This is a genomic window from Flavobacterium sp. LB2P53, assembly GCF_003970305.1.
Lineage (GTDB): Bacteria > Bacteroidota > Bacteroidia > Flavobacteriales > Flavobacteriaceae > Flavobacterium.
Map to the genome: position 1 here is coordinate 173,015 of NZ_RYDG01000006.1, position 57,671 is coordinate 230,685.

Below are 57,671 nucleotides of genomic sequence, written 5' to 3' on the forward strand. Positions count from 1 at the left end.
AAATATGCACGCCGTTTACTCTCAATAATGACAAATACAAATTTAAGTCGTGTGGTGCAGAAACAGTATCCAGAATAAAATCAAAAGAACCAGCTACACTTTCGAGTTGTTTGGCATCTTTAGTAACGATAAAATTATGTGCTCCTAATTTTCTGGCATCGGCTTCTTTATTTGCTGATGTACTTAACACGGTAACTTCAGCTCCAAAAGAAACTCCAAATTTAACCGCCATATGTCCCAAACCACCCAAACCAAGAACGGCTAATTTATGCCCTTTCCCAACTTTCCAGTGTCTCAATGGAGAATAGGTCGTGATTCCGGCACATAATAAAGGCGCTACAGCAGCCAAAGGCAATTTATCTGAAACTTGCAAAACAAAATCTTCATGTACTACAATGGTATTCGAATAACCGCCATAAGTAGGTGTTTTTCCGTCTTGTCCTAAAGCATTATACGTGTCGGTTCTTCCTTTCAAACAAAATTGTTCTAATCCCTCTTTACAGTTTTCACAACTTCTACAAGAGTCTACCAAGCAACCTGTCCCTGCTATATCTCCTATTTTAAACTTCTTTACATGACTTCCTACCTTTACCACTTTACCTACAATCTCATGTCCCGGAACCATTGGGTAAATCGATCCTCCCCAATCGTCTTTAATTTGGTGTAAATCACTGTGACAAACACCACAAAACAGGATGTCAAATTGTACATCATGTGGTCCAACTTCTCTTCTTTCGAAATCCCAAGGTGCTAAATCTGTCTTAGCATCTTGTACTGCGTATCCTTTTGTAGCTATCATTTTTTTTATATTTTCAATAAAATTATTGAATTTATCTTGAAAAACGAGTTATCGAAATGTTAAAGAAATCTAAAGAAATTATAAAGGTCTACTCCGTTAAAAAAAACCTCATAGTAATTGCATAGCCTTTAATGCTTTAAATCCATAGTTTAATTTATATTTAATTTTTTTTAAACTACATTAATGAAAGCACAATCTTATAAAAATCACATTCGGTACTATCCGCCTCATCATTTTATTCATTATCCAATAATCATGACATTGCTGCCTTCAGTATTTATTTTAGTTGTACCAAAAGAAGATTCTTTAATCTGGATATTTATTAGTGTACTCTTTGTCGTGCTTTTGCCTTGTTTTTATGTTGCGTCAACATTATGCGTTGATCCTACAAAACCGAATTGTCTATTTAGAACTTCGGTACCGTTATTTTTCTCTTACCGGAAAAATATTGGAAGATTTTTAACGTCATTTAAATGACGATCAGCTATTTGCGTTACGTTTTGCCTCAGATGATGAATTTCAAGCGTTAACTCTAAGAGCGCTGAATGAAAATCTTTCGGCAAAGGAAATTAAAAAAGCGATTCAGCACTGGAAAGCGGATTACGAAAGAGTTTAAAATTCCAAAAATAATAAGACTAATTTATCCAATTTAACAATTTCGAATTTTGTTTCTTTGTGATGAAAAGATAGCAATAAAACTGAATTTAAAACCACTAAATGCCCGAATATTTTCTAGATATTGAATACAAAGACATTACGTACAAGGAAGAGGAAGTCAATTTTAAGGAATTTGAATGCTGTACTTTTACAAATTGTAATTTCTCCCAATGCGTTTTTTTAGCGGTAACTTTCATTGATTGTACCTTCAATGACTGCACTTTTAGCAATGCTAAAATTAATTATGTGGCCTTTAGAACCGTAACTTTTAATCGGTGTGAAATCAAAGATGTCAATTTTGCCATGTGCGATAAATTAATTTTCGAAATCGCTTTTAAGGATTGTATTTTGGATTTCTCTAAATTTTACACTTTAAAAATCAAAGGAACCTCCTTCTCTAATTGTAGTCTTATTGCCGTTGATTTTATGAGCACTGATTTGACCGAAGTTGTTTTTGAAAACTGCGATTTATACCGTTCTGAGTTTGCTAAAGCAATTGCCAACAAAGCTAGTTTCAAAACAAGCTATAATTATACAATTGATCCCAAAACAACAAAATTAAAAAAAGCCGTTTTCGCTTTAGAAGGATTGAAAGGATTGCTCTATAAACATGAAATCATAGTAAAATAGTGCTTTATGAATCAATATCTGATCGTCATACTCCGTATCCATCGTAGAAAGCAAATACAACAACGTCGATTTTCCACAGCCAGATTTTCCTATGATTGAAACAAACTCTCCATGTTTGACACGCATATCCAGTGATAATTATTTAATGAAAGTAACATTAGTTTTATTTACAAGTTTTTAAATAGTTATTTTACTGATAATCAAAGAGTAATTATACGTTCATTAAGTAAAAAAATTTGTATTACTATTTTTTTGAAACATTCCTTTTACAGACATCAAAAAGGCTCGATTTAAAATTAAACCGAACCTTTTTGATGTCTGTATATTTTTAAACTAAGGAAGCAGTCGAAGAAATTGCAGCATTCAAAACTTTAGAAATAGGACAATTTTTTTCTGCTTTAGTTACTAATTGTTGAAAAGCATCTTCTGTTATTCCGCTAATTTTTGCTTGAAGCATCAGGTGCGAGGTAACAATGGTTCCATCAACTAAATCAATGTCGCATTTGGTTTCGATACTTTCGATTTCAAACCCTTCTTCACTAATGTAGGCCGAAAGTTGCATCGTAAAACAGCCTGCGTGTGCTGCGGCGATAAGTTCTTCAGGATTAGTCCCCACTCCTTCTTCAAAACGAGATTTGAATGAATATTGGGTATCTTTTAGTGTGGTACTTTGTGTAGTTAGTTTTCCGGCTCCTTCTTTGAGTGAACCATTCCAGACTGCGGTTGCATTTCTTTTCATAATTATAAATTTTCTGTTTTCTCAAATTTAGTTCTTTTTAAAAAAAGAGTATAGTATATCCACTATTTTTAACTAAAATTTAAAATTAAATCAAAAAAAATTAACAAAAACGTGGTTAAAATAAATACTGTTTAATTTTAATAGTATCAGTAAATTCTTTATGTTTGCTTTTTGAAAAAGTATACTTTACTTACAAAAAAAACTAATTGACAACCAATAAAAAAAACTAATTAATCAGCAAATGAAATTAACTACAATTATTTTTTTATTATCGATTGTAATTTTACTAAATAGTTGTGCTTCAGGATACAAACCAATACAACCCGCTTCACTTAATTATATTTCGAACAACACACTTCATGGAGTAACGCTGGAATACAAATATGATTTATTAAATAAGAAATACGCAAAGAAAGAGACTAAAAAAGGGCTTCGACTAGTGGCTGTTAAAGTAAAAAACAACACTGAAAAAGATTTGGTTTTTGGAAAAGATATAAAATTAAATTTTGAAAGCGGAAATGAATTGTATCTATTGGAGAATGAAAAAACATTCAAATCTTTAAAACAAAGCCCAGCCTCCTATTTGTTTTATTTATTACTATCTCCAATTCAATTTTTTACCACAAAAACCAATTCAAACGGAATGACGGAGCAAACCAGCTCGACACCAATAGGACTGATTATTGGACCCGGATTAGCCTTAGGAAATATGATTGTTGCGAGTAATGCCAATAAAAAGTTCAAAACTGAGCTGAACGATTACTCCATTAATGGCAAAATAATAAAAAAAGGAGAAACTGTTTTTGGACTTATTACTTTTCAGTCTGATAATTATGGTGCTATTAAAGTTAGAGTAGAATAAAAATTACCCATAAAATAATAATAATAATAACCAATTCCATCTGACAATGAAAAAATTATCTCTTCTCGTTTTTGTATTTTTAGCTTTTAGCTGTAGTCCAAAAATCACTTCTAATTTTGAATCTTCAGAAAAACCACTAACAATTGAAGACCCCGTAGCCTTTCTTGATGTTCATCATGCAATTCCTGAAGGTGCCAAAAAAATAGGAAATGCCAGATATCAGGACAGTGGTTTCACAACCGATTGTGATTTTAACTCACACCTGACAAAAGCCCGAAAATTAGCCCGAGAAAAAGGCGCTAATCTTGTAAAAGTAACCGAAAAGAGAACTCCCGATATATGGAGTCTTTGTTATCGCATCAAAGTAGATTTCTATTATTATGACGGCGACGTAACCACAATCCCCCAATATAAATTACAACTTAATTAATTATACACACTCTAATGAAAAAAACAATCCTTATTTCTACATTATCCCTAGCGCTACTAATGAGTAGTTGTGCTACAATTGTTTCCGGCTCTAAACAAAAAGTAAATTTTAGAAGCAACCCTGCTGCTGCCTCTATTTTTATTGATGAAATCGAAGTAGGAAAAACGCCTTTTGAAATCAAACTGGAACGAAAAAAAGAACATCATGTGATGATTAAATTAGAAGGATACCAAACTTTTGAAACTAACTTGACCAAAAAATTCAATGCTTGGTATATTGGAAATATTTTATTTGGTGGCTTGATTGGTATCATTGTAGATCCTATTACTGGAGCAATTTACAACTTAACACCTAAAGAAGTCAATGCTGAAATGAATAAAGGAACTGCTTTCAAAGTAAATAAAAGTGAAGTGTACATCGCTGTCGCTTTAAATATAGATCCAAACTGGAAAAAAGTAGGTCAATTAGAAAAAATAAACTAATACTAAGTATTTACACCAAAAGCTAAGGTGGCAAAAATATGGTATTAGGTGTACTAAAAAGCACCGGTTTTGCCGTTCTCTTTTTATCCCTGTCATAAACTAAAAGCTGTAACGCTATTCCAAATCAAGAATAGAATTACAGCTTTTTTTTATATTGCACCTAGTAATCTTGTTGTTTACAGTGCTTAAAATATTTTCTCAGATTTCGTAAGCCCTAAGAAGAACAAAAACACATTAGAAAACTATTTTTAGCCCTTTTTTGTATCAAAAACAATTGAAAAAGTAGCCCCTTTATTTGTCCCACTGCTTTGTGCATAAATTACACCGTTGTGTCGTTCTACTATGTTTTTGCACAAATACAATCCAATTCCTGTAGAAGGCTCATTTGAAGTGCCAGACATACTCATTTTAGTGAATTTTTTAAATAATTCGTCACTCTGTTTTTGAACAAAACCTACTCCTGTATCCTTCACTTTTAAATACAGTTTAGTGCCATCAAGATACACATGAACCTCAATTTCACTATTTGGGTAGGAGAATTTTATAGCATTATCAATTACGTTGACTAAAACTCGAATCAACAACTCGTCGTCAATTGATAAAAGTGCTTCCTGAACGTCAATTGATAAAACTAATTTAATATTTTTGACCACTAATACCTGATCTAATTGTTTTGCCACCATAGAAAAAACAGGTGAAAATTGAATTAGGGAGTCCTGAGAATTTCTTTTTATAATTTGATCTTGTTCTTTTAATAATGTGATAAAACTTTCAATATAATGAAATTGTTCACCACTGGATTGAACTATTAACTCCGCTAATTCTTTTATATAATCCGAAGAATCCTCTTCTAAAATAAGCAATGCGGCCGATTTTGAATTTCCTACAAAATTTCTTAGATCATGCGAAAGCAAATAAACTAAATCTTGTTTTTCAGTAATGAAATTTTCGTTATCAGCTATTGATTCTTGAATATTACTCATTAACAACCCTGCTTCATCCGAAAAATTAGTTGGCAAAGAAGGTATTGTTCTGTCTTTTCTATAGGCAATTAATGACCTGGAAGCTACCTCAATTGGTTTAATTAGTTTTTTTAAAAAAAATAAAGTGACCGCTGTTGCTAATAAAGTAATAATCAGCGCAAAAATTAAAATAGAATCGGCTGAAATTGTTTTACTTGCATAAAGCACAAAAAATAACAATCCAATTAATGGAATGTGAATGCCTATAAATGCAACAAACAGGAATTTGAAGGCATAACTATTTTTGAGAAAACCAATCCGAGACAATTTTTCATACAACTGCATAAATTTATTTTTTTAAAATGCAAATGTATTAGTAAAAAATTACAGAACCCAAAAATTACAATTAATTTTTATCTTATTTGTAACACACAATGAATATTCTAAAAATAACTCATCAAACTACTTTCTTCGAGTGTCAATAAGATAAATAATTTTCCAGTGGTTGTCTTTTTTGAAAAGTGTAAACGCATTTACCTCAGTATGACATAGTGTACCATTAACATAAAACTCATACGTTGTCCAGACATGCGCCATGGCTCCGTTTATTTGAATGGAATACCTGAGAATTTTTTCTTGAAATTTTAAGCTATAGATTTATAAAATGCCCCCTGGTTTTTCATGAGAAAGCAAAGTGCCTTTTTCATTCTCAGCAATGGATTGCAATATCTTTGTATCATCACAAAGTAAATGCAATTGAGGTGAATCTCTGGCATGGAAGGCTTGAAAAAAAGTGTCAATTACGCTTTGAACTTCTTGATATTGAGACTTCTAATATACTGAGGAGAGCAATAAAGTCAGTACTAGAATTTTTCGTATGATTACTTTTTTGATTAATTTGTATCCGATATAATATAAGTGCTACATTTTCAACCTAAAATTATACATTTTAGTACCTTTACACTCTCAAAAAAGGAAATATGTCTGTCGCAAAAAAAGATTATAAAAGAATTACAACAAAGTCATTGATTGAAATGAAGGCTAATGGAGAAAAAATTTCGATGCTCACCGCATACGATTACACCATGGCAAAAATCGTTGATACGGCAGGAGTTGATGTAATATTAGTGGGAGACTCCGCTTCAAATGTTATGGCTGGTCATGAAACTACATTACCTATTACGCTGGATCAAATGATTTATCACGCCTCCTCTGTGGTAAGAGCCATTGAAAGAGCTTTGGTAGTGGTGGATTTACCCTTTGGAAGTTACCAATCCGATCCTAAAGAAGCCTTGCGCTCTGCCATCCGAATCATGAAAGAAAGCGGTGGTCATGCCGTAAAACTAGAAGGTGGTAAAGAAATTAAAGACTCTATCAAGAAAATATTAAACGCCGGAATTCCAGTTATGGGACATCTAGGTTTAACACCACAATCCATTTATAAATTTGGAACCTACACCGTTCGTGCCAAAGAAGAGGAAGAAGCACATAAGTTAATCGAAGATGCTAAATTACTAGAAATACTAGGCTGTTTTGCCTTAGTTTTAGAAAAAATTCCAGCTCATCTAGCCGAAAAAGTAGCCCAAAGCATCTCGATTCCAGTTATTGGTATTGGTGCTGGGGGTGGTGTTGACGGACAAGTATTAGTAATTCATGATATGTTAGGAATGAACAACGAATTCAGTCCTCGTTTCTTAAGAAGGTATATGAATTTATATGACGGAATGACAACGGCCATTGGCCAATATGTTGCAGATGTAAAATCAAGTGATTTCCCTAATGCAAATGAACAATATTAAATTTGACTTCTTAGATGAGTAGCCTTTAAGAGAATTTGATTATTGTCGAATACTCTAAGAGTATTGGAAATCCAACAATCTAAAAATCCAAATGAAAATAATTTCTACTAAAAACAACCTTCAAATCCTTCACGAAGACAATCATCTTATTGTAATTAACAAACGTGTAGGAGATATTGTTCAAGGGGACAAAACGGGTGATAAACCCTTATCAGATGTGGTTAAAGAATACATCAAAGACAAATACAACAAACCCGGGGAGGTTTTCCTGGGTGTTGTACATCGCTTAGATCGGCCAACAACTGGAATAGTTGTATTTGCCCGAACCAGTAAAGCTCTGACTCGAATGAATGAATTATTCAGTACCCGTGAAACTCAAAAAACATATTGGGCCATTGTCAAAAACAAACCTGCCAAGCCCACTGATACACTCGTTCATTATTTAAAAAGAAACGAAAAAAACAATAGTTCAAAAGCGCACGAAAAAGAAGTCCCTGAAAGCAAATTAGCCAGTTTAGAGTATACAATAATCAAAGAACTAAACAACTACTATGCGCTTGAGATCAATCTTCATACTGGAAGACACCATCAAATAAGGGCTCAACTTTCAGCGATTGGATTACCTATAAAAGGGGATTTAAAATATGGTTTTGACCGAAGCAATCCGGACGGAGGAATCCATTTGCATGCTAGAAAATTAATGTTCATCCATCCTGTTACAAAGGAAAATATAAAAATAATTGCTCCTGCTCCAAATGATGTGATCTGGAATGCCATTTAATACTAAAAAAACAGTATTTTACTTTCAACCTTTCAATAACTCAATAATAAATATTCACAAAAACAAATTGTATGAAAAAACTACCTATTATTTTTTGTTTCATTTCGTTCTTAAACATGACCGCTCAAGACCATTTTTCAGGAATCAATATGTCTACTAGAGTCGGAATACTTAATGCCGGTATGAATCCTGCGGAACTGTCTAATTTAAGTTCAAAATATGAAATAAATATTTTTTCGGCCAGCGTAAATGCTTCTAATAATAAAATAGGATTTAGTGATATTGTTAATGGTGAAAACTTAGAAAATTTGTTATTTACAGGAAATACCCCTGTAAATATGCGCGTAGATGCTGAAATATACGGCCCAGGTTTTGCTATGAAAATGGATAAATGGGCTTTTGGTTTTACTACAAAAGCTGCTGCAAAATTAAATTTAATTGATATTGACCCACAACTTGGTGCGGCGATCAATACCGGAAATCTTATTGGTTCTTCATCAATAAGCAATGATTACAACCAACGTTTAAATGGAACAAGCTGGGGAGAAATAGGAATTTCAGCAGCCAGAAACGTATTTGAAAATGAAAACCATAAATTTAATGCGGGTGCTACCTTGAAATTATTATTTCCAGGCTCGTACACCAACTTAGGCCTGGATCAATTTCAGGGAACCATTAATACTATTGGTGCCGAAGCGTATTTAAATAATACTCAAGCGTCAATGAATATTGCGTATTCCGGGAACTTCAATGATGGTTTTACTGATTTTAATAATTACTCTGAATCCGTTTTTGGAAAACTAAACGGAGTTGCAGCTGATTTTGGTGTAAATTACCAATGGAAAGACCAAGACGGTTACAAAATAAATGCGGGTATCGCAGTGCGAAATATTGGTACGATGACCTTCAAGGATGATGCAAATTCCTCTACTAATTATGCATTAAACATACAGTCTACTTTTTCTAACCCAAATGGTTTGGCATTAAGCCAATTTCAAAACACTACTACTTTAAAGGAAGTAGAAACCATTTTAGTAAACGACGGATACTTAACTAAAACCACATCCAGCAAAAACTTCAAAGTAACCTTACCTACTGTTTTCTCCGCCTATGCAGATATAAAAGTAATACCTAAATTTTTTGTTGCGCTTTACACACAACAAAAATTAAAGGATGACACCAGCGATAATCAGGTGACAACACAAAATGTGGTTTCTATTACACCTCGATTTTCTTTGAAAAATTATGAAATTTATTCCTCTTGGTCAGATAACGAAATTTCCGGAATTACTGGTGGTGTCGGGTTAAGAGTGTATGGCTTTTATATGGGATCCAGTTCTATAGTGACTGCTTTGGCCAGCGACAGTAAACAAGCTGATTTTTATGTAGGCTACCGACTTGGGTTAAAATAATAAATCTGTACCTTTAAAATCATAATATGAAAAATGAAAATAGTGTAGACTACCGAAAAGAATCTTTAAAAAAACTATTGCATACCATCATAAAACAGGAACAAGCAATTATTAAAGCGCTTTACGATGATTTTAAAAAACCAGCCTTTGAAGCCGTTTTAACAGAAACAAATTATGTCGTAAGTGATTTAAAAGAAACCATTAAAAACATTGATTCTTGGGCTAAACCCAAAAAAGTTCTCGCTTCTTTTTTGAATTTTCCATCGTCAGATTACATATATAGTGAGCCTTACGGAAATGTATTGATCCTTTCGCCTTGGAATTATCCGTTTCAATTAGCCTTATGCCCTCTGATTGCTGCTGTTGCTGCCGGAAATAAAGTAACCCTAAAACCCTCTGAACTTACCCCAAATACGTCTACTATAATAGCGAAAATTATAAATGAAACTTTCCCTGTAAAAGATGTCGTCGTCATTACCGGAGACGCGACTGTTGCTCAGGAATTATTAAAAAAACGTTGGGATTATATTTTTTTTACAGGAAGTGTTGCCGTTGGCAGAATTGTAGCAAAAGCTGCAGCCGAAAACCTAACTCCAGTTACGCTGGAATTAGGCGGGAAAAGTCCTTGTATTGTTGATGAAACTGCCAATTTAGAATTGAGTGCCCGCCGCATTGTCTGGGGAAAAATTATAAATGCCGGACAAACATGTGTTGCCCCTGATTACATAGTGGTGCACCATAAAATGAAAGCTACTTTCATAACTTTACTAATTCTGGAAATTGAAAAGGCACTAGGTCCAAATCCGGAAGAATCCCCTGATTACGCCAGAATTATCAATTTGAAAAACTGGCAACGCCAATTGCATCTATTGGAAAACCAAAAAATACTTTTTGGAGGTCAATACAATAAAGACACTTTATTCCTTGCTCCTACGCTATTGGACGAGCCAAAAATGGACAGTCCGGTGATGACCGAAGAAATTTTCGGCCCCATACTTCCTATACTCTCATACCATTCAGAGGCAGATATTGAAAAAATAATTTTAAGTTTCGAAAAACCATTATCCTTGTATTTATTCTCTCAAAACAAATCTTTTATTGCAGAAGTTTTACAAAAATATTCTTTTGGCGGTGGCTGTATCAATGATACCGTAATCCATTTAGCGAATAATCGCTTGCCTTTTGGCGGTGTTGGTACTTCAGGAATGGGAGCCTATCACGGAAAACGGAGTTTTGATACTTTTTCGCATAAAAAAGCCATTGTAAAAAGGGGGACATGGCTGGATTTACCCCTTCGGTATGCGCCTTACAAAGACAAATTAAAGACCTTTCAAAAAATATTAAAATGGATGTAACCCATGAAAAAACCGTCAGTGCATCCATAAAATACCGACGCTCAGTTCGGGTTTTTATAAATGAAACTATTGTGCGAAAAAAGTAAAAAAGTGTATTTACTTAGCCACAATATGGCAACAAGCTGGAAGCAGAATATTCAAAAAGAGAACAATTTGCTTTTCATTATTATCAAAAAATCGTTCCGTTGTTTTACTTTGATATCACAGGAATTATTGGAATAATCAAATTTATTGCATTTCAATTCATTGGGTTATTCAAACCCATATATGGACAGGTAAGACAAAGTGACATGCACATTGTAGCCCATAAAAGTGCCAGACTTACGGCACAAAATTTCATGATCAACATGACTGCTATAAACTATGATACGTGCCAAATGGAAGGTTTTGATTCGCTACGAATAAAAATATTACATTTACCGGCATCATCCGAAATTAATATGCTACTGGGTAGCGGAAAAGGAGTGTACGGAAAACGATTCAGAGTTCCTTTTGAATACGTTTATTTTGAAAAATAACAGAATAATTAACCCACTAAAACGACCAACAAATGTTGAAAACTACACAAAACCGAATACACGAAATAGAAAAAAATGGATATCCTTTAGATTTTGGAATCGTTTTTAACCATGCTTTTGAAAATTATAAAAAAATTGCGATTTATGCCGGTTTAATTATTTTTGTGTTTTTTATACTGCTGATTGTTTTTGTATCAGTAATATTTGTTGCCTTTTTTGATTCTGCCATGATACTGGAAAAAATGAAACCGGAAAATTTACAACCGGAAAATTTAAGTTTAAACTTTATTTTAATTGTATCCGGGGTTTCTGTTTTACTATCGAGTTTATTTAGTCCTATTAGCGCCGGTTTAATCAAAATGGCGTATTGTGCTGAAAGAGATGAAGAATTTCATGTATCAACCATGTTTGAATACTATAAAATATCGTATTTCAAAGAACTCTTCATTGCTACTTTACTAATTTCAATTTTTAGCACCTTACTATCATCATTGATTGACTATGCACAAATACCCTTCATCGGATTTATTATCACAGTAACTATAACATTATTCACGATACTGACCATTCCACTTATTATTTTTGGAAACTTAAATGCTATTGAAGCTTTAAAATCAAGCATACTAATCGTGGTAAAACAACCGCTTATTTTGCTGGGTTTATTGGTAGTGGGTGCCATTTCTACATTAGTGGGACTCATTGGGTGTTGCATTGGTATAGTATTTACAGTACCCTTTATGTATTCTTTATACTATGCGATTTATAGTGAAATTATTGGTTTTGAAACTACACTAGAACCGGAACAAATGTTCTAATAAAACCGCTTTTTACTAAAAGCCAGAACATAATTACAAGCTGATTTTGGCTTTTTGTAAAAAATAATCTTATATTTATTTTTTACAAAAAGCCAAATCTAGTCTTTAAACCTAACAAACAGTTTCTATGGTGTTATACTGTAGCTTATTATTTACCATTGACTCAGAGTCAATTTTATTCAGCGTTTATAATTCTTTTGCAATCAATAATTTTTTGTGGATTGTAATTCCTGTTTTATTTGTTTTTCTAGTCTGTAAAATTTTTAAAATAAAAATACTATTAAGCAATTCCTTTATTAAATACTATAATGAAGAGGATAGTAAAAACATAGAAAACCAGCGCTATCTTTTATATTTGGGCATACTAATTCCGGTACTTGAAACCCTATTTGAAATTTTCAAAATAAGACCTGTAAGCTTACTGATTTCAAATCTTGGTATCGGTACTTTTTTACTGATTCTCTATTTTATCAGCAAAAAATCAGCTGTTGTGTTTCAAAACCTGGGAAAAATATTTATGATAGTGTATGTAATCTGTTTTAGTTACATATCAATAAATTTGATTTTTACACCCTCTGACAGCATACCTATAGCCGCTTTTGTACTAGCTTTATTCTTTTCGTATACCATCATCAAACCCACCAAACTATATTGGATTTTCCTTATGTGCGTATTTATCTTTTTATTTATACTGTATTTTTTTGAAATAATACCCTTACGATCAATCATTATTTTATCGAATTTCTCATTAATGATCCTAATTATAAACTACATACGGTACACCTCTTTATTAAAAATTACTGATAAACTACGTTTTACTAATGAAATTGTAAATAAAGGCAACTCTCTCATTCTTGCTACCAATAAAAAAGGAGAAATTGTATTTTGCAGTGAAAATGTAAAGACTATTTTAGGTTATTCAGTAAATGAAGTTATGGGATTGGGCTACTGGAAAGTTACTGAGGACAAAGAATTTTATGGTGAAGAGTATCATATTAATTTTAAGGATGATCAGTTGTTTACCAGCAAAGTAAAATGTAAAAATGGAGCATACAAACACATTCAATGGAATGATAAAAAATTCTCAGATGATTTGATCATTGGGATAGGACAGGATGTAACAAATGAAATTAAAATACAAAACCAATATAAAAATTTAATTGAAAATGCTATTGATCTAATTTTTGAAGTCGATAATGAAGGAGATTTTATATTTGTCAATGATTATACTATTAAATCTTTGGGATACAAAATAGATGAAATCATAAATCGAAATTATTCAGAATTTATACGAGAAGATTACCTTATCAGTATCAAAGATCTCTACCAGAATTTATTAATAAATGAAAATTATTTTTCTACCATTGAATTTCCATTGATAAAAAAGGATGGGCAAGAATTGTGGGTTTCCCAGAAAGTGATTATCCGGAGAAATGAATTTGGAGAAGTGGTAGCTTATTCTAGTATTGCCAGAGATATCACTAAGTTTAAAGACATAGAAAACGATATTAAAATACGTCAGGAAAAAGTAGAGGAATACAATGAAGCTGTAAAAAAACTATCAACAACCAACTTTAGTAATTACAAAAACCTGGATGTTAGTGTGATGCAAATAATTGAATTAGGTGCTAAAGTATCAAAGTGCAATCGGGTAAGTTATTGGAAATATACCGAAGATACAATTACCTGTGAAAATTTATATGACTTGGACCATAATTCTTATTCTAAGGGCTCCGTTTTAGAAAAGAAAAATTATCCTATTTATTTTGAGTCCATCAAAAACAAAACACAAATCAGTGCTCCTGATGTTTTTAATAAATATGAAATATCAGAATTTATAAATGACTATTTTTTAAAAAACGATATCAAATCACAACTTGCCATTCCCATTTTCATAAATGGAGACTTATCTGGAACCATTAGCTTTGAAACAGTAAAAACACAACGATACTGGGACAACGAGGACATTATTTTTGCCCGAACCATCTCGGATATTATATCGTTGACTATGATTTCTCACAGTCGGTATGAAACAGAGAAGAAATTAGAATACAAGAGTGAACTTTTATCTGCTATGGCACTTTGTACAGAGAAATTTTTGAACAGCAATGACATCAACGATATTTTCTCAGATGTACTCATTATTATGGGTAAAACTACAAAATCCCATAGAGCGTATTACTACGAAAATGATAGTAATACAGGTTTTATTAGCCAAAAATACAGATGGATAATTAACAATCATAAAATAACGGAAAACAATATTAAACTTCAAAATCTACCACATGTGTTTTTTGAAGAATTGTTGATACCGCTTTTAAACAACAAAGTTTACGATGCAATAATTTCAAAAATTGAGAATCCTTCCTTAAGGAATAAATTAGAAAATCTTGATGTTGTATCAATAATCCTTTTTCCAATTTTTATCAAAAATAGGTTTCATGGCTTTTTGGGATTTGATGATACTCAAAATGAGAGATGTTGGTCCGAAGATGAGGTCAATATTTTACAAACATTAGCTAGAAACATAGCCTCATCAATAGAACGTATTACGAACGAGACCGCGATATATGAAAGTGAAGAGAAATTTAGATTATTAGCCAATAATATTCCAGGAACCGTTTATTTATCAAATTATGATGAAAACAACACAAAGATCTACATTAATGATGAGATTGAAAAGCTTACCGGATATCCAAAAAATGATTTTCTAACGAACCATTTATCCTTTATTGATTTAATTCATCCCGAAGACAAATTAAAAACCATTGCTACTCAAAAAAATGCAATAGATACTAAAATTCCGATTCATATTGTTTACCGGATTATACACAAGAACAAAACGGTTGTATGGGTGGAAGAATTTGGTGATACCATATACAAAGATGGGAAAATTGCATTCTTGGAAGGAATTTTTATTGATATTACAGCAAGGAAACAAACCGAAACCATAGTCAAAGAAAAAGAACTAGCAGAAGCTGCCAATAAAGCAAAATCAGAATTTCTGGCCAATATGAGTCATGAAATAAGAACACCGTTAAATGGGATTATTGGATTCACAGATTTGTTAATGAAAACACAACTTGGCTCAACCCAAGAAAAATACATCAATACAGTAAAACAATCCGCATATTCCTTGCTGGATATCGTAAATGACATTCTTGATTTTTCAAAGATTGAAGCCGGAAAACTAGATTTACACATTGAAAAATATAACGTAAAAGATGTTCTGGGTCAGATTATTGATTTAATATTATACGAATCCAACCAAAAAAATCTAAGTTTAAAACTAAATATATCGTCTGAAATTCCTGAATATTTTTGGATAGACATTGTCCGATTAAGACAAATTTTAATTAATTTATTGTCAAATGCTGTAAAATTCACAGAAAAGGGTTCCATTAAATTAAATGTTTCTGTGATTGAAAAAATTGATGCGTCGCATGTTAAGATTCGATTTGCAGTGATCGATACAGGAATTGGAATATTAGAAAAAAACAAATATAAAATTTTTCAGGCTTTTTCACAAGAAGACAGTTCTACGACAAGAAAATATGGAGGAACAGGATTAGGCCTGACAATTTCAAACCAATTACTTGGTATAATGAACAGTACCCTGCAACTGGAAAGCACCATCGAACTGGGAAGTACTTTTTATTTTGATTTAGATTTAAAAACCAGCAACGAAACCCCAAAAAATAGTACTGATCCTGAAATAGATCTAGATAAAAAAATACCCATTACAACCGTCAAAAATGCTAAAAAAATAAGCGTTATGATTGTAGAGGATAACAAAGTAAACATGTTACTGCTTAAAACCATTATCAAAAATTTATTTGTAAATCCAATAATTTTCGAAATAGTCAACGGCAAAGAAGCTATCGAAAAATTTGAAATACTCCGGCCTGATCTTATTTTTATGGACATTCAAATGCCCGAAATGAATGGTTACGAAGCAACAAAAATAATAAGAAGCTTGAGTTCGGGTAAAAACCTGCCTATTATTGCAATAACTGCGGGCACCGAAAAAGAAGAGAAAGAAAAATGTCTCGCTGCAGGAATGAATGATTATATTTCAAAACCTATAGTCAAAGGAGTCATTGAGGAAACAATTGCTAAATGGATACTGTAGCCAACTATTTTTCTTTTAATTTATGTACATTTTATTTAAGTACATGACAAAAAGCTAAACAGATTGTTTTCTAAAGACTTAAATCCTGTCAAAAGAAATTTTGACAAGTAATCTAATCCGATAGCGGATTTGCAAGCTGATTTTTATGCGGGCGTATGAACACATTACAATCAAAAAATGAATGATTTACAGGAGGAAGGTGATATTGATGAAGCTTTAAGTGCAGCACATGCAGTTGGTGATGATGCGATTCAAGCTAAAATTCAAGGACACATTGTTCCGGAATCCTTTACACACGGAAGTTCCGCACAACGGAAAGTCTGGTTTATGAAAGGGTATCAATCTGGAGATATTACTCAAGGCGATACTTTTGTAGGAATTAATTAAAAAAGTGTTTAGTCTAATATGAATACTGAACTTTACATTATTTTCCTTTTTTAACTTAGATAATTGGTACCACCAAAGCTTTAGTATAGGAACGGATTAAAAATAACGTACTCGCTTTAAGTAAACAAAGTTAAACAATAAAACCATAACAGGGAAATTAGCAGTACCTTTGCGCCAAATTAAAGGAGTAAACTAAATAATAGTGTTTGCTTCATAAACACCATTTATGTCATTTAACTCATTAGGCTTATCGGATGCTTTACTTAAAGCCATCAGCAAAAAAGGATACACAACCCCTTCTCCAATACAACAAAAAGCAATTCCACCCATTTTAGAAGGCAAAGATGTATTAGCATCCGCACAAACGGGAACAGGAAAAACGGCTGGTTTTACACTGCCTATTTTACAATTATTATCGCAAGGGCAACAGTTGCGACAAAGGCCCATTCGTGCTTTAATATTAACGCCAACCAGAGAATTAGCCGCACAAATATTAGCCAATATAAAAGAATACAGTGAATTTTTAGACTTAAAAAGCACCGTTATTTTTGGAGGTGTAAACCAGAATCCACAAGTAACACAACTGCGTCAGGGTATCGATATTTTAGTCGCCACACCAGGTCGGTTAATCGATTTGCAAAACCAAGGTTTAATATCGCTTGCCAAAGTTGAAATTTTAGTTTTAGATGAAGCGGATCGCATGCTAGATATGGGTTTTGTGCGAGACATTGAGCGTATTATAAAAGTATTACCTGCAAAAAGGCAAAATTTGATGTTTTCGGCAACCTTTTCAACAGATATAAAGAAATTGGCCATGGGCATTTTGCATCATCCCGTTCATGTGGAAGCAACCCCAGAAAATACAACCGTGGATGCTATTACTCAAATAGTGTATCCTGTTGCTAAAGAGAAAAAAACTGAACTGATCATCAAATTGATTACAGAGGGAAACTGGAAACAAATTTTGGTTTTCACCCGTACGAAACAAGGTGCTAATAAGCTGACGGAAAGCATGATTAGTGCCGGAATTAAAGCAGCTGCTATTCACGGAAATAAAGGCCAGGGCGCACGTACCAAAGCCTTGGCGGGCTTCAAAGACGGAAGCCTGACCGCGTTGGTCGCTACAGATATTGCGGCCAGAGGTCTGGATATACCATTATTACCACATGTGGTCAATTTTGAATTACCCAACATTCCAGAAGATTACGTTCACCGCATAGGCCGTACAGGAAGAGCTGGAGCTAATGGAGAAGCTATTTCATTATTCAGTCCGGACGAAACAGTCTTTCTACGTGATATAGAAAAATTAGTGGGTTTGAAATTACCTAAAGAAAACATCAAAGGTTTCGAGCCAGATCCTAACGCTTCCAAAGAACCTATCAAACAAGGACAAGGAAGACAACAACGCGATTCAACTCCGCGAAAACCAAAAACAGAGACCACAAACCGCACCAGCAATAACAGTTTTGGTCCAAGACGCCCGAGTCAAAATAATGATCGACGTTAAACTAAATAATAGTTTAAGAAAATACATTTTTTTTAGGAGCAGAACGAGTTCGTTTTTTAAGAACGTATTTCCCGCTATACATTAAAATCCTTATTAGGGCTGAACACCAGCCCTAATAAGGATTTTCATTTCTATCGGGGCTATTTAGAGCGTTTTTATTTTTATCATAGCATTTTGTATTCAACTCTTTGAAAAACAAAGTCGAGCTCGTTTCCCGCTGCCCGCTGCGCAAAGTCTCCGACTTTGAGTATGTGTTTTTCAGTCTCCGACTGATCTTAAAATTCAAAGATTCAAAAAACAAAATCGGTTAAAAACCGAAAGGCACTTCCTCAAAATCCGAGATTTTGTGGAACGTTGTGATAAACATCTGAAATTAAAAATTGTTGATCAAAAACCCCAACTCTACTCCACTTTACACTGAAAACTGTTGTTTCCAAATACAACAATAATTTAAAGCTTTATTTTACAAATAAGTATTCTATTCATATGTAGATAATATTTGTTATTTATAGGAATATGGTATCGCCAGATCTTCATTGGTGTTTGCGACAGCTTCTGTCATGGCGATTTCATACGTATTCAAATCTAGCTTAAGAATAGTACCTACTCTGCTAAACTCTTCATTAATCTTTGCATTCAAGATTAGTTGTTCATTTGTTATTGGATGATTAAAAATTAACTGATGTGCATGAAGCATCATTCCTTTCAGTTCAAAATTCTCCAACCATAATTTATTATGCTTGTTACAACCATGTGGCCGACTTCCTAAAATGGGATGAAAAATATGTTTGAAATGTTTTCGTAATTGATGCATACGTCCAGTTTCAGGAATCGCTTCTACCAAACAATATCGTGACGTTGGTTGATTGTTAAATTCTAACTCAATTTCGGTAGTTTGCAATCGATGAAAGTAGGTTATTGCATTTTGTATAACACCATCATTATTGGTTAAATCATAATCAATCGTTAGTTCTTCGGGTGACCAACCACGTAAAATTGCTAAATACTTTTTTTCGACTTCGCGCGTGGCAAAACGATCATTCATAATTTTTAAAACCTTTTTATCCAACGCAAATAACAAGACACCAGATGTTTTGCGATCTAACCGATGAATAGGATAAACGTGTCGCCCTCCTATTTGATTTCTCAATTCTTGAATAGCAAAAACTTTTGCATCACGCGCATAGAATGATTTGTGAACCAACAAGCCACTTGGTTTATTAATTGCTATAATATATTCGTCTTGGTAAAGAATTTCTAACATTTGGCAAAAATAAAAGAGATTTCTATCGAAATCTCTTTTTTAACTTATTTATTTCTATTCTTTTCTTTTTCCCCCGCTAGCGCGAAGGTATTCTCATTTTTGCAGCCGTGAAACATCTGAAATCTATTTTAGCCCAACCACCCATCACGATCCAAACTTCTATACTGAATCGCTTCAGCAATGTGGCTGGAAACCACTATTGGAGCCGCATCAAGATCAGCGATCGTGCGTGCAACCTTCAAAATACGATCATAGGCTCGAGCCGATAAATTTAATCGTTCCATCGCTGTTTTCAATAATTGTTTTGAAACATCGTCCAAGGCACAATATTCCCGAATGTGTTTGGTATTCATTTGGGCATTGTAATGGATATTTTCCATTTGCTCAAAGCGTTCGGTTTGAATTTCTCGAGCCGCTGTCACTCTTTTGCGAATGTCTACACTACTTTCTGCTTTTTGATCATCCGATAATTTTTCGAAAGGGACTGGTGTCACTTCGATATGAATATCAATTCTATCTAATAAAGGTCCTGAGATTTTACTCAAATACCGTTGCATTTCATGTGGTGAAGAAGTTTGTGGCGAATCCGGATCGTTGAAAAAACCACTTGGACTCGGATTCATACTTGCCACCAGCATAAACGAGGATGGATAAGTAACTGTAAATTTAGCTCTGGAAATAGTCACTTCTCGATCTTCCAGTGGTTGGCGCATCACTTCCAGAACATCGCGTTTAAATTCCGGCAATTCATCCAGAAACAAAACGCCATTGTGCGCCATTGAAATTTCGCCGGGTTGCGGATAACTGCCGCCGCCAACAAGCGCCACATTCGAAATAGTATGGTGCGGGCTACGAAACGGACGCTGATTCATCAAACCTACTTCCTTCAATTTTCCGGCAACACTGTGAATTTTTGTGGTTTCTAATGCTTCACGCAACGTCATGGGAGGCAAAATACTGGGCAGTCGCTTAGCTAACATGGTTTTTCCGGCACCCGGTGGACCAATCAAGATAATATTATGCCCGCCGGCAGCCGCAATTTCCATACATCTTTTTATAGACTCCTGCCCCTTGACATCACTAAAATCAAATTCAGGAAAGTCTAATGTTTTATAAAATTCGGCTCTAGTATCGATTGTTGTTGGTTCCAAAGTCCCTTTTCCTTCTAGAAAGTCAATTACTTCCTGTATGTTTTCTATTCCATACACATTTAATCCTGCAACAATTGCTGCTTCTTTCACATTTTGCTTTGGAAGAAAAAAACCTTTAAAACCCTCTTCTTTTGCTTTGATAGCAATCGGCAAAGCGCCACGAATGGGTTGCAAACCTCCGTCAAGCGAAAGCTCTCCCATGATTACATACTGGTCAATTTCATCGGCTTTAATCTGCCCAGAGGCTACCAGAATACCAATTGTCAAAGTCAGATCATACGCAGAGCCTTCTTTACGTAAATCCGCAGGAGCCATATTGATGGTGATTTTTTTGCCGGGCATCGCATAGCCATTGTTTTTAAGAGCAGCCGCAATACGGTAACTGCTTTCTTTAATAGCATTATCTGGTAATCCAACTAAATGGTATCCAATCCCTTTATCAATATTTACCTCAACGGTAATTGTTGTGGCTTCAACTCCAAAAACTGCACTTCCAAAAACTTTAACTAGCATCTGTTTTTATTTGATTCTAAAATTAATGAAACTTTTCTTATTGTTATTATAAATCTTACATAAATTCCAATAAAATAATGAACAGCAAAGATTTCATCAAAAGACACTCAAAATACTTTGGTATACAGCTCTATATGATACATTTTTCGCGAAAACAAAATGTTAAAATTAAAAAAAGTGAAGGTATAATATTAACATTTTTCTACTTTTAGAAAATAATTAGAAACCACACTATGAAAAAAATCCTACTCCTACTCTGTTTGAGTTTTTTGGTACCAAAAACCTATGCTCAGGAATACTTTCCTAATAACGAAAGTGTTCAAAACAAAAACACCAATTTCACTGCTTTTACCAATGCCAAAATTTATGTTACCCCAACACAAATTATTGAAAAAGGCACTTTATTAATTCAAAACGGAAAAGTAATTGGTGCCGGTGCTACCATTACTATTCCTAAAAATTGCGTTACTATAAATCTGGAAGGAAAATCAATATATCCTTCCTTTATTGACATTTATACCAGTTTTGGAATTGAAAAACCAAAAGGAATAACAAGTACGGAAAGAAATCCTTTGTACGATACTAAAAGAGTGGGATATTATTGGAATGAAAATATTCGCTCAGAAGTAAATGGATATGAAAGTTTTAAATACGACCCAACTAAAGCAGAGGAGTTGTTAAAAGCAGGATTTGGTGTTGTAGGTACTCACGTTCCGGATGGAATTGCCCAAGGATCCGGAATGTTAATCGCTTTGAACAACGCTGATAAAAGCACACAATTATTATCTGACAAAATCACTAATCACTTTGCATTTACAAAAAGTGCCACTACAAATCAATCCTATCCTAGCTCATTAATGGGAATGATGGCCTTATTACGCCAAATGTACTTTGATTTAGATTGGTACAAAAAAGGGAATGCTGCAACCAAAGATTTATCATTAGAAGCCTTATCAAATAATGAAAAATTAGTTCAAATTTTTGCTTCGGAGGATAAATTAAATAGTGTTAGAGCTTCTAAAATAGCAAAAGAATTTGGATTGAACTATGTATTGAAAGGCATAGGAAATGAATTTGAAAGAATTGAAGAAATAAAAAAAACAAATTCTAAATTTATTATTCCAATCAATTTCCCTGAAGCTTATGATGTGTCTGATCCGTACCAAGCCAATCAAATGGAATTGAAAGATTTGCGTTTCTGGAATCAAGCCCCTACTAATCTGAAGGTTTTGTCTGATAACGGTATTGTTTTCGCCTTGACTACAGACAAATTAAAGAAGGTGGAAGATTTCAGAACTAACCTTCTAAGAGCCATTAAATATGGTTTTGATACAACCAAAGCATTAGAAGCACTGACAACAATTCCAGCATCAATTTTAGGAAAAAGCAACGAAATTGGAAGTTTAAAAACCGGAAGTCTAGCTAATTTTGTGATCACCTCCGGAGAAATATTCGAAGAAAAAACCATCGTTTACGAAAACTGGGTTCAAGGAAGTAAGTATGTCATCAATGATATTATGGTTAAAGACATTCGTGGCAAGTATGACTTAACGGTCAATAACACCAAATACAAATGGACTCTTGACGGCGACATAGCTGCACCAAATTCAGAAATCACAAGTGTTGATGCTAAAAAAATAAAGTCTAAACTTACTATTGCTAATAACTGGATTTCAATAATAATCAAACCCAATGATTCTACAAAAACCAGCTTTACAAGAGCAACAGGATACATAGACGATATTGAGAAAATTTCTGGAAAAGCAATTTTATTCAATGGAAATGAAGTGAAATGGAGCGCTGTAAAAACGGCTCCTTTTGTAAAAGCGGTTGATTCTTCAAAAATTGAAAAAAACAATATGATCCTCCCTACAACATTTCCAAATGTTGCCTTCGGGACGGTAAAAAAAGCAACACAACAGACACTTTTATTCAAAAATGCCACGGTTTGGACCAATGAAAAAGAAGGTGTATTAGAAGAAACAGATGTTTTAATCAAAAATGGAAAAATTGCTGCTATCGGCAAAAACCTTTCTGATGCTTCCGCCACAGTTTTAGATGCAAAAGGCAAACATTTGACCAGCGGAATAATCGATGAACATTCCCACATAGCCATTTCAAGAGGTGTCAATGAAGGGGGACACAACTCCAGTGCTGAAGTAACAATTGAGGATGTAGTCAATTCCGAAGACGTTAATATCTATAGAGATTTAGCTGGTGGTGTAACAACTTCGCAATTATTGCATGGTTCTGCTAATCCTATCGGAGGACGCTCTGCCATTGTAAAATGGAAATGGGGCGCTTCTGCAGAAGAAATGCTTTACAAAGACCAACCAAAATTCATTAAATTTGCTTTAGGTGAAAATGTGAAACAAGCCAACTGGGGAATTACCAACCCTACTCGTTTTCCTCAAACAAGAATGGGTGTGGAACAGGTTTTTACAGATTATTTTCAACGTGCAAAAGAATATGACTTGGCTTGGAAAACTTATAATTCAAGTGGTAAAAAAGGAAAAGGGAAAGCGCCAAGGGTAGACTTAGAACTACAGACTCTAGCTGAAATCCTTAATAAGGAACGTTTCATTTCCTGCCACTCTTATGTGCAATCTGAAATTTTGATGTTGATGAATGTTGCCGAAAAATTTAACTTTAGAGTAAATACCTTTACACATATCCTTGAAGGATACAAAGTAGCCGATGAAATGAAAAAACACGGAGTAGGAGCCTCGACGTTCTCGGATTGGTGGGCGTATAAATTTGAAGTGAATGATGCCATTCCGTTCAACGGTCCAATCATGCACAATGCGGGACTTGTAGTAGCCTATAACTCTGATGACGCTGAAATGTCCAGAAGATTAAATCAAGAAGCTGCAAAAGCAGTGAAATATGGAAACATTTCAGAAGAAGAAGCATGGAAATTCGTGACTTTGAATCCTGCAAAATTATTGCACATTGATGATAAAGTGGGAAGTATAAAAATAGGAAAAGATGCTGATGTAGTACTTTGGAACAACAATCCTTTATCTATTTATGCTAAAGCTGAAAAAACAATAATTGAAGGTGTCGTTTATTATGATGTGCAAAAAGATGAAGTACAAAGAGTAGCAGTTGCCAAAGAAAGAAATGAGTTAATAGGCCAACTATTGCAAGAAAAAAACAAAGGAATGATCACTCAAGAGCCTAAAAAGAAGGAAAAAATAGAATATCATTGTGATTCTTTGGAACATTAAGCTCAAGAAATCTACGTTTCTTAAATCTAAAACAACAAAATAGGATGAATAAAAATATATATATTTTACTATTGGTATTTAGCATATCAATACTTACAAAGGCACAGCAAGCTCCTGCTTCAAAACAATCAAAATCTATTTTAATTCTAAATGCAACAGCACATTTAGGAAATGGCGAAATAATCGAAAACAGTGCTATAGGATTTGTAGAAGGCAAAATTACATTAGTGGCAGATGCCCGATTAATAAAACTAGCTCAAGGAGCGTATGATATTACCATTGACGCCAGCGGAAAACACGTATATCCAGGATTTATAGCGCCCAATTCTACCTTGGGCTTAGTCGAAATAGATGCCATAAAATCTTCTGATGATGAAAGCGAAATAGGAAATATGAATCCTCACGTAAGAAGTATTATTGCCTATAATGCTGATTCAAAAGTAATTGAAACCATTAAACCAAACGGAATTTTGATGGCGCAAATTACCCCACGTGGCGGAAGAATTTCAGGCACTTCATCCATCGTTCAGCTTGATGCCTGGAACTGGAAGGATGCACTGATAAAAGAAAATGATGGGATTCATCTTAATTTCCCTTCTAGTTTTAAAAGAAGTGGTTCCTGGTTTGAACCCGGAACAATTGAAGCAAATAAAGACTATAGCAAACAACACTCAGAGATAACTACTTTTTTGACTAGCGCAAAAGCATACTTAGCAGATAGCCCCAAAGAAAGAAATTTGATTTTTGAGGCTACAAAAGGATTGTTTGACGGAAATCAAACCTTATTCATACACGCAAATGAAGAAAAACAAATTATTGATGCTATACAAATGGCAAAAGAAAATGGGGTTAAAAAAATAGTAATTGTTGGTGGTTATGAAGCGTATAAAACGGCTGACTTACTTCAAAAAAATAACATTGGAGTATTATTAAAAAGAGTGCATGATATGCCTGAAAATGAAGATCATGACATTGATTTACCGTACAAAAACGCTAAATTATTGACAGATAAAGGCGTTGTTGTAGGCTTGGAAAACAGTGGATCCATGGAGCGTATGAATACCAGAAACTTACCTTTCCTGGCCGGAACATGTGCTGCTTATGGACTTGACAAAGAAAAAGCGCTACAACTAATAACCTTCAATACCGCCAAATTATTAGGGATCGATAAACAATGTGGTACTTTAGAACAAGGAAAGGATGCTACCTTATTTATTTCTGAGGGTGATGCTTTAGACATGAGAACGAACAAACTAACTAATGCTTTTATTCAAGGCAGAATGATCAGTCTTGAAACACACCAAACAAAAATGAACGATATTTATAAAACAAAATACAATCAAAAATAACAAATACAATGGGACTATTTAACGCCATCCTGGGCAATGCCTCTGAAGTAAACATTAAAGATGTTGCTACTGAATTTGAGCCAATCCTAATTGATGGAGAAACAATCGAAAAAGCATATAAATTAATTCGGGATATGTTTGTTTTCACCAATAAAAGATTGATTCTGGTCGAAAAACAATTGGTTGGAACCAAGGTTGATTATATGTCAATTCCGTATTTGAGTATCAAAAAATTCTCTAAAGAAAGTGCTGGAATATTAGATATGGATGCCGAGTTGAAAATTTGGTTAAACAATGACGCAACCCCAATTGTAAAACAATTTGGTAAAGGTGGTAATAACATTAATGAAGTTTACAAACTTTTAAGCAAACATCTTTTAAAATAAGGAGATCCTTTAGTTTTTGAAAAATGCATCACTTGTAGCTATACAATTGGTGCATTTTTTATATATCAAATTTTGTCTTAATGCTAAGTGCATTAAAATTCCCAGATTGGAAGTCTAATTTTTTACCACAAGACCCCAAGTATTCACTAAATTGGTAATTTTATTTAACTAGATTTTAATAAAAAACAAATTTTATCTTTAAAATATAAAATACCCATAAAAAAATAGGGGTTAGATTGTAAAAATCATAAAAATAAAACATTAATATACTTTACTATAGGGGTATGTTGAACAATTTTATATTTTTATAAAAATTTAAAACTGAAAAACGATGCGAAAAATTATTCTAAGTGTGATATTGATCACGATTTTGGTATTAACCCTTTGTTCAAATTATTTCTTAGCCGAAAGTCCAGCTCCTACAGAAGCAGTAAAATTTGATACCGGCGATACCGCTTGGATGATCGTTGCAACTGCACTTGTATTAATCATGACACCCGGTTTAGGTTTCTTTTACGGTGGAATGGTAGGTAAAAAAAATGTCATTAGTACCATGCTTCAAAGCTTTATGGCAATGATAATCGTTACCGTGTTGTGGGTTGTCATCGCTTTCGGATTATCTTTTGGTCCAACTATTGGCGGAATAATAGGGAATCCAATTCCAAATTTATTTTTTCAAGGCGTAAATACAAATACATCTTGGAGTTTAGCTCCGACAATTCCATTTATGCTTTTTGCTTTATTTCAAGCAAAATTTGCCATCATTACACCCGCTTTAATCACCGGCGCTTTTGCAGAACGAATTCGTTTTTGGGCGTACTTACTATTTATGGTTTTATTCATACTGCTCGTTTATACCCCGCTGGCTCACATGACATGGCATCCAGATGGTATTCTCTTTAAAATGGGCGTATTGGATTTTGCTGGTGGAACTGTAGTTCATATGAGTGCTGGTTGGGCTGCTCTGGCTGGTGCCATTTTCTTAGGCAAAAGAAAAGCAGAAAAAGGAAATCCCGCACGTATAACATACGTAATGTTAGGTACCGGATTGTTGTGGTTTGGATGGTTCGGGTTCAACGCAGGTTCCGCTTTAGGAGCTAATGGGCTTGCCGTACAAGCACTGGGGACAACCACTATTGCTGCTGCTGCTGCTGGAATGGCTTGGGTATTTCTTGATAAAATTCTTGGTCATAAATTGTCGGCAATGGGAGCTTGTATTGGTGTAGTGGTCGGATTAGTTGCCATTACTCCTGCAGCTGGTTTTGTTAGCATTCCTCATGCTTTGTTCATAGGAATTTTTGCAAGTATTGTGAGTAATCTGGTGGTTAGAAGTTTCCACAAATGTAAAATTGATGATGCTTTAGATGTATTTGCCTGTCACGGTGTAGGTGGCATCATTGGGATGCTTTTGACAGGTGTATTTGCTTCAAAATCAATAAACGCGGCCGTTGGTGATAACCAAGGACTTATTTTTGGAGAAACAACATTATTCTTAAATCAATTATTTGCTATGGTTGTCGTTTCCATATTTGCATTCTCAATGTCTTATTTCCTTTTCTATATTGTAAACAAAATAACTCCTCTAAGAGTAAGTGAAGAAAAAGAAGAATTAGGCTTAGATATTTCGCAACACGGTGAATTTCTATAAATCTTCGGTATAAAGTTAGAGACGCTCTGAAATTTCAGAGCGTTTTTTTACTCTTATCCGTTCTAAATACCTATAATATACAAAGCAATTCTTATTCTTTAAACAATAAACTAAAAACTTTAAAAATAGCGTAGTACATATTAATTTTAGCCTGCATCCTTTAAAACTAAAATCCCAATCTTTAAAAAAAAGATTGGGATTTTAGTTTTAAATATAGTCGAATGCTTTTATGGCGCACAACCCGATTGCCGTTTTATTTTAAAACAGTACACTCAATTTTAGAGTCGTTATAAATCTTGTGCGTTTGTTTCTTAAAATCTTCAGGTTTTGCATAAAAGATATTGTCAACAAATGTCTGTGGATTCAAATCTATAAATGGAAACCACGTACTTTGAACCTGAATCTGGATTTTGTGTCCTTTTTTGAACGTATGAAATACATCTTGTAACTTAATATTAACTGCTGTTTTCTCATTGGCTACAAAAGGTTCTGGTTTTGAAAAACTATTTCTAAAACGGCCTCGCATAACTTCGCTTCGTACCATCATGTGGTAATTACTCATCTTTAGATACGGAGCTACTTCTTTTGTTTCCGGTTCGTCGTTTGGGAAAACATCAATCACTTTTACAATCCAATCCGCATCAGTTCCTGTAGTAGAAACTTGTAATTTAGCCAAGATTTCTCCGGCTAATGTGGTATCATCATTCAATACTTCTGTTTCAAAAACAATCACATCCGGACGTCGTACAGCAAAACGCTGGTCATCGGTCATGTATTTCCTTGGCGTAAGTCCGTTTTGTTTAATATCCTCCGAATAGGGTACCGGTTTCTTAGGATCACTAATAAATTCTTCAAAAGAAATATTTTGCTTAGCCAATTTTGTCAATTTACTCCCTTGCAAAAAGAAATCTTGTTTTTCAGTATTTACGGGAGGCCAGGCATCATAGGTTTTCCACTCTTTTCTTCCGGTGTCAAAAACATAAGCTTCAGGCAATTTATTAGCTCCTTTTCCATTATTTTTCAAAAAATGACGGAAGAAATTAGATTCAATATTTTTTTGATAAAAACCAGAAATACTATCTCCAAAATTAATATTACCAATCACTTGCTTTGCTGAATTCCTAGCCCAATCACCATGACTCCAGGGTCCCATAACAATTGTGTTGTAGTTTTTACTGCTCTTTTCTATCGTACTGTAGGTATTCAAAGGACCGTATAAATCTTCGGCATCAAACCAACCTCCTACTGTCATTACCGCTGGTTTAATATTATTCAAATGCTGTAAAATTCCACGCTTTTGCCAAAAATCATCGTAACTGGAATGGTCTTTCAGCTGTTGCCAAAACTCATTCTCTTTTCCATAATATTTGTCTAAATTAGAGAGTGGTCCTGCATCCAGGAAAAACTGATAATCATCGTTTGTACCCGCATTCGTAAATTTGTACCAAGGTTCCGTAGTACGTTTTGTTTTTTGAGGCCCAAATAACGGAGTGACTTTCCAATAACTCAACAGATACGCTCCATTGTGATGAAAATCATCAAAAAAGAAATCAGCGATACATGCCTGAGGCGAAACGGCTTTCAAAGCTGGATGATTACTCAATAAAGAATATGTAGCGTAAAAACCTGGATATGAGATTCCCCAAGTTCCAACATTTCCATTATTGTTAGCCACATTTTTCACCAGCCACTCTATCGTATCATAAGTATCCGAAGCTTCATCCGTATCTTTCTTGCCTTTTTTATTTGGAATAAAACCACGCATGTTGTCATACAAACCATCACTCATGAATCGTCCTCGAACATCTTGATAGACTACAATATATCCTTCTTTCATCATCGTTTCACTGGGAGAAATGATTTTCTTGAACTGATTTTCTCCATAAGGCCCCGAGTTATATGGTGTTCTTTGCATTATAATTGGATATTTTGTAGAAACATCTTTGGGAGTATAAATGGCAGTAAACAACTCTACTCCATCACGCATTTTAATATGCACTTCCTTTTTAGTATAATTTTCAGACACATAATTGGCTTTATTGTCTTGGGCAAACAGAACTGCACCAATAAAAAAAAGCGAAATACCTAATAGTTTTTTCATGAATTTTTTTGAGTTAAAATAATTTTTAAAGATAAAAAATCTCTTCGAATATTGCATCCATATTCCTTCTTTTTTGAAATTTATGAATTTTAGATTATCAAAAAAACAACAAATATGTTAAAAAAAACAATCGTTTTTAGGGTCTTTTTAAAGAAAACTGCACGGTCAGATTGGCATTTTTTATCAAAAATTTCATTCGATTTTACTTCTATAAAACCAATACTATTAACGCAAAAAGTGGCCGTTATTTGTTGCAAAAAAGACAATATCTGCATTTTAAAAGGATTTTTTAGATAATTTGCCTTACATTTGTAAAATACCAAATTATTTTTTGTGGTTAATAAAGTCTTTTTTTTGCACTTTTAACCCAAAGCTAAGATCCCTTATTTTAGAAAATATTCTAAAAAAAATCATCTTTTTTTTGCAGTTTACTGCACCTTTTGCCTTTTGGAAAAATTCCATGTACAGGCTATTAAATAATCGAAAATTAATAATATGCACCTAATAGATTATGCAATCTTTGTTGTTTACATGCTGGTTATGCTAGGCGTTGGCGTTTATTTTTTCAATAAGAATAAAACCGCGGAAGATTTTTACGTTAGCGGAAGAAATATGAATAGCTGGCACATTGGTTTATCCGTTGTAGCCACAGATGTAGGTGGTGGATTCTCAATAGGATTGGGCGGTCTGGGTTTTACGATGGGAATATCCGGTTCTTGGATGCTGTTCACCGGACTGCTGGGCGCTTGGCTGAGTGCTGTTTTTCTAATTCCAAAAGTAAGTGCATTAGGACATAAATATAAGTTTTTCACTTTTCCCCAAATATTTGATCATTTTTATAATGCTAAAGTAGCGCTACTGGCCGGAATTATTTCGGCTATTGGATATCTTGGATTTACAAGTTCTCAGGTTTTGGCTGGAGCCAAATTAGCTTCGGCAACCATAGAAGGACTTAATTTACAAACAGCGCTAATTGTAATGGGACTTATCGCGGTAATTTATACGGCTATTGGAGGATTAAAAGCCGTTATTTATACCGATACAATCCAGTGGTTAGTCCTTATTGGCGGATTGGTTTTTATAGGAATTCCAGTTGCCTACAATGCCGTGGGAGGGTATGAGGCGATCAAGACTACCCTGGCACCTGAATATTTATCACTGACCAATGTAAAATGGTATCAGATTTTAAACTGGTCTATAACCATTATACCCATTTGGTTTGTAGGAATGACTTTATACCAGCGGATTTATGCCAGCAAAGGAGAGAAAGAAGCTAAAAAAGCATGGTTGATTGCGGGTGTTTTTGAATGGCCTATAATGGCATTTATGGGAGTGATTCTGGGAATGCTGGCTAAAGTGGCTGCAAACAAAGGAATGTTTGACGGTATTACAGATGCAGCCAATATGGATAGCGAAATGGGATTGCCTATTTTACTGGCCACCATACTCCCCGTTGGATTAATGGGGCTGATGCTTTCTTCCTATTTTTCGGCTATACTTTCTACCGCGGACAGCTGCTTAATGGCAGCTTCCGGAAATATTGTCACTGATATTATTGCTAAATTTTCAAAAAAAGAATTGAGTCATAAAAAAGAGCTTCGGCTCTCACAATTGGTCACCTTAATTGTAGGTCTTCTTGCTATTTTAATTGCTTCCCAAATGCAAAATGTACTGGAACTGATGCTCTACTCCTATGCTTTTATGGTGTCGGGACTATTCGTTCCGGTAATAGGCGCTTTATTTTGGAAGAAAAGCCATCCAACAGCTGCTTTTTGGAGCATGTTATTTGGGGGTGCCACCACAATCCTGCTAATTGTTACAGAGAATAAACTACCTTTAGATTTAAAATTACCGGAACATTTAGATGCAAACCTTTATGGAATAAGTATTTCTCTTATTTTATTCGTTACAATATCACTTTATCACCATAACAAAAAAGAAAGACAAAATGGAATTCAAACAAATTAATGACACAACCGGAGAAGATACAATTTATACCAATCAAATTATAGCATTATTCCTTTATACCCATTTAGAACAATATGGCGATACGATTGAAGACATTCGAAAATGTATTGATTACGTTATGAATCCTACAAAAGGAGGCAACATTGTAGTGGGAATCGAAGATCAAAAAATCGTAGGAGTTGTCATCTTGAACAACACGGGAATGAAAGATTTTATTCCTGAAAATATTTTGGTATACATTGCCGTGGACAACAGCCAACGGGGAAAAGGGTTTGGAAAACAATTGATGCAAAAAGCAATATCAATTGCCAAAGGAAATATTGCCCTGCATGTAGAACCGGATAATCCTGCCAAAAAACTATATGAAAAACTAGGCTTTACAAATAAATATTTGGAAATGCGCCTCATAAAATAGTCCAAAATGGAAAATTCAAACCAGTTTACCGATTCACTTGTGCAGTTACGAAAGGAATTACACAAACACCCAGAGGTTTCAGGTAAAGAAATTCAAACATCCAAACGCATTATTTCTTTTCTCGAAAATTACCCTCCGGATGAATTGATTACCGGAGTAGGAACAACTGGTGTGGTTGCAATTTATAAAGGTAAAAAAAATGGGAAAACAGTATTATTCCGATGTGAATTAGATGCTTTGCCAATTGAAGAAACGAATCGTTTTGAACATCGTTCACTAATTGATGGTGTCTCACACAAATGCGGACATGATGGACACATGGCTATTCTTTGTGGTTTGGCAGCTGAATTGCATCAGAACAAACCGGACTCTGGAACCGTCATTTTGCTGTTTCAACCGGCTGAAGAAGATGGTAGTGGTGCTCAAAAGGTGTTTTCAGATACTAAATTCACTTTGATTCAACCTGATTACGTCTTTGCGCTGCACAATTTACCAGGGTTTCCAATGCATCAAATTGTAGTAAAAAACGAAACTTTTACCTGTGCCGTAAATAGCATTATCATAAAATTAAAAGGAAAAACAGCCCATGCCGGTGAACCTGAAAGAGGAATTAATCCTACTCTGGCAATAGCCGCCATTATCAATCAATTTAATGCTACTATTCAGACCGATATTACCAAAGAAAACTATTGCCAGATAACTCCCATTTATACCAAAATAGGTAAAAAAGCATATGGTGTAGCAGCTGGTGCGGGAGAAATTCATTTTACAGTACGAAGTGATAGCAATTTACAGATGAGAAAGATCGAAATAGCTTTAGAAAATGCAGCCCGATCAATCGCAAAAGAATATCAACTGAAGTGTAAAACGCAATGGACACAAAGTTTCCAAGCCAATGAGAATGACAAAACTGCTGTAGCATTCATCAAAAAGGCAGCAGAAATTAATGGTTTTGAACTATTCGAAAAAGAGAAACCATTCACTTGGGGCGAAGATTTTGGTTTGTTCACACAGCACTATCCCGGCGCCATGTTCGGACTGGGAGCTGGGGTAAACACTGCTACACTACACAATCCTGATTATGATTTTCCTGACGAAATTATAGCAACTGGAGTGGCTGTTTTTCATCACATCAGCAAACAAATTACAAATGCACACTAACTCAATAATAGAGCTTAATCGCTCCGCGTATCAAAAGAACATCGATTTTCTAAAAAAGACCTTTGGAAAAAAAGTACTGATTTCCTCTGTCGTAAAAGGAAATGCGTATGGTCATGGAGTACAGCCGTTTGTGGCTATGGCTTTTCAATGTGGTGTAACTCATTTTTCTGTTTTTGATGTTCAGGAAGCCAAAGTCGTAAAAACAACACTACAGGACAAAGCAACTATTATGGTTATGGGACTCGTTCAGGATGAAGATATGGAATGGGTAATCAAGAATGATATTGAATTTTTTGTCTTTGATAAAACTCGACTGACGAAAGCTATGAAAACAGCTAAAAAACTCGAAAAAAAAGCAATTCTGCACATTGAAGTAGAAACCGGAATGAACCGAACTGGTTTTGATAAGAACGAACTGAATACTGTTATTACTTTTTTAAAGAAAGAAGAACAACATCTTACTTTCAAAGGGCTTTGTACTCATTATGCCGGGGCCGAAAGTATAGCTAATTATTACAGAGTGGATCAGCAAATCAAGAAGTTTGAAGAAATTTATGCCTTTTTTTGTAAAAATGATCTGAAGCCACAAATGAGACATTCTGCTTGCTCTGCAGCATCAATAATGTTTCCACAAACCAGAATGGATATGGTGCGAATCGGAATAATGCAATACGGATTGTGGTCCAGTCCGGAAGTATTTGTTACCTATCTCAATTCTAAAAAAAATAAAATAGATCCGCTGCAACGCGTTATCACTTGGAAAAGTGCTATAATGAGCATAAAGAAAGTAAATATTGGTGATTTTATTGGATATGGAACCAGTTTTATGGCCAAAAGAAAAATGAAAATTGCTGTTATCCCTATTGGTTACTGCCACGGATACAGCCGCTCGTTGAGCAACCAAGGTCGTGTACTTATTCATGGACAACGCTGTATTGTAGTGGGTTCCGTAAACATGAACATGATGACTGTCGATGTTACTGATATCGACATGGCAAAAAAAGAAGATGAAGTGGTCTTGATAGGCACACAAAAAGAGCTATCCGTTTCTGTAGCTTCCTTTAGTGATTTCAGCAACCAACTCAATTACGAATTATTAACTCGGATTTCCAAAGCAATTCCACGTAAAATCATAGAATAATGGCTTTTATAAAACTATATCGCAAAAAACTTGAAGAAAATTATGCCTTTCTGGATACTATTTTTAAATCCAGAAATATACAATGGGGAGTGGTTTCCAAACTATTGTGTGGAAATAAAATTTATCTCAAAGAAATCATCGCTTTAGGAGTACGTGAAATTCATGATTCCAGAGTAAGTAATTTGAAAAAAATTAAAGCCTTGGATCCGGAAATTCAAACCGTGTACATTAAACCACCTGCTAAACGAAGTATTGAAAGTATTGTGCGGTATGCTGACATCAGTTTTAATACTGAAATCTATACCATACAATTACTTTCAGAGGAAGCCGTAAAACAAAACAAGACCCATAAAATCATCATTATGATTGAAATGGGAGACCTTCGTGAAGGTGTAATGGGAGAAGAATTGATCGATTTTTATGGCACAATTCTAAAAATGCCTAATATTGAAATCTCTGGAATTGGTACCAATTTCAATTGCCTTAGCGGTGTAATGCCCACGCAGGACAAATTGATTCAATTGAGCTTATACAAACAGCTAATTGAAGCTAAATTCAATATCAGTATTCCATTTGTCTCCGGAGGAACTTCTGTTACTGTACCGCTACTCCTAAAAAATGCCCGACCAATGGCCGTGAATCATTTTCGAATAGGGGAAGCCCTATTTTTCGGGAAAGATTTGTTTACAGGAAATACCATAGAAGGAATGCACAATGATGTTTTCAAATTATACGCTGAAATCATCGAAATTACAGAAAAACCAAATACACCAACAGGGGAGTTAGGCGAGAATGTAGCCGGAAATTCCTTTTCGATGGATGCTGTCACTGATTTAGGCGATACTTCCCTTAGAGCTATTCTAGACATTGGTTTGTTAGACATGCAACCACAATACATCGAATCTGATGATACGGATATCACTATAGTAGACGCCAGTTCTGACATGCTGGTTATAGACATTTCAAATTCTAAAAAAAATTATAAAATTGGGGATTTAGTGGCGTTCAAAATACGATATATGGGCGCATTGTACCTTTTAAATTCTGCTTATATCGAGAAAATAATCGAATAAAAGGCCATTTTGTACCCTATCTTGAATATGCATCTCACGCATCAATACCGAGTAAATTAAGTCTATAGTATTAAAAATAGACACAAATGGCACGAATTTCCACGAATTGAATCGTAGAAATTAGTGCCATTTGTGTCTAATATTCGGTTCAGTGATTTTTAGATGTACCTCTTATTCGACCTTTTTAAATCTATCAATCCCTTCTCTCAACCATCCTTTGTAGGCATTGATATCTGAGTTATAACTTTCTGGTTTATCAGACAGCATATTCTCTTCTACATCTAAAACAATGTAATACGGTTGCGCATTGGCTTTGTACCTTGTAATTTGGAAATCGCTCCATTTATTACCCACACTTACAATTTCTTTGCCCGTTTCTTTAGATACGTATTGCTCGCTTTTTGGCAATTCTCTTTTATCATCAACATATAAAGATATTAAAACCACTTCTTCTTGTAATATTTTTAAAATCGCAGGATCTGACCACACATAATCTTCCATTTTTCTACAATTCACACAGGCATAACCCGTAAAGTCAAGTAAAATAGGTTTGTTTACTGATTTGGCATAAGCCAATCCTTTTTCATAATTATCAAAAGCAATAAGATCATGTGGCCCTAAATGTGCGCCTTCCGGCAAAATTTGGGCAGATGCATTTGAGCCACCTTGGGAGTTTCCTACTCCGTAAGGACTTTCGCTATAGGTCATTGGCGGCGGGAAACCAGAAATTAATTTTAATGGCGCTCCCCAAATCCCAGGAATCAAATAGATGGTAAAGGCCAAAACTACTAATCCAAAGGACAGTCGTCCTACTGAAATATGTGTCATCGGGCTATCGTGCGGCAACGTAATTTTTCCGAATAAATAAAAGGCCAATGTTCCAAAAATAGCGATCCATATTGCCAAGAACACTTCTCTTTCCAAGAAATGCAATTGCAAAACCAAATCAGCATTCGACAAAAATTTGAATGCCAAAGCCAATTCTAAAAATCCCAAAACAACTTTAACAGTATTCAACCAACCACCGGATTTTGGCAATGAATTCAACCAACCCGGGAACATCGCAAACAACATAAAGGGTAAGGCTAGAGCCAATGAAAACCCAAACATACCCACAATTGGAGCTATTCCGCCTTTAGAAGCCGCTTCGACTAATAGGGTTCCTACAATCGGTCCGGTACACGAAAAGGAGACAATCGCTAACGCCAAAGCCATGAATAAAATTCCAACTATCCCACCTCTATCCGCTTGATTATCCACTTTATTTGCCCAAGAATTAGGCAGCATAATCTCAAAACCACCCAAAAAGGAAGCTGCAAAAGTGACTAACAAAACAAAGAAAATAATATTGAACCAAACATTCGTGGACAACGCATTCAGCGCATCGGCACCAAAAATCCACGTCACTAAGAATCCTAAAACTACATAAATGAATATGATAGCTACTCCATAAATAATGGCATTACTAATCCCTTTTGCTTTTGTTTTGCTTTGCTTAGTAAAAAAACTGACTGTCATAGGAATCATTGGGAAGACACAAGGCGTAAGCAAAGCGGCAAATCCAGATAAAAAAGCAATGAAGAAAATAGACCATAATCCTCTTTTTGTAGCTGGTTCAGAGTCTAGAGGTACGATTTTTTCAGGAGTACTCACCTGCTCCTCCGTAATTGCAATTTGCGAAACTACGGTATCAACTTTTGCAGAATCTACTATGGTTACATCCGTTGCTACTGCCGTTGTTTTTGAAACCGCAGGAATTGCAAACGTGAAATTCTTCTCCATATTAATACAAACCTCTTTACACACCTGATAATTAAAATCGACTTTAATTTCGGTCAACTTTGGATTTGTTAGTGTAATTTCCTGTTGAATTTGACCTTTCTTTTCGAAGAATGTTTCGTTAACTTCAAATATGTCATTAAAAGCAGTTCTCGTTTTGCTTTCTTTGGCTTTGCCCACTAAAGTGAAGTTCCCTTTTTGGTTTTTAAAAATGATTTCCAGTGGCAACGGCCCTCCGTCTGGAGTAAATTGAGAATACAAATGCCAATCCTTTTCTATAACAACATTAAAAGTAAGAATATAATTAGTGTCCGATTTTTTTTCTATTTTAGTTGTCCATTTGGCGGGATCCAGAATCTGGGCATTTCCATTGGCAAAAGCCAAAAAAGCAATAAGTATAAATAGTAGTTTCTTCATTATTCTGATTGTATTTTAAGTATATTTTTAGTTGTGTTGTCTATTCTAAAGCGTTCATCCTGACGTAGACCAATTATCCAGACTATTTCATCATTCGAACATAAAAGCCAAGAATTTTCTTTTTCTAGCAAGGATAATTTTTCATCTTTAAAAAACTTGCTCACTTTCTTTGACTTACCGTTCATCCCAAAAGGCTGAAAACTATCGCCTTCGTTCCAATGGCGTAAAATTAATGGATACTGCACTTTATCACCATCTACAAAGATAGTTTTATTTGAAACGATACCAATGTCGGCTACTTTGCAAAACGTAAGATTTAAGGGAATATTAACTTCTTTTTGATTTTCATCTATAAAATATTTGTCCTTTACATTTACGAAATTTATCGGACTTAGGATTAAGTAATCCCTGTCTTTTAATACTCTATATTCTGGAGAAAAAACATGTTTCCCAGATTGACTATCAACCAAATCATAAATATCATCCCAAGCTTTGAATCCAAATTCTTTCAGCCATTGGTACAAATAAGATTTGTAATTGGGTAATTTTTTTAGTTTTTTTAAATCAAAATAAATAGTCTCATTCTCTTGCTTCACCACTTGCTGATAAATCATAATCGAAGCATCTTCAGCCATAACTTGCGCGTCTTGCAAATACAGTTGTGTTTTGTGAAACGAGGAAAGAAAATTAGAATTCAATTCTTTTAACATCGGAACCAGATGATGCCGAATTTTATTCCGAAGGTATTTATCGGATGCATTACTGCTGTCCTCGCGCCATTTAATGTTATTTAATTTGGCATAATCTTCCATTTCTTTTTGGTTAAAGGCCAAAAGTGGGCGAATTACTTTATCGTTCTGCTCCGGAATTCCTGTCAAACCTTCTAATCCTGTTCCACGACTCAGATTGATTAGGAACGTTTCCAAATTATCATCGGCATGATGTGCTGTGAGAATATAATCGAATTTTTCAGTCTCTAATAACTCATAAAACCAGTTATATCGCAACTCGCGGGCTGCAACTTGTGTCGAAATTTTATAATCTTCAGAAAAAGCTTTGGTGTCAAATTGTGTTATAAATACTGGAATAGCATTTGCCGCAGCATATTCCTGGACAAAATTTTGGTCTTCAAAACTTTCCATTCCACGCAATTGAAAATTACAATGGGCCATTCCTATTGTATATTTCAATTGCTGAAACAAATGCACCAATACCATACTGTCTTTCCCGCCACTTGTAGCAAGAAGTATTTTTTTTCCGTTCAAGAACTGGAAATTATGAAGAAGATGGTTTTGGAATTTCTGTAGCATATTCAAATTTAATTCATTCATTTTGATTTAACTTAAAACTTCTCGCATCGCTTTTGCTTTAAGCAAACATTCTTCATACTCCTTTTCAGGAATTGATGGCGACGTGATAGCGCTTCCAACTGAAAAAGAAACATATTTTTTTTCTTGATTGTACAAAATGCTTCGGATAACTACATTAAAATCGAAATCACCATTTGGTGTAAAATACCCCACAGCACCGCTATATAAACCGCGTTTTGTTTCTTCGAGTTTTTCAATTATTTTCATCACCGAAATCTTTGGTGCACCCGTCATACTTCCCATTGGGAAAGTTGTTTTTAAAGTATCTACTATAGAATAGTGCCCCTCTAACTTTGACGTAACCGTTGATATCATCTGATGCACTTGCAAAAAAGAATAAATTGTACACAACTCTTGTACTTCAACGGATCCTTTTTGTGCTGTTCGAGACAAATCATTGCGCACTAAGTCCGTAATCATAATATTTTCGGCTCGTTCTTTTGGGTCTAAAGCCAATTGCATTTTCGATTTTTCATCTTCAATTGGGTCTGAAAATCGTTTTGCAGTTCCTTTAATCGGTTGCGAAATAATAAGTTCTCCTTCTTTCCTTAAATAACGTTCCGGTGTCGCCGAAAGTAAAAAGTGATTGTTGTTTTTAAAAAAAACGGCAAATGGTGGCTGAGAAATTTCGTTGAGTTTTATAAATTTTTCTATGGGATCAATCGTTGCATTTTCAGCAAAAAATTCCATACAGAAATTGGCTTCATAAATATCGCCCTGATGAATGTGTTCCAATATTTTTGAAACTTTTTGAAGATAATTCTCTTTCGGAATCCGTTGTTGGATCGTTATTTGTGAATTTTGAACGCTCAACGCTGAACACTGAACACTAATTTCTTTAAAGTCTGCCTCCACTTCCTCCACACACATATTGAGATATTGAATTTCGAGTTGATTTCCTTTCAATAAAAACAGTTTCTTAGGTTGGAAAAAATATAAATCCGGAAAATCCAGCCCGTCAAAATTAGCAGATTGCAACTGCTCAATATCATTTTTTAAATCATACGATAAATAACCAAAAAGCCAGTCTTTCGTATTTTGCTGGTACTGTTTCAAATCCTCAAAGGCATTGTAAACATCTGTTTTGATGGAGGTAAAAGCATCTACGGCAAGAATACAATCGCAACTGGAGTACTGTTGCGGATACTCATTACTATCCATAAAAACAACTTCACGAAATTGTTGTGACCAGAGTAAAAGTTGTTGTTTGAACAATTTTGAATCAGAAATAGACTTATAAATTGAAGTTCTCAAAAAGTTTTAATGTTTAAAAATTCAAAATTACAACAAAAAAAATTCTTCAATAACTGGTTATGCTAAAATTAGCTTATTTTTTTGTAAATTTGGTAGTGCGTGATCAATTTTGGATTTTTTTAATCGTTTAATCATTCCCGTTATGGCTTCAAAAATTTTCCTTAATTTAGCAGTTAAAGACCTTAAAAAATCCATTGTTTTTTTTACACAACTCGGATTTTCTTTCAATCCTCAATTTACTGATGAACAAGCCACTTGCATGATTACAGGAAAAAACATTTTTGTGATGCTGCTTACTGAGCAACGATTTAGAGACTTTACCAAAAAAGAAATTTGCAATGCCCATAAAAATACCGAAGTATTAATCGCAATAGATGTTGAAAGCAAAAAAAAAGTGGACGAAATAGTACAAAAAGCGATATTTGCGGGTGGTACAACGTATATGGAGCCACAAGATCACGGATCGATGTATGCCCATGGTTTTGCGGATTTGGACGGACACCAATGGGAAATTATGTGTATGGATGAACGTGCAATTCCCCAATAATTATTCTCAAATATGTAACCAATAAAACCATATACTATGAAAATTGTAATTATTATTATCCGAACTTTAATTGGAATTTTGCTTCTTTATGCATCAATTAGTTTTTTTCTGAAACTAGCTCCAGAACCGGAGGTTACCGGAAATTTCAAGGCTTTTAATGTGGGCTTGGTTGCCTCTACTTACATTATGCCATTAGCCAAGTCTATTGAGTTGTTATGTGGCCTAGCCTTTTTGACAGGGCGTTATGTTACTCTTGCCAGTATTTTGATTTTACCAATAACCATCAACATTTTATTCATAAATTTTTTCTTGTCTCCAGAGGGAATTCCTACTGCCCTTTTCTTATTCTTGGGAAATATGTTTCTAATTTTTAACCATTGGAACAATTATAAAAGTTTATTTATTGCTAAAGACTAAATAAGTGCACCTCATAACAAAAAAACCCGCTCAATGTAGTGGGTTTCTTTATTCTAAAGCAAAAATTTATTCTTTAATTACACATGCAACGCTCTATTGTCAGTAGCGGCTAGTGCTGCTTCTTTGATCGCTTCTGCAAATGTTGGATGAGCATGAGACATTCTGGAAATATCTTCAGCAGAGGCTTTGAATTCCATTGCAACTACTGCTTCAGCAATTAAATCCGCACAACGAGCCCCAATCATGTGAACGCCTAGTACTTCATCTGTTTTTGCATCAGCAAGAATTTTTACAAATCCGTCTAAATCTCCACCAGCTCTTGCGCGTCCTAAAGCTTTGAAAGGAAAACTTCCTGCTTTATACTCAACTCCGGAAGCTTTCAATTGCTCCTCTGTTTGTCCTACAGCAGCCACTTCTGGCCAAGTGTACACAACTCCGGGAATCAAATTATAATCGATATGTGGTTTTTGACCTGCTAATATTTCAGCCACCATGGCTCCTTCTTCTTCTGCTTTGTGTGCTAACATTGCGCCACGCACCACATCGCCAATTGCATAAATAGTAGGAACTGAAGTTTGCAAATGATCATTTACTTCTACCATTCCTCTATCTGAGATTTTCACACCTGCTTTATCAGCATTTAATCCGTCAGTATACGGACGACGACCTACAGAAACTAAGGAATAATCCCCTTCCAGCGTAATTGTTTCTCCTTTTGTATTTTCAGCTTGAACTACAACGCCTTCACCATTTCGTTCTACGGATTTCACTTTGTGTGAAACATAGAATTTCATGCCTTGTTTTTTTAATACTTTAGTCAATTCTTTAGACAATGAAGCATCCATTCCAGGAATAATTCGGTCTAAATATTCTACAACAGAAACTTGTGATCCCAATCGCAAATACACTTGACCTAATTCGATCCCGATAACTCCACCACCAATAATTACTAAATGTTTTGGTACTTCTTTAAGTTTCAATGCTTCGGTTGAAGTGATGATTCTTTCTTTATCAATTTTGATAAAAGGCAAAGAAGATGGTTTTGAACCTGTAGCGATAATGATGTTTTTGGCTTCGATAGTTTCAGAAGTTCCGTCTGCTTTTGCCACCGCAACATGCGTAGCATCAACAAATGAACCCAATCCTTCCAGAACTGTAATTTTATTTTTGTCCATTAAAAATTTCACACCACCAGAAGTCTGATCTACAACCGCTTGTTTGCGCGCAATCATTTTTTCAAGGTTTACTTTTACTTCCCCGGAAACTTCAATTCCGTGATCTGCAAAATGTGCAATTTCACTGTAATGATGAGAAGAAGCTAGTAGTGCTTTTGAAGGAATACAACCAACATTGAGGCAAGTCCCTCCAAGAGTGGAATATTTTTCGATAATTGCTGTTTTAAAACCCAGTTGTGCACAACGAATTGCTGATACATATCCGCCTGGCCCAGAACCTATAATGACTACGTCAAATGAACTCATAGTATTTTTTTTTATTGTGTTTTTATAAAATGTTCCACAAAATTAAGGAATTAAGTTTTGTTTGAAGTTTAATTCAGAAGGTTTTTTGTTATGAAAATGACATAACTAATATTCATCAAGAAATTATTTATGGCTTTTTAGAAGGATCTCTATAAGTATGAAAATCAGAGCAAATAATAATTTCATCATTAAATACTTCATAAATAATTACAAAAGGGAATTTTTTAAAGGATAATTCTCTAAAAAACGGTTCTTTTTTTAGTGGGAATAGTTCAGGATTCATTTTTAATGTTTTTAAATATCTTTTAAGATAAGTAGTTGGAACTATTTAATGTCATACTAAAAAATGAGTGAAATAATATTTAACATATAAGTCATATAAGAATTAAACCTTAAATGACCTTATGATTGTTATAGTTACATAAGGCTAACATAATCGAAACTTAAACTTACATGGCTTATATGGTAAAAAAAATGCAACATTGTTTTATTCTTATTGCTTAAGCAAAAAAAAACTTTGCCTAATCCCTTTTTTTACTTTCATAAATTTCAATAGCCTCAATTATTTCAATTTCTGCTAATTTTGAAATAACTATTTTAAAAACCATATTTGGCATTTAATTGCTTCTCCAAATCTTCCCAAGAAGTTGATAAACTATTCCCGGAATGATAGACGGTTCTGGCTTCTTCCACTTTTTGATACTGATTATCCGAAACTAGGGAAGCTTTTTCTCAGTTTAAAATAGCGTCAAATATTCCTTCCAAAACGACTAATTTTGAATCATCCTGGATAAGTTTTCCAAAATTCACAATACCCTTTTGTCTAATTTCTTTAGTTTTCATGGAGCAATTGATTTATTCTAAATTTAATGACATTAAAACAATCAACATTTATATATCAACGACAGTCGTGCTTTTTACTTCGCTAATCATAAATGTGCTGTGCGTACTTCCTATATGTTGTAATGTCGTTAGTTTCGTTACTAAAAACTCTCGATAAGCTTCCATATCTTTTACCACAATTTTCAAGATATAATCATAATCACCGCTCACATGATGACATTCTAAAACTTCTTTTAGTTTCACCACTTCACTTTCGAACTTCGTGAGAAACTCTTTGGTATGCTGTATCAATTTGAGGTGACAAAAAACCACAAATCCTTTCTCGGCTTTGGAGCGATTAATCAGCGCAACATACTTATCAATTATTCCTTCTCTTTCTAATTTTTTAATGCGTTCATAAACGGCCGTAACGGAAAGATTGAGTTTTAAGGACAATTCTTTGGTTGTTTTCTTACTATCTGTTTGCAATAAAAAAAGTAATTTTTTGTCTGTTGAATCTAATGTCATTGTGTTGCAAATTTCAAATTGATAGATAATCTATAAAAATCCTGATTACCGAACTAATTTAGTAAAAAAAATTAATTATTTAGTGTTATATAGTTTTATAATCTAATAAAACTACAGACTATTGATTTTTAATCTTAAAATATTTTATTTTGAATAGGATTTTTTGACATACCGGAATGTCCAAGCCCTGATAGCAACGGCATCCTTTTACTTTTTTCTTTAAAAAGTAAAAGATAGAGTGAATAGCAGGAATAGCTTCAAATAACAATAAAAAATAATTATGAAAAATTTCAATCCCGCAGACAACATTCAGGATTTGCAGTACTTTGGCGAATTTGGTGGTGTGAATCCCTCTATTTCTGACTCCTCAACCTACACTTTTTTATCGGCAAAAACGATGTTCGATACTTTTGAAGGCAATATGGAAGGCTGTTATTTGTATTCACGTCATTCCTCGCCGAGTAATTTATACCTGGACAAAGCCTTGGCAGCCATGGAAGGCACGGAAACAGCGAACGTTTCGGCATCCGGAATGGGAGCGATTACGCCCACTTTGTTGCAATTGTGCGGTTCCGGCGACCATATTGTTTCTAGCAGAACCATTTATGGCGGAACGTATGCATTCCTGAAGAATTTTACACCTAGATTAGGTATCAAAACCACATTTGTTGACATCACAAAACTTGAACTTGTAGAGGCTGCTATAACTGCAGAAACTAAAGTTTTGTATTGTGAGACAGTGAGCAATCCTTTATTGGAAGTGGCTGATATTGAAGGTTTATCAAAAATTGCAAAAAGACATAATTTGAAATTAGTTGTTGATAATACTTTTTCGCCACTATCCGTTTCGCCTGCTAAATTAGGAGCTGATATTGTGATTCACAGTTTGACAAAATACATCAACGGAAGCAGTGATACGGTGGGCGGAGTAACATGCGCCTCTCAGGAATTTATTGATAGTTTAAAAAATGTAAACAGTGGAGCCAGCATGTTATTGGGGCCAACCATGGATAGTCTGCGATCTGCCAGTGTGATGAAAAACTTGCGTACGCTGCACATCAGGATGAAACAGCACAGCCATAATGCGATGTATCTGGCGGAACGTTTTGAAAAAGACGGAATCAAAACAGTGTATCCGGGGTTAAAAAGCCATCCGAGTCATGAGATCTATAAAAGCATGATTAATCCTGAATATGGTTTTGGCGGGATGATGACACTGGATGTTGGAAATTTGGCAAAAGCCAATGCTTTGATGGAGTTGATGCAGGCCAAAAATCTAGGGTATCTGGCGGTGAGTTTAGGCTTTTATAAAACCTTATTCAGCGCGCCGGGAACCTCAACTTCCAGCGAAATCCCTTTGGAGGAACAAATTGAAATGGGATTGACAGACGGTTTGATTCGGTTTTCTATCGGATTAGACAATGATATTGAAAGAACATATCAAAGTATGAAGGCCTGTATGATGGAATTAAATCTGCTAAAATAAGGAGCCATAGTCATAGAATGATTATCCTTTAGCCGCCTATCATTTTTAAGGAAAACTAGAAAACACAAAAAAAGCTTCGAATTTCTTCGAAGCTTTTGCTTTCTGGGTGGAAGACGGGGCTCGAACCCGCGACCCTCGGTACCACAAACCGATGCTCTAACCAACTGAGCTACAACCACCATTTGCTTAGCGGTTGCAAATATACGATATAAGTTTATTTCTGCAAATATTTATTTCAAAAAATTACATGAAAATTAGATCAAATCTGCTAAGCTATTGACTGCCAAATATCTTTCAGTCGTAAAACCTTCTGCATGATCCAGTCCTGCAATCCTTCCTAAATCTCTGGAGCGATAATTCAGGCTTTCCAGAAAGTTTTTGCTTGTTATTGGGGATTCCGGTTCCTTTGAGTTGGCATCATAAAACTGGGAACTGTAGGCTAAAATTGCTTCAATTTTTTTATCGGTAAAACCTGTAATGTCGACTACAAAATCCGGCTCTATATTTTTCCATTGAATGTAATGGTAGACAATTTTTGGCCGCCAAGGCGCTTGCTTTTCGCCTGCTAATGAAGTTTCTATCTTGATCAACCCGGATAAAAAACAAGCATCAGACACTAATTTACTTCCTTTTGCATGATCAATATGGCGGTCATCAATAGCATTACACAGAATAATTTCCGGCTGGTACTTGCGAATCATTTGTATAATTTCTAATTGGTGTTTTTCGTCATTGACAAAAAAGCCATCTCGCATTTCTAAATTCTCACGCACTGAAACGCCCAGTATTTTTGCAGCAGCATTCGCTTCCTGATCTCTGATATCAGCGGAACCGCGAGTCCCTAATTCGCCACGTGTCAAATCAATAATCCCAACTGTTTTTCCTAAGGACATTTCTTTTAAAATGGTTCCCGCACAACCCAACTCTACATCATCAGGATGCGCACCAAAAGCCAATATATCTAATTTCATTATTTTCTGTTTATTTTATTTAAAGTTATACTAACTCGCCTTCATCTAATATTTATAATACTTTTTTCATTGTCATTGATTTATGGACGCTTTCCTCCCACTCTTTTTCAGGGACGCTATCTTTTGTGATACCACAACCCATATACAAATATGCGCTAGTCAATGCGAGATTCGAATCAAAATCAATTTGCATGCACCGCAAATTTACAAACAAATCAGAACTTACGGTATTGGTCGTGAAACTGCTGTTCAATTCCCCCAGAAAACCGGTGTAAAAACTCCTGTCGTACTGCTCGTTTTCTAGAATAAAAGTCTTAGCACTTTCTTTTGGCAATCCACAAACGGCAGGTGTGGGATGCAATAACTGAATTACTTTTTGCAAGCTGGAATCGGAATTTAAACGTCCAGAAATATCTGTTTTTATATGCCAGATACTTCCCGATTTGACGCTGTACGGCTCCGTCACCAAAACTCCGGAAGCCACACTTTCCAGTTTTGAAACAATATAATCCGTTACAAACTGCTGTTCTTCTTTTTCTTTTTTGTGCCAAGTAATTTCGGATAAACCCAAATCTTTCTGCGTTCCCGCCAAAGAAATCGTTTCAAAAACGGCTTCAGTTGCTTTCAGTAATTGCTCCGGTGTAGCGCCCAACCAAGTTCCAATTTTTGGATGATAAAAACAATACACAAAAGTAGAAGGATAAAGCTGTACTAATTTTTCGAAAGTGGAAACCAAATCAAAATCTGCTACTTCAACGGTTTCTTTTCTGGAAAGCACTACTTTATTACATTCGTTATTCTTTATGGACTGGATCCCTTTGGAAACTAAAGCTTCAAAATTATTTTTAGCCAAGGCATCTACAATCGTAAATTCATTTTTAGAAATAGCATTTTCTTTTTTTTTCAAAGTAACCCGCACCATTTCCGATTCATTTTCAGGAATCAAATGCGTTTTGGCTCCATCAAAAGAGGCAAAAACAAACCCTTTTTCGGTAAAATCAACAGCTGAAAATACCGTGTCATTTTGTTGAAAAAAACCAATTACTTCTGCTGAATCAGGCTTACAATACAAAACAAAAGGTAGTTTTTCCTGAAACTGTTTTTTGGCTTTAGCTATAATTGCTTCCATTATTTGTTTTCGCTTTTTCTTTTTGGCAAAATCATATTAGTCAATTTACAAAGCGATATTAAGGTATTCTTTTCATCCGTAATTCGTATTTCCCAAAGATGAATGCTTCGTCCTTTGTGCACGATTCGAGCTGTTGCCGTTACAATTCCGTCCCGCTTTGCTTTCAAATGATTGGCTGAAATCTCGATTCCGCGCACTTCACTTAGCTCAGAATTCACATACAGCATTGAGGCTGCACTGCCCACACTTTCTGCTAAAGCTACTGAAGCACCACCATGCAACAATCCCATTGGCTGATGTACGGATGGATTAACAGGCATTGTGGCTACTAAAAAATCTTCTCCTGCATCAGTATATTCAATATTCAACGTTTGCATTAAGGTGTTTTTAGAAATGTGATTGCAATATTGAAGTATTTTTTCTTTGTCGAATGTCATGTTATTGGCTTTAGAAATGTAAAAATAAATAAAAGATAAGTCACAAAACAGTAATTGCAATTGTTATTCTGATTTCGAAATAGATTTTTCCTATTTTTACAAAAAATACAACTAGATGCGTGCCAAAATAGTCCTGCTTTTTATTGGAATAGTATTCTCCATTTGTTCCTGCCGATCTGATTTTGAGACCGTAGCCAGCACCGGTGATTTAGCTTTTTCCAAAGACACTATTTATCTCGACACTGTTTTTTCAAACATTGGTTCCAGCACGTACCGACTCAAAGTATTCAACAAAAGTAAAAATGACATCAGCATTCCTAGTATTAAATTAGGAAAAGGATTAAGTTCTAAATACCGAATGACCGTTGACGGAATGCAGGGAACGGAAGGTAAAATTTTTACTAATGTGGCTCTTTTAGCCAAAGACAGTTTGTATATTTTCATAGAAACCACTGCAAATAGTACTGATGCTAACCCAAACGATTTTTTATACACCGATCAAATTCAGTTTGACAGTGGCGAAAACCGGCAAAATGTAGAACTGGTAACACTCATTCAAGACGCTGTTTTTCTTTATCCAAAGCGTTTTACTAATGGAACTACTGAAACACTACCTATTGGAGACCAAAAAATAGATGGCTTTTATCTGGATGAAAACGATCCTGTAAATGGAAATGAATTACAGTTTACCAATGACAAACCCTATGTAATTTATGGATATGCAGCAGTTCCTTCAAATAAAACAGCCACTTTTGAGGCGGGAACCCGAGTTCATTTCCATGCTAATTCTGGGCTTATAGTAACCAATGATGCCTCCATCAATATTAATGGAACAGTATCTATAACGGATAAACTGGAAAACGAAGTCATTTTTGAAGGCGACCGTTTAGAAACTAATTTTTCGGGTGTTCCGGGACAATGGGGAACCATTTGGCTTACTGATGGCAGTACGAATAACACATTGAATCACCTGACGATTAAAAATGCCACTATCGGATTATTGATTCAAAATAATGATGGCAGTACAGTTTCTATCAAAAACACTCAAATTTACAACAGCAGTACCTTTGGAATTTTGGCGCAGACCGCAAAAATAAATGGAGAAAATATAGTCATCAATAATGCCGGATTAGCCAGTTTAGCCTGCACGTATGGCGGAAATTATTCCTTTACACATTCGACCTTCAATAACAACTGGAACAGTTCCCAACAAGTGGCGGTTTTGATAAATAATTATATTTTGGGAGCAATTCCGGAAGTTAAAGATTTAACCGCAGCTACTTTTAACAACTGCATTATTTACGGTTCCTATTCAAACGAAATGAGTTTAAACAAGAAAACGGGAGCCACTTTTGAATACCAATTTAATAATTGCCTGATTAAATTTGATAACACATCGAATCAATTTGCAACGAATCCTGATTATCAATTCAGTACGGATACGGCACATTACAATGCGATACTTTTGAACAAGGATCCAAAATTCTTTAATATAACACAGAACAAATTTAATATTAACGAAACTTCGGCTGCTTTCGCAAAAGGGAATTCGGCATACCTGATTCCGTTAGATATTACAGGAAACACCAGAAGTTTACCCCCCGATTTAGGCGCATATCAAAACAAAGTATTCCCAAAATAAACAACTTTGAATGACAACACAAACTAAGACAAAACGCCTCCTATAATTAACTATTTAGTAACCTGATACACCGATTTAAAGAGTAGTTTTATCAAAAATTTTACTCAAAAATCCAATCTATTTTAAAACCAATTTAATCTATTATCAGACTATGAAACAAATCTACTCACTTCTCTTTTTATTTCTTTTCACGGCAGGTTTTGCGCAAGCGCCAGCAGGATATTATACCAATGCCACAGGAACTGGCTACACGTTGAAAACTCAATTATACAACATCATCAAAGACCATACAGTACAAACGTATGCAGGCTTATATGTTACTTATGAAACTTCCGATATTGATAATTTCTTTGAAAAGGACGGAACAGTTTTAGATATGTACTCTGAAAATCCTGCCGGAGCTGATCCATACACATACACTATTGCAACTACGCAACGATGCGGAAGCAGTGGTTACGCAAAAGAAGGAGATTGTTACAATCGAGAACACATTATACCGCAATCTATATTCAGCGAAGCCTTACCAATGGTTTCTGATGCGCATTTCATAACGCCTACTGACGGAGAAGTAAATGGAATCCGATCTAATTACCCGCATTCTGTAGTAGCAACCGCTACTCAAACTACCCTTAACGGAAGTAAACTTGGAGCCAGTACAACAGCAGGTTATACAGGTCCTGTTTTTGAACCAATAGATGAATTCAAAGGGGATATTGCCCGTATGTATTTCTATTTTGCCACTCGTTATGAAAATACAGTTGCCGGATACAATTACCCAATGTTCAACAATTCAACTAGTAAAGTATTTACCACCGCATTTTTAAATCAACTGCTGGCTTGGCACAATCAAGATCCGGTAAGTGCCAGAGAAATTGCCCGTAACAACGCTATTTATGCGCGCCAGAACAATAGAAATCCTTACATTGACAATCCTAACTATGTAACGGCTATTTGGAAAACTGAAGCGGTTGATATTGAAGCTCCCTCTGCTGTTACAAACTTAATAGTAACCGAAACAACTTCAAACTCGGCTACTTTAACATGGACAGCAGCAACAGATAATGTTGGTGTTACCGGTTATGATGTGTATGTAAACGGTACATTAAAATCTACCGAAACAGGGTTAACTGCTACAGTAAACGGTTTAGTTGCATCTACCACTTATTCCTTTTATATTATAACCAGAGATGCTGAAAGAAATTCTTCGGTTGCCAGTACATCAGTAAATGGAACCACTAAAGCACCAGCTGCCGGTACCACTTTTTGTGCCTCTGAAGATTTTCAAACTATTCCTGCAAATGCAAGTTCTTATGCTACACAAACGTGGACTAACGCAGGAATAACATGGACCTCTACTGATTCTCGTACCGACCAAACATTAAATTCAAGAGCAATAACAATACGAAATGGCGCTCTTACCTCTTCATCTGTTGCTAATGGTATCAAGGATTTGACAGTTACCACCCAGCTTATTTTTTCTGGATCTGCAGGATCTTTTAAACTGAATGTCAATGGAACAGAAGTTGGCACTATCCCTTACAGCAGTACGTCAACGACGACGACAATACCAAACATCAATGTAACTGGGAATGTGATTATTACCCTTTCTGGAAACAGCACAGCATCAAATCGTGTTCGATTTGATGATCTTTCTTGGACTTGTGCCGCTTCACTTGGTGTTGATCAATTAGAAACAAAAAGTTTTGAAATTTATCCCAATCCATCCAATGGAAATATCAAAATAAATTTCAATAATTCAAATGAAAAATACTCGGTTCAAGTATTTTCAGTATTAGGACAAAAAGTTTTTGAAAAAGAGTATACCAACAGTTCTTCTGCAGCGGTTAACAATCTTCAAAAAGGAGTTTATTTAATTAAAATAACCAACGATTCTAAATCAGTTACTAAAAAACTAATTGTAAACTAATTTAAGCACGAACCATTTCTTTTAAAGCGGCATTTATTGCCGCTTTTTTTGTTTTATTTTAGACTTGTTTTATACATAAAAAGAAAATTTTTAGCTCCTTTACAACTTAGCGCTACAGGTTTCCTGTTTATTTTTCTAAAAAAAATGCAACCTGTTGTACTTCAAATGTTACTAATTATGTTAATAAAAATGCAAATACCTTCATAATTTCATAACATATACCACCCAAAATGTTATAAATTTGTGAGTCTTCAGTATTTTCCCATTTGGAAGCCTGAGACTAACCCCAATAACCAAAACAAATTTAAATTATGAAAAAAATCTACTCTGCATTATTATTACTGTTCGTCACAGCAACGATAGCCCAAATACCAAGTGGTTATTACAACACCGCCACAGGAACTGGCTACACACTCAAAACACAATTATACAACGTCATCAAAGGGCATACGGATAACGGATATGGCGGTTTATACACCATATATCAAACCTCGGATAGGGATTATTACTTTGAAAATGACGCCACAATTTTAGACATGTATTCTGAAAATCCTGCCGGAACAGACCCTTATAACTACTCCGCTGGAACAACCCAAAGATGTGGCACTTATAGTGTAGAAGGAGATTGTTACAATAGAGAACACATCATTCCGCAATCTACTTTTGGTTCTGCAGCCCCAATGGTTTCAGATGCCCATTTCATCACACCCACAGACGGAAAAGTAAACGGTCAGCGTTCTAATTATCCGCACGGACCGGTGACTTCAGCATCTTGGACTTCCTTAAACGGAAGTAAACTTGGAACGAGTACAACTTCTGGTTATTCAGGACCTATTTTTGAACCTATCAATGAATTCAAAGGCGATATTGCCCGAATGTATTTTTATTTTGCCACCCGTTATGAAAATACAGTTGCTGGTTATTCCTATGCAATGTTCAATGGATCGAGTAATCAAGTGTTCACGACCGCTTTTTTAAACGTATTGATTACTTGGCACAACCAAGATCCTGTCAGCACTAGAGAAATTGATCGCAACAATGCCATTTATAATTCTCAAAACAATAGGAATCCTTATATTGATCATCCTGAGTATGTACAGGCAATTTGGAACCCAAGCGCTGATGCACAAGCCCCAACTACTCCAACGAATTTAGTTGCTAGCGGAACAACATCAAATTCCGTTTCATTAAACTGGACGGCTTCCTCTGATAATAGTGGAGTAACTGGCTATAATGTGTATATGAACAGTGCTTTAAAAACAACCACAACCGGAACAACAACCACTATCACTGGGCTAACCGCTTCTACTGCCTACTCTTTCTTTGTAAAAGCTAAAGATGCTGCAGGAAATATCTCTGGCCCAAGTAACACGGTGAATGTGACAACTGCTGCAGCAAGTGGTTCAACTGCAACAGATTTATTATTTTCAGAATATATTGAAGGCTCTTCAAACAATAAAGCTTTGGAAATTTCGAACGCAACTGGCGCCGCGATCAGCTTATCGATTTATAGCATAAAAAAACAAACGAATGGTTCCGGTGCCTGGAGTACAGGATTAGCCCTAACAGGGACTTTGAATACCGGCAGTAAATTCACAATCGTAAATAGTTTAATGGCGTCTAGTTGTTATCCTACAAGCTCAGCAAACCTTTCTACATCAGCAACTGAAATGACTTTTAATGGGAATGATGCTGTAGGTTTATTCAAAAATGGCGTCTTAATTGATATCATTGGAACTTTTAACGGTGGAACTGCAAACTTTGCGGCGGATCAAACCCTGAGAAGAAAATCAACCGTTACGGCACCAACAACTACTTTTAATAAAACAACCCAATGGGATTCCTTTACATCAGATACGTGTAACAATTTAGGAAGTCGTACGATTGAAAAAACACCAAAAACCAGTGTGGCTTTAGATATAAATGATATTGCCCTCTATCCAAATCCATCCAATGGAACTTTCTCTATCAATAATTCGAATAAAAGGTATGCTATCGAAATTTATTCTATAATTGGTCAGAAAATTTACAGCGACGAAAACAGCACCAAATCAGAAATTACGCTGCCAAATAGTGTAAAAGGAACGTACTTGGTTCGAGTGACTATTGATTCCAATTCAGTCCTCAAGAAATTAATAATCAACTAATTAACAAAGCGGCAAATTGCCGCTTTTTTTTTACTCCAAATTTAATCTTAATTGACTAAATTTGCACCGCAATACAACAAACTACATAACAATGATCCATTTCTTTGAAAACCAAAGCAAGACTGTTTATGCCGTACATACGCAAAACGCATTGAGCGAAGTCGAAATGTCAGCTCAAGACATTTCAAGACTCAACTGGCTTTTTGCCAATTCAAATAAAATAGAAAAATCCGTACTGACGGATTTTTTTGTTGGTCCTCGCGCCACAATGATAACCCCTTGGAGTACTAATGCTGTAGAAATCACCCAAAACATGGGAATATCCGGCATCATTAGAATCGAGGAATTTCATAAAGCGACCGCTGATTTTTCTGATTTTGACCCGATGCTTTCGCAAAAGTACACCGAGTTGAATCAAGATATTTTTACTATCAATGTACTTCCGGAAGCTATTTTGGACATCGATGATATTGCTGCTTACAACAAACAAGAAGGATTGTCTTTGAGTCCGGAAGAAGTAGCATATTTAGATAATCTAGCGCTTAAATTAGGGCGAAAACTAACGGATTCTGAGATTTTTGGTTTTTCACAAGCCAATTCAGAACACTGTCGCCACAAGATTTTCAACGGAACTTTTATAATTGACGGAGAAGAAAAAGAATCTTCTTTATTCAAATTAATCAAGAAAACATCCCAAGAAAATCCGAACGATATTGTCTCGGCTTACAAAGATAACGTTGCTTTTGTAAAAGGGCCTCGGGTACAACAATTTGCTCCAAAAAGCGCTGATAAACCTGATTTTTATGAAGTCAAAGAATTTGATTCGGTTATTTCATTAAAAGCAGAAACACATAATTTTCCAACAACGGTAGAGCCTTTCAACGGAGCTGCAACTGGTTCTGGTGGAGAAATCCGGGACCGTTTAGCAGGTGGACAAGGTTCTTTGCCAATGGCAGGAACTGCAGTTTACATGACTTCCTACTCTCGTTTAGAAGCCCCATTCGACTCCGCTCAGGGCAGTAGACCTTGGGAAAATGGTATGGCCGAAAGAAAATGGTTGTATCAAACGCCAATGGATATTTTGATCAAAGCGTCCAACGGAGCTTCTGATTTTGGGAATAAATTTGGACAACCGTTAATTACAGGTTCTATCCTGACTTTCGAACACGAGCACTTCGATACGCTCAGTGTGACGGGTCGAAAATTAGGGTACGACAAAGTAATTATGCAAGCGGGCGGAATTGGGTACGGAAAATTAGATCAAGCGATTAAGAAAAAACCACAAACAGGCGATAAAATTGTTATCCTTGGTGGTGAAAATTATAGAATTGGAATGGGTGGAGCAGCAGTTTCTTCAGCAGATACCGGAGCTTTCAGTTCAGGAATTGAGTTGAACGCCATCCAACGTTCGAACCCAGAAATGCAAAAACGTGCTGCCAATGCCATTCGTGGTTTGGTAGAAAGCGATATTAATCCAATTGTTTCGATTCACGATCACGGTGCTGGCGGACATTTAAACTGTCTTTCGGAATTAGTGGAAGAAACTGGCGGATTAATTGATTTAGACAAATTGCCTGTGGGAGATCCTACCCTTTCCGCAAAAGAAATCATTGGTAACGAATCTCAGGAAAGAATGGGATTGGTTATTGCAAAGGAAAACATCGATTTATTGCAAAAAATTGCGGATCGAGAACGTTCTCCAATGTACCAAGTGGGAGACGTAACCGGAGATCACCGTTTTACTTTTCAATCAAAATCAACAGGAGCTAAACCAATGGATTTCGCTTTAGAAGACTTTTTTGGAAGTTCTCCAAAAGTGGTTATGACAGACAAAACAATTGAAAGAAAGTACACTGATTTAGTATATGACAAGAAAAACATTTCAACCTATTTAGAGCAGGTACTTCAATTGGAGGCTGTAGCTTGTAAAGACTGGTTGACCAATAAAGTAGACCGTTGTGTGGGTGGTAAAGTTGCCAAACAACAAAATGCCGGACCCTTGCAATTGCCTTTGAATAATTGTGGCGTAATGGCCTTGGATTATCAAGGAATAGAAGGAGTTGCCACTTCGATTGGGCACTCGCCTATTGCTTCATTAATTGATCCGGTGGCAGGAACAAGAACTGCCATTGCTGAATCTTTATCAAACATTGTTTGGGCACCAATAAAAGACGGATTAAAGGGAATTTCACTTTCGGCAAACTGGATGTGGGCGTGTAAAAACGAAGGCGAAGACGCCCGTTTATACGCAGCTGTTCAAGCCTGTTCGGATTTTGCAATCGAATTGGGAATCAACATTCCAACCGGAAAAGATTCTCTTTCCATGAAACAAAAATATCCAAATGAAGAAGTAATTGCGCCAGGAACGGTGATTATTTCAGCAGGTGGAAATTGTACCGATATTAGAAAAGTAGTAGAGCCTGTTTTACAAAGAGATGGCGGTTCTATTTATTACATTAATTTATCCCAAGATGATTTCAAATTAGGCGGTTCTTCGTTTGCACAAACGTTGAATACTATTGGAAAAGAAGTACCAACGATTAAAGACGCTGCATTTTTCAAAAGAGCGTTCAATACCATTCAAGAATTAATTTTAGAAAACAATATCCTTGCAGGACACGATATTGGAAGTGGTGGTTTGATTACTACTTTATTGGAAATGTGTTTTGCCGATGTGAATTTGGGAGCTAAAATAGATTTCTCTCCCGAAGCTTCGGGATTCGAAGAAAAAGACATCATTAAATATCTTTTTGCAGAAAATATCGGAATTGTTTTCCAAGCAAAATCGGATGCTGAAGTAGAATCTAAATTGAATGCTAATACCGTTTCTTTCTATAAATTGGGAATCCCCTCCCCAGCCCTCCCCGAAGGAGAGGGAGCCAAACTGGAAATAATCAGTTCTTCTCCTGAAATTTTGACTTTCGACATCGCTAAATACAGAGATATTTGGTTCAAAACTTCTTTTTTATTAGACCAAAAACAATCGAAGAACGGAATGGCTCAAGCACGTTTTGATAATTATAAAAATCAAGCGTTACAGTATACTTTTCCAACACATTTTACAGGAAAAAAACCTGTAATTGATGCTTCTAAACCGCGTCCTAAAGCAGCTATTATCCGTGAAAAAGGAAGTAATTCGGAGCGTGAAATGGCAAATGCCATGTACTTAGCCGGTTTTGATGTAAAAGATGTTCACATGACCGATTTAATTTCAGGTCGTGAAACCTTGGAAGACATTCAGTTCATTGGCGCGGTTGGTGGATTCTCGAATTCAGATGTATTGGGTTCTGCCAAAGGTTGGGCGGGAGCATTTTTATACAATGAAAAAGCAAAAACCGCTTTAGACAATTTCTTTAAGAGAGACGACACCTTGTCTGTTGGAATCTGTAATGGTTGTCAATTGTTCATGGAATTGGAAGTAATTAATCCGGAGCATGACGTACACGGAAAAATGCTGCATAACGAAAGCAACAAACACGAAAGTATTTTTACATCAGTGACTATACAGGAAAACAATTCAGTGATGCTTTCTTCATTAGTAGGAAGTACGCTTGGAGTTTGGGTTTCGCATGGCGAAGGAAAATTCAACTTGCCAATGGGGGAAGAAAATTATACTATTGTTTCTAAATATGCCTATGAAGGTTATCCTG

General features: G+C 35.2%; 45 protein-coding genes, 1 tRNA gene and 2 pseudogenes (2 of these 48 running past the window's edge). 30 read left to right on the forward strand and 18 right to left on the reverse strand.

Annotated features, from left to right (window positions below; genetic code table 11):
- A protein-coding gene (locus EKL95_RS09520) for an NAD(P)-dependent alcohol dehydrogenase (RefSeq protein WP_126462502.1) crosses the window boundary here: on the reverse strand, positions 1-799 show its 5' portion. 245 nt of this gene lie to the left of the window's left edge; the window shows 799 of its 1,044 coding nt (coding positions 1-799); it begins with the start codon at positions 797-799; the stop codon falls past the left edge of the window.
- A 183-nt stretch (positions 800-982) separates the two neighbouring features.
- Here EKL95_RS09520 and EKL95_RS15180 point away from each other — a divergent pair.
- Positions 983-1,415, forward strand: a pseudogene (locus EKL95_RS15180) (DUF6526 family protein).
- A gap of 101 nt (positions 1,416-1,516) precedes the next feature.
- The gene (locus tag EKL95_RS09530) at positions 1,517-2,086 is read left to right on the forward strand and encodes a pentapeptide repeat-containing protein (RefSeq protein WP_126462505.1); all 570 of its coding nucleotides are present in this window, start codon (positions 1,517-1,519) and stop codon (positions 2,084-2,086) included.
- Here the strand turns inward: EKL95_RS09530 and EKL95_RS15375 are convergent.
- The gene (locus EKL95_RS15375; RefSeq protein ID WP_317125144.1) at positions 2,036-2,212 is read right to left on the reverse strand and encodes an ATP-binding cassette domain-containing protein; all 177 of its coding nucleotides are present in this window, start codon (positions 2,210-2,212) and stop codon (positions 2,036-2,038) included. The two genes, EKL95_RS09530 and EKL95_RS15375, sit on opposite strands and share 51 nt — an antisense overlap.
- 202 nt (positions 2,213-2,414) lie before the next feature.
- Positions 2,415-2,825, reverse strand: coding sequence for an OsmC family protein (locus EKL95_RS09540; protein WP_126462508.1), 411 nt, complete (start codon positions 2,823-2,825; stop codon positions 2,415-2,417).
- A gap of 241 nt (positions 2,826-3,066) precedes the next feature.
- On the opposite strand from EKL95_RS09540, the gene EKL95_RS09545 reads away from it, so the two are divergent.
- Genes EKL95_RS09545 through EKL95_RS09555 form a run of 3 tightly spaced genes read left to right on the forward strand, consistent with a single transcriptional unit; the run spans position 3,067 to position 4,599 of the window.
- On the forward strand, positions 3,067-3,687 hold the full coding sequence (locus EKL95_RS09545) for a hypothetical protein (RefSeq protein WP_126564041.1): 621 nt from the start codon (positions 3,067-3,069) through the stop codon (positions 3,685-3,687).
- Between the two features lie 46 nt (positions 3,688-3,733).
- A complete protein-coding gene (locus EKL95_RS09550) occupies positions 3,734-4,117 on the forward strand; it encodes a hypothetical protein (RefSeq protein WP_126462513.1) in 384 nt (127 codons plus the stop codon).
- Between the two features lie 14 nt (positions 4,118-4,131).
- Positions 4,132-4,599, forward strand: coding sequence for a PEGA domain-containing protein (locus EKL95_RS09555; protein ID WP_126462516.1), 468 nt, complete (start codon positions 4,132-4,134; stop codon positions 4,597-4,599).
- Between the two features lie 248 nt (positions 4,600-4,847).
- On the opposite strand, the gene EKL95_RS09560 is transcribed toward EKL95_RS09555, so the two are convergent.
- Entirely contained in the window at positions 4,848-5,906 is a 1,059-nt protein-coding gene (locus EKL95_RS09560) for a sensor histidine kinase (RefSeq protein WP_126462519.1), read from the reverse strand.
- Between the two features lie 635 nt (positions 5,907-6,541).
- Here EKL95_RS09560 and panB point away from each other — a divergent pair.
- From panB to EKL95_RS09595, 6 genes are all read left to right on the forward strand, one after another.
- Complete coding sequence (gene panB / locus EKL95_RS09570) at positions 6,542-7,360, forward strand: 3-methyl-2-oxobutanoate hydroxymethyltransferase (RefSeq protein WP_126554152.1); 819 nt, start codon at positions 6,542-6,544, stop codon at positions 7,358-7,360.
- 91 nt (positions 7,361-7,451) lie between these two features.
- Positions 7,452-8,141, forward strand: coding sequence for an RluA family pseudouridine synthase (locus EKL95_RS09575; protein ID WP_197037243.1), 690 nt, complete (start codon positions 7,452-7,454; stop codon positions 8,139-8,141).
- A 71-nt stretch (positions 8,142-8,212) separates the two neighbouring features.
- Entirely contained in the window at positions 8,213-9,553 is a 1,341-nt protein-coding gene (locus EKL95_RS09580; RefSeq protein WP_233579303.1) for a hypothetical protein, read from the forward strand.
- A 26-nt stretch (positions 9,554-9,579) separates the two neighbouring features.
- Positions 9,580-10,908, forward strand: a complete 1,329-nt coding sequence (locus EKL95_RS09585; protein WP_126564042.1) for an aldehyde dehydrogenase — start codon at positions 9,580-9,582, stop codon at positions 10,906-10,908.
- Positions 10,909-11,093: 185 nt separating this feature from the next.
- Positions 11,094-11,426 carry a nitroreductase family protein gene (locus tag EKL95_RS09590; RefSeq protein ID WP_233588586.1) on the forward strand — a complete coding sequence of 111 codons (333 nt, stop codon included), beginning with the start codon at positions 11,094-11,096 and terminating at the stop codon, positions 11,424-11,426.
- Positions 11,427-11,458: 32 nt separating this feature from the next.
- On the forward strand, positions 11,459-12,241 hold the full coding sequence (locus EKL95_RS09595; RefSeq protein WP_231507442.1) for a hypothetical protein: 783 nt from the start codon (positions 11,459-11,461) through the stop codon (positions 12,239-12,241).
- A gap of 543 nt (positions 12,242-12,784) precedes the next feature.
- Here the strand turns inward: EKL95_RS09595 and EKL95_RS15185 are convergent.
- Positions 12,785-12,970, reverse strand: coding sequence for a hypothetical protein (locus tag EKL95_RS15185; RefSeq protein WP_233584064.1), 186 nt, complete (start codon positions 12,968-12,970; stop codon positions 12,785-12,787).
- 22 nt (positions 12,971-12,992) lie between these two features.
- Here EKL95_RS15185 and EKL95_RS09600 point away from each other — a divergent pair, with 22 nt between their 5' ends.
- From EKL95_RS09600 to EKL95_RS09610, 3 genes and pseudogenes are all read left to right on the forward strand, one after another.
- A complete protein-coding gene (locus EKL95_RS09600) occupies positions 12,993-16,373 on the forward strand; it encodes a PAS domain S-box protein (RefSeq protein WP_233589405.1) in 3,381 nt (1,126 codons plus the stop codon).
- A gap of 126 nt (positions 16,374-16,499) precedes the next feature.
- Positions 16,500-16,760: pseudogene (locus tag EKL95_RS09605) on the forward strand (neutral zinc metallopeptidase); the annotation flags it as partial.
- Between the two features lie 226 nt (positions 16,761-16,986).
- Positions 16,987-18,267, forward strand: a complete 1,281-nt coding sequence (locus EKL95_RS09610) for a DEAD/DEAH box helicase (RefSeq protein WP_126515451.1) — start codon at positions 16,987-16,989, stop codon at positions 18,265-18,267.
- A gap of 502 nt (positions 18,268-18,769) precedes the next feature.
- Here EKL95_RS09610 and EKL95_RS09615 read toward each other — a convergent pair.
- Both EKL95_RS09615 and EKL95_RS09620 read right to left on the reverse strand, forming a co-directional pair.
- Entirely contained in the window at positions 18,770-19,531 is a 762-nt protein-coding gene (locus tag EKL95_RS09615) for a pseudouridine synthase (RefSeq protein WP_126564046.1), read from the reverse strand.
- A gap of 128 nt (positions 19,532-19,659) precedes the next feature.
- Positions 19,660-21,195 carry a YifB family Mg chelatase-like AAA ATPase gene (locus EKL95_RS09620; protein WP_126462556.1) on the reverse strand — a complete coding sequence of 512 codons (1,536 nt, stop codon included), beginning with the start codon at positions 21,193-21,195 and terminating at the stop codon, positions 19,660-19,662.
- A 233-nt stretch (positions 21,196-21,428) separates the two neighbouring features.
- Between EKL95_RS09620 and EKL95_RS09625 the strand changes: the two genes are divergently transcribed.
- The 4 genes from EKL95_RS09625 (at position 21,429) to EKL95_RS09640 (ending at position 27,808) form a co-directional block, all read left to right on the forward strand.
- Positions 21,429-24,425 (forward strand): amidohydrolase family protein, encoded by a 2,997-nt coding sequence (locus EKL95_RS09625; RefSeq protein WP_126564048.1) that lies wholly within the window; start codon positions 21,429-21,431, stop codon positions 24,423-24,425.
- A gap of 44 nt (positions 24,426-24,469) precedes the next feature.
- Positions 24,470-25,774 (forward strand): amidohydrolase family protein, encoded by a 1,305-nt coding sequence (locus EKL95_RS09630; protein WP_126462562.1) that lies wholly within the window; start codon positions 24,470-24,472, stop codon positions 25,772-25,774.
- 8 nt (positions 25,775-25,782) lie between these two features.
- Positions 25,783-26,160 carry a PH domain-containing protein gene (locus EKL95_RS09635; RefSeq protein WP_126462565.1) on the forward strand — a complete coding sequence of 126 codons (378 nt, stop codon included), beginning with the start codon at positions 25,783-25,785 and terminating at the stop codon, positions 26,158-26,160.
- A 331-nt stretch (positions 26,161-26,491) separates the two neighbouring features.
- Positions 26,492-27,808, forward strand: coding sequence for an ammonium transporter (locus EKL95_RS09640; protein ID WP_126564050.1), 1,317 nt, complete (start codon positions 26,492-26,494; stop codon positions 27,806-27,808).
- A 253-nt stretch (positions 27,809-28,061) separates the two neighbouring features.
- Here the strand turns inward: EKL95_RS09640 and EKL95_RS09645 are convergent, their stop codons facing one another.
- On the reverse strand, positions 28,062-29,909 hold the full coding sequence (locus EKL95_RS09645; RefSeq protein WP_126564051.1) for a CocE/NonD family hydrolase: 1,848 nt from the start codon (positions 29,907-29,909) through the stop codon (positions 28,062-28,064).
- A 495-nt stretch (positions 29,910-30,404) separates the two neighbouring features.
- Here EKL95_RS09645 and EKL95_RS09650 point away from each other — a divergent pair, with 495 nt between their 5' ends.
- The 5 genes from EKL95_RS09650 to EKL95_RS09670 are packed head-to-tail and all read left to right on the forward strand — an operon-like array spanning position 30,405 to position 35,667.
- Positions 30,405-31,877, forward strand: coding sequence for a sodium:solute symporter (locus tag EKL95_RS09650; protein WP_126462574.1), 1,473 nt, complete (start codon positions 30,405-30,407; stop codon positions 31,875-31,877).
- Positions 31,858-32,292 carry a GNAT family N-acetyltransferase gene (locus tag EKL95_RS09655; RefSeq protein WP_126564053.1) on the forward strand — a complete coding sequence of 145 codons (435 nt, stop codon included), beginning with the start codon at positions 31,858-31,860 and terminating at the stop codon, positions 32,290-32,292. Before EKL95_RS09650 ends, EKL95_RS09655 begins: the two co-directional genes overlap by 20 nt.
- Before the next feature lie 6 nt (positions 32,293-32,298).
- The gene (locus EKL95_RS09660; protein WP_126564055.1) at positions 32,299-33,453 is read left to right on the forward strand and encodes an amidohydrolase; all 1,155 of its coding nucleotides are present in this window, start codon (positions 32,299-32,301) and stop codon (positions 33,451-33,453) included.
- Positions 33,443-34,594 carry an alanine racemase gene (gene alr / locus EKL95_RS09665; protein WP_126564056.1) on the forward strand — a complete coding sequence of 384 codons (1,152 nt, stop codon included), beginning with the start codon at positions 33,443-33,445 and terminating at the stop codon, positions 34,592-34,594. The genes EKL95_RS09660 and alr overlap by 11 nt, the downstream gene beginning before the upstream one ends.
- A complete protein-coding gene (locus EKL95_RS09670) occupies positions 34,594-35,667 on the forward strand; it encodes an alanine/ornithine racemase family PLP-dependent enzyme (RefSeq protein ID WP_126462586.1) in 1,074 nt (357 codons plus the stop codon). The genes alr and EKL95_RS09670 overlap by 1 nt, the downstream gene beginning before the upstream one ends.
- A gap of 171 nt (positions 35,668-35,838) precedes the next feature.
- Here the strand turns inward: EKL95_RS09670 and EKL95_RS09675 are convergent, their stop codons facing one another.
- From EKL95_RS09675 to EKL95_RS09685, 3 genes are read right to left on the reverse strand one after another with little or no spacing between them, the layout of a single operon-like run.
- Positions 35,839-37,863: a protein-disulfide reductase DsbD family protein gene (locus EKL95_RS09675; RefSeq protein WP_126554115.1), complete on the reverse strand. Its 2,025-nt coding sequence runs from the start codon at positions 37,861-37,863 to the stop codon at positions 35,839-35,841.
- Positions 37,863-39,173: a tRNA lysidine(34) synthetase TilS gene (gene tilS / locus EKL95_RS09680; protein WP_126462665.1), complete on the reverse strand. Its 1,311-nt coding sequence runs from the start codon at positions 39,171-39,173 to the stop codon at positions 37,863-37,865. Before tilS ends, EKL95_RS09675 begins: the two co-directional genes overlap by 1 nt.
- A gap of 27 nt (positions 39,174-39,200) precedes the next feature.
- Positions 39,201-40,487, reverse strand: a complete 1,287-nt coding sequence (locus tag EKL95_RS09685) for an anthranilate synthase component I family protein (RefSeq protein WP_126554113.1) — start codon at positions 40,485-40,487, stop codon at positions 39,201-39,203.
- Between the two features lie 142 nt (positions 40,488-40,629).
- Here EKL95_RS09685 and EKL95_RS09690 point away from each other — a divergent pair, with 142 nt between their 5' ends.
- Together EKL95_RS09690 and EKL95_RS09695 are read left to right on the forward strand one after the other, a co-directional pair.
- On the forward strand, positions 40,630-41,034 hold the full coding sequence (locus EKL95_RS09690) for a VOC family protein (protein WP_126462595.1): 405 nt from the start codon (positions 40,630-40,632) through the stop codon (positions 41,032-41,034).
- A 36-nt stretch (positions 41,035-41,070) separates the two neighbouring features.
- The gene (locus tag EKL95_RS09695; protein WP_126462598.1) at positions 41,071-41,451 is read left to right on the forward strand and encodes a DoxX family membrane protein; all 381 of its coding nucleotides are present in this window, start codon (positions 41,071-41,073) and stop codon (positions 41,449-41,451) included.
- A gap of 77 nt (positions 41,452-41,528) precedes the next feature.
- Here EKL95_RS09695 and lpdA read toward each other — a convergent pair whose 3' ends face one another.
- From lpdA to EKL95_RS09705, 3 genes are all read right to left on the reverse strand, one after another.
- A complete protein-coding gene (gene lpdA / locus EKL95_RS09700; protein ID WP_126554111.1) occupies positions 41,529-42,932 on the reverse strand; it encodes a dihydrolipoyl dehydrogenase in 1,404 nt (467 codons plus the stop codon).
- A 127-nt stretch (positions 42,933-43,059) separates the two neighbouring features.
- Positions 43,060-43,215, reverse strand: coding sequence for a hypothetical protein (locus tag EKL95_RS14940; protein ID WP_158614856.1), 156 nt, complete (start codon positions 43,213-43,215; stop codon positions 43,060-43,062).
- Between the two features lie 608 nt (positions 43,216-43,823).
- Positions 43,824-44,282, reverse strand: coding sequence for an Lrp/AsnC family transcriptional regulator (locus EKL95_RS09705; protein ID WP_126564058.1), 459 nt, complete (start codon positions 44,280-44,282; stop codon positions 43,824-43,826).
- Between the two features lie 280 nt (positions 44,283-44,562).
- Between EKL95_RS09705 and EKL95_RS09710 the strand changes: the two genes are divergently transcribed.
- A complete protein-coding gene (locus EKL95_RS09710; RefSeq protein ID WP_126564059.1) occupies positions 44,563-45,768 on the forward strand; it encodes an aminotransferase class I/II-fold pyridoxal phosphate-dependent enzyme in 1,206 nt (401 codons plus the stop codon).
- A gap of 104 nt (positions 45,769-45,872) precedes the next feature.
- On the opposite strand, the gene EKL95_RS09715 is transcribed toward EKL95_RS09710, so the two are convergent.
- The 4 genes from EKL95_RS09715 to EKL95_RS09730 form a co-directional block, all read right to left on the reverse strand.
- Positions 45,873-45,948 (reverse strand) — tRNA-His (locus tag EKL95_RS09715).
- 74 nt (positions 45,949-46,022) lie between these two features.
- Positions 46,023-46,739: a bacillithiol biosynthesis deacetylase BshB1 gene (bshB1, locus tag EKL95_RS09720; RefSeq protein ID WP_126554109.1), complete on the reverse strand. Its 717-nt coding sequence runs from the start codon at positions 46,737-46,739 to the stop codon at positions 46,023-46,025.
- Between the two features lie 52 nt (positions 46,740-46,791).
- Positions 46,792-47,868 carry a chorismate-binding protein gene (locus tag EKL95_RS09725; RefSeq protein ID WP_126564061.1) on the reverse strand — a complete coding sequence of 359 codons (1,077 nt, stop codon included), beginning with the start codon at positions 47,866-47,868 and terminating at the stop codon, positions 46,792-46,794.
- The gene (locus EKL95_RS09730; protein ID WP_126564063.1) at positions 47,868-48,305 is read right to left on the reverse strand and encodes a PaaI family thioesterase; all 438 of its coding nucleotides are present in this window, start codon (positions 48,303-48,305) and stop codon (positions 47,868-47,870) included. The genes EKL95_RS09725 and EKL95_RS09730 overlap by 1 nt, the downstream gene beginning before the upstream one ends.
- A gap of 115 nt (positions 48,306-48,420) precedes the next feature.
- On the opposite strand from EKL95_RS09730, the gene EKL95_RS09735 reads away from it, so the two are divergent.
- The 4 genes from EKL95_RS09735 to purL all read left to right on the forward strand — a co-directional run.
- Positions 48,421-49,947, forward strand: coding sequence for a hypothetical protein (locus EKL95_RS09735; protein ID WP_126564064.1), 1,527 nt, complete (start codon positions 48,421-48,423; stop codon positions 49,945-49,947).
- A gap of 151 nt (positions 49,948-50,098) precedes the next feature.
- Complete coding sequence (locus EKL95_RS09740) at positions 50,099-51,874, forward strand: endonuclease (protein ID WP_126462622.1); 1,776 nt, start codon at positions 50,099-50,101, stop codon at positions 51,872-51,874.
- 311 nt (positions 51,875-52,185) lie between these two features.
- Positions 52,186-54,021, forward strand: coding sequence for an endonuclease (locus tag EKL95_RS09745; RefSeq protein WP_126564066.1), 1,836 nt, complete (start codon positions 52,186-52,188; stop codon positions 54,019-54,021).
- Positions 54,022-54,112: 91 nt separating this feature from the next.
- Positions 54,113-57,671, forward strand: the 5' portion of a protein-coding gene (gene purL / locus EKL95_RS09750; protein ID WP_126564067.1) for a phosphoribosylformylglycinamidine synthase. 194 nt of this gene lie beyond the right edge of the window; 3,559 of the gene's 3,753 nt are visible here — the first part of the coding sequence; it begins with the start codon at positions 54,113-54,115; its stop codon lies beyond the right edge, outside the window.

Bases quoted from the DNA above. Each gene is read 5' to 3' on its own strand.
- EKL95_RS09530 (WP_126462505.1), top strand. From the start codon at position 1,517: ATGCCCGAATATTTTCTAGATATTGAATACAAAGACATTACGTACAAG.
- EKL95_RS15375 (WP_317125144.1), bottom strand. From the start codon at position 2,212: ATGCGTGTCAAACATGGAGAGTTTGTTTCAATCATAGGAAAATCTGGC.
- EKL95_RS09540 (WP_126462508.1), bottom strand. From the start codon at position 2,825: ATGAAAAGAAATGCAACCGCAGTCTGGAATGGTTCACTCAAAGAAGGA.
- EKL95_RS09545 (WP_126564041.1), top strand. From the start codon at position 3,067: ATGAAATTAACTACAATTATTTTTTTATTATCGATTGTAATTTTACTA.
- EKL95_RS09550 (WP_126462513.1), top strand. From the start codon at position 3,734: ATGAAAAAATTATCTCTTCTCGTTTTTGTATTTTTAGCTTTTAGCTGT.
- EKL95_RS09555 (WP_126462516.1), top strand. From the start codon at position 4,132: ATGAAAAAAACAATCCTTATTTCTACATTATCCCTAGCGCTACTAATG.
- EKL95_RS09560 (WP_126462519.1), bottom strand. From the start codon at position 5,906: ATGCAGTTGTATGAAAAATTGTCTCGGATTGGTTTTCTCAAAAATAGT.
- panB (WP_126554152.1), top strand. From the start codon at position 6,542: ATGTCTGTCGCAAAAAAAGATTATAAAAGAATTACAACAAAGTCATTG.
- EKL95_RS09575 (WP_197037243.1), top strand. From the start codon at position 7,452: ATGAAAATAATTTCTACTAAAAACAACCTTCAAATCCTTCACGAAGAC.
- EKL95_RS09580 (WP_233579303.1), top strand. From the start codon at position 8,213: ATGAAAAAACTACCTATTATTTTTTGTTTCATTTCGTTCTTAAACATG.
- EKL95_RS09585 (WP_126564042.1), top strand. From the start codon at position 9,580: ATGAAAAATGAAAATAGTGTAGACTACCGAAAAGAATCTTTAAAAAAA.
- EKL95_RS09595 (WP_231507442.1), top strand. From the start codon at position 11,459: ATGTTGAAAACTACACAAAACCGAATACACGAAATAGAAAAAAATGGA.
- EKL95_RS15185 (WP_233584064.1), bottom strand. From the start codon at position 12,970: ATGATTGATCGTAAGGGTATTATTTCAAAAAAATACAGTATAAATAAA.
- EKL95_RS09600 (WP_233589405.1), top strand. From the start codon at position 12,993: ATGATCCTAATTATAAACTACATACGGTACACCTCTTTATTAAAAATT.
- EKL95_RS09610 (WP_126515451.1), top strand. From the start codon at position 16,987: ATGTCATTTAACTCATTAGGCTTATCGGATGCTTTACTTAAAGCCATC.
- EKL95_RS09615 (WP_126564046.1), bottom strand. From the start codon at position 19,531: ATGTTAGAAATTCTTTACCAAGACGAATATATTATAGCAATTAATAAA.
- EKL95_RS09620 (WP_126462556.1), bottom strand. From the start codon at position 21,195: ATGCTAGTTAAAGTTTTTGGAAGTGCAGTTTTTGGAGTTGAAGCCACA.
- EKL95_RS09625 (WP_126564048.1), top strand. From the start codon at position 21,429: ATGAAAAAAATCCTACTCCTACTCTGTTTGAGTTTTTTGGTACCAAAA.
- EKL95_RS09630 (WP_126462562.1), top strand. From the start codon at position 24,470: ATGAATAAAAATATATATATTTTACTATTGGTATTTAGCATATCAATA.
- EKL95_RS09635 (WP_126462565.1), top strand. From the start codon at position 25,783: ATGGGACTATTTAACGCCATCCTGGGCAATGCCTCTGAAGTAAACATT.
- EKL95_RS09640 (WP_126564050.1), top strand. From the start codon at position 26,492: ATGCGAAAAATTATTCTAAGTGTGATATTGATCACGATTTTGGTATTA.
- EKL95_RS09645 (WP_126564051.1), bottom strand. From the start codon at position 29,909: ATGAAAAAACTATTAGGTATTTCGCTTTTTTTTATTGGTGCAGTTCTG.
- EKL95_RS09650 (WP_126462574.1), top strand. From the start codon at position 30,405: ATGCACCTAATAGATTATGCAATCTTTGTTGTTTACATGCTGGTTATG.
- EKL95_RS09655 (WP_126564053.1), top strand. From the start codon at position 31,858: ATGGAATTCAAACAAATTAATGACACAACCGGAGAAGATACAATTTAT.
- EKL95_RS09660 (WP_126564055.1), top strand. From the start codon at position 32,299: ATGGAAAATTCAAACCAGTTTACCGATTCACTTGTGCAGTTACGAAAG.
- alr (WP_126564056.1), top strand. From the start codon at position 33,443: ATGCACACTAACTCAATAATAGAGCTTAATCGCTCCGCGTATCAAAAG.
- EKL95_RS09670 (WP_126462586.1), top strand. From the start codon at position 34,594: ATGGCTTTTATAAAACTATATCGCAAAAAACTTGAAGAAAATTATGCC.
- EKL95_RS09675 (WP_126554115.1), bottom strand. From the start codon at position 37,863: ATGAAGAAACTACTATTTATACTTATTGCTTTTTTGGCTTTTGCCAAT.
- tilS (WP_126462665.1), bottom strand. From the start codon at position 39,173: ATGCTACAGAAATTCCAAAACCATCTTCTTCATAATTTCCAGTTCTTG.
- EKL95_RS09690 (WP_126462595.1), top strand. From the start codon at position 40,630: ATGGCTTCAAAAATTTTCCTTAATTTAGCAGTTAAAGACCTTAAAAAA.
- EKL95_RS09695 (WP_126462598.1), top strand. From the start codon at position 41,071: ATGAAAATTGTAATTATTATTATCCGAACTTTAATTGGAATTTTGCTT.
- lpdA (WP_126554111.1), bottom strand. From the start codon at position 42,932: ATGAGTTCATTTGACGTAGTCATTATAGGTTCTGGGCCAGGCGGATAT.
- EKL95_RS14940 (WP_158614856.1), bottom strand. From the start codon at position 43,215: ATGAATCCTGAACTATTCCCACTAAAAAAAGAACCGTTTTTTAGAGAA.
- EKL95_RS09705 (WP_126564058.1), bottom strand. From the start codon at position 44,282: ATGACATTAGATTCAACAGACAAAAAATTACTTTTTTTATTGCAAACA.
- EKL95_RS09710 (WP_126564059.1), top strand. From the start codon at position 44,563: ATGAAAAATTTCAATCCCGCAGACAACATTCAGGATTTGCAGTACTTT.
- bshB1 (WP_126554109.1), bottom strand. From the start codon at position 46,739: ATGAAATTAGATATATTGGCTTTTGGTGCGCATCCTGATGATGTAGAG.
- EKL95_RS09725 (WP_126564061.1), bottom strand. From the start codon at position 47,868: ATGGAAGCAATTATAGCTAAAGCCAAAAAACAGTTTCAGGAAAAACTA.
- EKL95_RS09730 (WP_126564063.1), bottom strand. From the start codon at position 48,305: ATGACATTCGACAAAGAAAAAATACTTCAATATTGCAATCACATTTCT.
- EKL95_RS09735 (WP_126564064.1), top strand. From the start codon at position 48,421: ATGCGTGCCAAAATAGTCCTGCTTTTTATTGGAATAGTATTCTCCATT.
- EKL95_RS09740 (WP_126462622.1), top strand. From the start codon at position 50,099: ATGAAACAAATCTACTCACTTCTCTTTTTATTTCTTTTCACGGCAGGT.
- EKL95_RS09745 (WP_126564066.1), top strand. From the start codon at position 52,186: ATGAAAAAAATCTACTCTGCATTATTATTACTGTTCGTCACAGCAACG.